Below are 57,282 nucleotides of genomic sequence, written 5' to 3' on the forward strand. Positions count from 1 at the left end.
GAATCTCCGCCTCACCGCGAATCGGCTGCGACTGCTCCGCGGGAACAGCAAAGAACAGCCTGTAGTGCAGCCCCGACAGCCGCGCGGCACGCTCCTCGGCCAGTGCCAGCGACACCCCCGGCTCTACCGGTATTCCGTCCACCCGCCCACAGGCCCCCAACAATCCAAGCAACACTCCAGACAGCACTGTAAACCACACTCTACACAACAAGCCCAACCATTCGCGCATCAACCGTCCTCCCGGCCCACACTATACGCCGCCCCTGCGTTTTCGCGAGCGCAACGGGCCCATTAACCGCCGGTGTATTTACTGTTAACATTGCCGCCCCTACCGCTGAACGGACCACCCAGCATGCTGCCTCGACTGGCCGCCCGGACCCGGGCCGCCGCCCTGCTATGCGGCTCCCTGCTCCTCGTTGCCTGCACAGACGGGCCCTGGAACAACCCCAATCCGCCCACGCCCGAAGGCCTGGTGACCTACCAGTCGATGATATCGCCGGCACCGCCGAAACACCTGGATCCGGCCATTTCCTATGCCTCGGACGAATCGCTGATCCTGATGCAGATTTACGAGCCCCCCATGGGCTACCACTTCCTCAAACGCCCCTATGAGCTGATTCCCCTCGGCGTCGAGGATTTCCCCCGGATTACCTACCTGAACGCGAGCGGGGAGGAAATCGACCCGGACCAGGAAGAAGTGGCGTTTTCCCGCTACCGGCTGACCGTGCGAGCAGACGCTCGCTACCAGCCCCATCCCGCTTTTGCGGTCGATGAAGCGGGAGCCCCCCGCTATGTCTTCAGCGAGCCGGAGCAAGGATCCCGCTTCACCCAGATCAGCGACTTCCCTCACACCGGCTCCCGCGCGGTCCGCGCCAACGACTACGTCTACGCGATCAAGCGCCTGGCCGACCCGTTCAACGGCTCGCCCATGCTCGGCTTTATGGCTCAATATATTGTCGGAATGGAGGAATTCTCGGACCAGTTGCAGGACATCCAGCGAGACGGCTGGCTCGATCTTGACCAGTTCCCGATGCTGGGGCTGGAGGTCATCGACGAGCGCACTTTCGACATTACCATCAAGGGCCGCTACCCGCAGTTCAGCTACTGGCTGGCGATGCACTTCTTTTCTCCCATTCCCCCGGAGGTGGACCGTTTTTTCCGCAACCCGGGGTTTATCAACCGCAACCTGACCCTGGACTGGTGGCCGGTGGGCAGCGGTCCGTTCATGATGGTGAAGAATGACCCCAACAGCGAAATCGTACTCGAGCGGAATCCCAATTTTCGCGAAGACTACTACCCCAGCGAGGGCGCACCGGGCGACGCCGAGCAGGGCCTGCTGGATGACGCCGGCAAGCGCCTGCCTCTGGTGGACCGGGCGGTCTTCCGGCTGGAAAAGGAAGTCCTCTCCCTGTGGACCAAATTCCTGCAAGGCTACTACGACCGTTCCGGGGAAAACCACGGCAACACCAACCGGGTTTTCGACCAGGCCTTCGTGGTCGGCCCCGACGGCGTAGAGCTGAGTGCGGAGATGGCGGACCGCAATATCAGCGTGTCACCCGATGTAAAACCGGCCCTCTACTACTATGGCTTCAATATGCGCGACCCGGTAGTGGGCGGCTACAGCGAGGAGAAGCGCAAGCTGCGCCGGGCGCTGCAGATCGCCTTTGACACCGAGGAGTATCTGAACATTTTCTACAAGGGTAACGGTATCGCCGCCCATACGCCGATCCCGCCCGGCATTCCGGGCTTCGTCGACGGCGAGGCGGGTATCAACCCCTACGTCTACGACTGGGTGGACGGTGGACCAAAGCGCAAATCGATAGAGCACGCTCAGCAGCTGCTGGTGGAAGCCGGCTACCCCAACGGCCGCGATGCCCGCACCGGCGAGCCGCTGAAGATTTTCATCGATGTGCAGAGCCAGGCCATCTCCAATACCAGCATGAACTGGATCGACCGCGCCTTCGCCCGTATCGGGGTGCAGGTAGAGTATCGGCCGGCGGACTGGAACCGGACCCGGGAAAAACTGCTCACCGGCAACACCCAGATCTACTCCCACGGCTGGTTGGCAGACTACCCCGACCCGGAGAACTTCCTGTTCCTGCTATTCGGCCCGGAGAGCCCGCTGCTCTGCAAATGCGACGGCGCCAACAACTCCAACTATGAGTCGGAGGAGTACGATGCGCTGTTCCGCGCCATGCGAGTGCTGCCCCCCGGCGCCGAGCGGGAAACCATTGTCGCCAGAATGGTGGACCTGTTCCGGGAGGACGCAGTGTGGCTGTTCGCCTACTACCCCAAGGATATTTACCTGAACAACAGCTGGGTGCACAACAACAAACGCCACGGTATCTCCAAGAGCACGCTCAAGTACGTACGCATCGACGAAACGCTGCGCGAACAAAAGCGTGCGCAGTGGAACCAGCCGGTGACCTGGCCGCTGTACGCGGGAGCGGTGCTGCTGATCGCCTTGCTGCTACCGGGAATAATCGCCTACCGCCGCCGCCTTCAGGCAACTGCGCGCCAATAACAGGACCCCCCTATGTTTGCCTACATCGTTCGCCGGCTGCTTTACGCCATTCCCATCCTGATTGGCGTCAACCTGCTGACATTCACCCTGTTCTTCGTGGTCAACTCGCCGGACGATATGGCCGCGTCCCAGCTCGGCGACAAATACGTCACTCCCGAAGCCATCGAGAACTGGAAGCAGAAGAATGGCTACGACAAGCCGCTGTTCCTGAACCCCGATGTCGCCGGGCTCGCGCGCCTGACCGACACCATCTTCTTCGACAAGTCCGTGCGCCTGTTCGCCTTTGACTTCGGCCGCTCGGAGAGTGGCCGCGACATCACCACCGATGTCGCTTCCCGCATGTGGCCCAGCCTGGCGGTGGCGCTGCCCACTTTTCTGGTGGGCATCGGCGTGAACATCTGCGTAGCGCTGATGGTGGTGATGTTCCACGGCACCCGGCTGGATCGAGGCGCCGTGTTCCTGTTCGTGGCGCTGATGTCGATTTCCTACCTGTTCTACATCATTGGCGGCCAGTTCCTGGTGGCCAAGACCTGGCGCCTGGTGCCCATTTCCGGCTTCCATGCCGAGGGCCAGGTGTGGAAGTTCCTGATCCTGCCGGTGCTGGTGGGGGTGGTCGCCGGTATCGGCGCCGGCGCGCGCTGGTACCGCACCCTGTTCCTGGAGGAAGCCAACCAGGACTACGTCCGCACCGCCCGCGCCAAGGGCTGCAGCGAGCTCACTATCCTGTTCCGGCACATCCTGCCCAACGCCCTGATTCCGATCCTGACCGGGGTCGTGGTGCTGATCCCCTCCCTGTTCATGGGCAGTCTGCTGATTGAATCGTTCTTCGGCATTCCCGGCCTGGGCAGCTACATGCTGGATGCGATCAATTCCCAGGACTTTGCCATCGTTCGCAGCATGGTCTTTATCGGCTCCATTCTCTACATCCTCGGCCTGCTGCTGACCGATATTTCCTACACCTGGGCTGATCCCCGGGTGCGGCTGTCCTGAGGCCTGTTGCTGATGAAACCCGTTGTTCTCTGGTCCGACGCCCTGATCTATCTGCTGGTGATCGCCCTGGCCTTCTTCTTCTACCGGCTGCGCAAGGACCCGCAGACCCGTGAGCGCTGGGCGGAAGTGTTCAGCTCCAGGCTGGGCATGGTCGCCTTCACGGTCATAGCTGCCTATATCATGGTCGCCCTGCTGGATTCCCTGCACTTTCGCCGCGCGCTGGAAAACCCGGAAGGTGTTGCAGTGGAGGAGGTGTTCTATGACAACAAGGTCACCAGCGTCTTTGACCTGCTGACCGGAGGCATGGGGGAGCGTTTCGAGCGCACCTATTCGGCGCCCTTTGCCCTGATCTCTTTTGAAAAGGAAAACCTCAAGGACGCGGCCGGCAAGGACATCCGCGATTACCCGCCCCTGCGCCATGCCGGCCAGCATCTGGCCGACCCGTCCCAGCGCGGCGCGGATGTGCTGGGCAAGACCTTCACCGCACTGTTCTGGGGCCTGCTGCTGTCGGCACTGTTGATAGGGCCCCAGTGGCTGCTGCTGCGCCGCAGCCGCTACCCCTGGCACGCCTCCTGGCTGACTCAGGGCAGCATTATCTGCAGCGGCGTCTGGATGGTCAGCCTGAGCCGCTACTACCACATCCTCGGCACCGACCTGGGCGGCACCGATGTGCTCTACCAGTCGCTCAAGGGTATTCGCACCGGGGTACTGCTGGGCACCCTCGCGACCCTGATCATGCTGCCGATCGCGGTAACGCTCGGCGTCATGGCGGGTTACTTCAAGGGCTGGGTGGATGACGTGGTGCAGTACCTGTATACAACCCTGAGTTCCATCCCCGGCATCCTGTTGATTGCCGCCTCGGTGCTGCTGTTCCAGGTTTACATCGACCTCAACCCGGATTTCTTCGCCGTCGGCATGGAGAAGGCGGACGCCAAGTTCATCGCCCTGTGCTTCATCCTCGGGGTCACCAGCTGGTCCACCCTGTGCCGTCTGATCCGGGCGGAAACCCTGAAAATCAGCCAGCTCGGCTACGTGCAGGCGGCCCACGCCTTCGGCGTCAGCCACACCCGCATCCTGGCGCGGCATGTGCTGCCCAACGTGGTGCACATCATCCTCATCACCTTCGTCCTGGAGTTCAGCGCCCTGGTACTGGCAGAGGCGGTGCTGTCCTATATCGGCGTCGGCGTGGATCCGTCCATGGGCAGCTGGGGCAACATGATCAACGGCGCCCGCTCCGAGCTGTCGCGGGAACCGGCTGTCTGGTGGACCCTGACCGGCGCCTTTTTCTTCATGTTCGCGCTGGTACTGGCCGCCAACCTGTTTTCCGACCTGGTCCGTGACGCCTTCGATCCCCGCACCAGCCTGCGGAGGGTGGAAGCATGAACGCCCCGAAACAGCAGCAGACGGCCGGTAGCATCTGTATGCGGGTCTCCGACCTGACCGTGGTCCTGGCAGAGAGCGGCGAGCCTATCGTCAAGGGTGTCAGTTTTGAACTCAGGGCGGGCCACATTTTTGCCCTGGTCGGCGAGTCCGGCAGCGGCAAGTCGGTAACCTCGCTGGCCGCCATGCGGCTGCTGCCCGACGCCCTGAAAATCAGCGCCGGCAGTGTCGATGTGGAAGGCGCGGACCTGTTCGCCCTGTCCGAGGCGCGGATGCAGGAGATACGTGGCCGCAAGGTCGCGATGATCTTCCAGAATGCGATGAGTGCCCTGAATCCGGTGCAAACCGTGGGCAACCAGGTAGCCGAAACACTGAAGCTGCATACGCCGCTGCGGGGTGCTGCCCTGCGTAACCGCGTTATCCAGCTGTTTACTGAAGTCGGCATCCCCGACCCGGACCAGCGTTTCGGTTTTTTCCCGCACCAACTCTCAGGCGGCCAGCAGCAGCGGGTGATGATTGCCATGGCCCTGGCCTGCGAACCGGATGTCTTGATTGCCGACGAGCCCACCACTGCGCTCGATGTCACCATCCAGCTACAGGTGCTGAACCTGATCCGCGAGCTGACCCGCACCCGCCAACTCGCGGTATTGCTGATCACCCACGATATGGGCGTGGTCAGGAACACCGCCGATGAAGTGGCGGTGATGTATCGCGGTGAGTTGATCGAACGCGCCAGCGTCGATCAGTTCTTCCACGATCCGCAGCAGGCCTACAGCCGCAAGCTGATCGATGCGCTGCCTGACCTCGAGCACTTCCGCGCCGCCGCAGCGGAAGAACCGCTGCTGGTGCTGAAGGACGTCAAGGTACACTTCCCCATCCGCAAGGGCTTGCTGCAGCGTACCGTCGACTATACCAGGGCCGTAGACGGCGTCTCCCTGGCGATTGGCCGCGGCGAGACCTTCGCCCTCGTAGGCGAGTCAGGCAGCGGCAAATCCACTCTGGGCCGCGCGATTCTCAATCTGGAAGAGATTGCCGGCGGCGAAATCCTGTTCCGGGGCGAACCCATACAGGGCATCGGCCGCAGCGCCATGCTGCCCTATCGCAAGCAGATTCAGGTGATTTTCCAGAACCCTTTCTCCTCCATGAACCCGCGCATGACCGTCGGCGACATCATCGCCGAGGGCATGATCAGCCTCGGCCTGGCGCTGACGGAGGACGCGCGCAACGCCCGCATCCATGAACTGCTGGCACGGGTACAACTGGGAGCCGAACATGCCCGCCGCTATCCGCACGAATTCTCCGGCGGTCAACTACAGCGGATTGCGATAGCACGCGCCCTGGCGGTAGATCCGGAGTTGATCATCTGCGATGAACCGACCAGTGCCCTGGATGTGTCGATTCGTGCCGAGGTGCTGGAACTGCTGGCGGAATTGCAGCGGGAGTTCGGGGTATCCTACCTGTTTATCACCCACGACCTGTCCATCGTGCCGACCCTTGCGCACAAGGTTGGCGTCATGCAGCTGGGGAAACTGATGGAACAGGGTACTGCGGAGCAGATCCTGACCGCTCCGCAACACCCCTATACCCAGGCCCTGCTGGCCGCAGTGCCCAGGCTGGAGGACTGACTACATCACACCGTAGGCAATCATTGCCGAGGCGACCTTGTTGAAACCGGCAACATTGGCGCCCTTGAAGTAGTCGACATGGCCGTCGGCAGCGGTGCCAAACTCGACGCACTGGTCATGAATGCCGCGGATGATCTTGTGCAGATGATCATCCACCTCGTCGCGGCTCCACTGCAGGCGCAGGCTGTTCTGGCTCATCTCCAGTCCCGACACCGCCACGCCGCCGGCATTGGCCGCCTTCGACGGCGAGTGCAGCAGCTCCTTCTTGCCCTGGATGACCTTGATAGCCTCCGGCGTCGTGGGCATATTGGCCCCTTCGGCGATGGCCCTGCAGCCGTTCTTGATCAGCTTCTCGGCATCGGACTTGTCAATCTCATTCTGGGTTGCGCAGGGGAAGGCAAGTTCGCAGGGCACGTTCCAGGGCCGCTCGCCCTCGAAGTACTCGCCGCCAAACTCCCGCACATATTCCTCGATCCGGCCCCGGCGCTTGTTTTTCAGCTCCATGATCCACATCAGCTTGTCGTGGGTGATCCCGCTCGGGTCGTGGATAAAGCCCGCAGAATCGGACAGGGTAATCACCTTGGCACCCAGCTCGATCAGCTTCTCCGCGCAGTAGGTGGCGACATTGCCCGAGCCAGAGACCGCGCAGCTGCGGCCCTCAATGCTCTCCTTGTGGTGCGCCAGCATCTCTTCCATCATGTATACGCAGCCGTAGCCGGTAGCCTCGGGGCGAATGCGGCTGCCGCCAAATTCCAGCGCCTTGCCGGTCAGCACGCCTTCAAAGCGATTCATCAGGCGCTTGTACTGGCCGAACATATAGCCGACCTCGCGGGCGCCTACGCCGATGTCACCGGCGGGCACGTCGGTATCGGGACCGATGTGCTTGCTGAGCTCGGTCATGAAAGCCTGGCAGAAGCGCATGACCTCGCGGTCGCTTTTGCCCTTGGGATTGAAGTCCGCACCGCCCTTGCCACCGCCCATGGGCAGGCCGGTAAGACTGTTCTTGAACACCTGCTCAAAGGCGAGGAACTTCAGTACCGACTGATTGACTGTGGGGTGAAAACGGATGCCGCCCTTGTAGGGGCCGATGGCATTGTTCTGCTGCACGCGGAAACCGCGATTGACCCTGACATTGCCGTCATCGTCCTCCCACACCACGCGGAAAGTAACAATGCGGTCGGGTTCGGTCATCCGCTCCAGAATCATCAGGTCCTTGTAGATAGGCTTGTCGGCAATGTAGGGGATGATGTCCATCGCCACCTCCTGCACTGCCTGCAGGAATTCCGGCTCCCCCGGATTGCGACGCTCGACCCCCGCCAGGAAACTGTTGAGGTCATCTGCCTGGTGTGTACTCACCATTGTTTTTCTCCTTGTTGGTGCTGCAGTCCCGTCGATGCCGATCCCGGCCTCCGCTGTCAGCCAGACACAGCTTAGACCTGCGCAGTGTCGACGTCCAATACCTAGCGCGGAGGGTCGACGCGGTGGCCGGTGGACTGATTGACCCGGAACCAGCCCGCGATGGAGTAGCGGTCGCGGGTGGCCGGCAATACCTCGTGTGGAAACTCCTCGCTCAGGAACAGGGCCATGGTACCCAGGCCGGGCAACACCTTGAGACTGGAGCCTGTGTCATCCCCGTGGTACAGCACCAGTTCGCCCCCATCCGCCAGTTGCCAGTCCGGATTCAGGTAGACCACCAGGGAAAGGACGCGATTGGCCTCCCCGCGAAAGGCATCCAGATGCTTGCGGTAGAAGTCACCGGGGCGGTAGTGGGCAAAATGGCTCTCGAAGGAAAACAGTCCCAACAGCAGCTCGCGATTGAGAAAGCGCTGCAGCCTGGCCGCCCAATCGAGCCAGGCGCGCCCGGCCGCGGACTCACCGTTGATCCAGCAAACCTCGTCGGTACGCACGAAGTCATTCAGGGTGTGGGCTTCCTGGCGGCCCACCCCGGCGCGGGTAAAACGCCCGGCATTCATCTCTGCGAGGTGAGCCTGCAGCACACCCGCCAGGGAGCCAGGCAGGGCCTTGGGGCAGACCGTGAATCCACGCTCGCGCAGATCGCGGGCAATGCGCGCAAACAGCAGCTCGTCGCCAGCGGCAAGCTCCGCGGCCGTCAGCTCGACCAGAGCGCTCATCGGCCGCGCTGCTCCAGGCGTTGGTAAAACTCCGCCATGATCAGCATATACAGTTCCTTGCCCAGGTAGGCGTCCTCTACCCGATGCTCGATGCTCGGGTTGTCGTTGACCTCCATGACGTAAACCTGCTGGCCCTTTTGCTTGATATCGACGCCGTAGAGACCCTTGCCGACCACCTTGCAGGCTTTCAGGGCCGCGTCCAGTACCACTTTCGGTACTTCGAACGTGGGCAGGGTTTCAAAGCCGCCGGTGGCAAAGCGCTTGGCGCCGTGGTTATAGATCTGCCAATGGTCACGGGCCATGTGGTAGCGGCAGGCGTAGATCGCACGCCCCGCCAGCACACCGACCCGCCAGTCGAAATCCGTGTACATGAACTCCTGCACCAGCACCAGCGCCGTGTCACTCAGCAGCTCCCGCAGCCGGGATGTCAGCTCGTCACGATTGGCAACCTTGTAGATACCCTTGGAGAACGAGCCCTCGGGCATTTTCAGCACGCAGGGATAGCTGAACTGGGCCTCTATCTCGTCCAGCTCTGGTTCGGAAACCCCAATCACTGTGCGGGTTTTCAGCGAAGGCACCCGGTGGTAGCTGAAGGCGTCGTGCAGGAACACCTTGTTGCAGCAGCGCAGAATGGAGGTGGAATCGTCGATCACCACCAGGCCTTCCCGCTCGGCCTTGCGCGCCAGGCGGTAGGTGTGGTGGTCAATGGCCGTGGTTTCGCGGATAAACAGCGCATCGTATTGCGCAATCTGCGAGGCCTGCGCGGCAGTAATCGTCTCCGCCTGCATGCCGACCTTGGCAGCGGCCTTGATGAAGCGTTTGATCGCCTCGGCGTCGCTGGGCGGAATGGCCTCGTCGGGATTCACCAGGATCGCCAGGTCCCAGCGCAGCTGCTTGCGCGAGCCGGAGCTGCGCCAAACCTTCTCGGTGAACATTTGCAGCCGCTGCTGGAACAGGTCGCGCTCGCGTTCGGCCAGGCGGTTGTAACCGTGGCGACGCACGCTCAGCTGCAGGCCGCCAGCGTCCAGGGAGAGACTGAAGCAGAGGATCGGGGCGGGATAGCGCTCGAACAGGCGCCGCACCGGCTGCCGCAGGCGCTCATCCTCGGTCCAGCCGAAGTAAGCCAGAAATTCCCGCTCCTCTCCCTCCTGCAGCGGGTTGGGCGCGAATGCCGCCAGGTTGGTTTCGTCGTCCGGCCCCAGGGCGAGGTCCCGCAGGTCGTTGATGGTGCTGATGCTGGGCAGAACCTTGTGCTGGCGCGCCTCCGCCAGCAGCGAGCAGTAGTAGCCGCGGCTCAGGTAGTACTCGGTATCGCAGAGATTGATCAGCCGGGTCTTGGGCTCGTTGCGCTTGGGAAAATCCACCAGGTAGCGCTCGAAGGATATGACCTCAAGCGTATCGCTGGCCAGCCGCGCATCTTCCTCATCGACGACAATAATGGTCTTGTGCATACCGCCCCCTGTCAGGCCAGAGTCGCAAGGTCTTCCTTGCGGAACGCTTTCATCTGCGGCAGCGCGTTCGACCGCAGCAGCTCCACCCAGTCCGGGTTGGCCAGCAGCGCGCGCCCCACGGCCACCAGGTCGAATTCACCGGCCTGCAGCCGCTGCAGCAGCTCATCCAGGCTGGCCGGATCCGCCTCGCGGAAGGTGGAATCCCCGGGTTCCGGGATGAAGTCGACATCGAGGCCGACACTGCCCACGGTGATGGTCGGTTTACCGGTAAGCTTTTTCGTCCAGCCTGCGAGATTCAATGCAGAGCCCGCAAACTCCGGCTCCCAGAAGCGGCGGGTCGAGCAGTGGAAAATGTCCACCCCCGCCGCACTCAGTGGCGCCAGGAAAGCTTCCAGTTCCTCCGGCGTCTGCGCCAGGCGCGCGCTGAAATCCTGCTGCTTCCACTGCGAGAACCGGAAAATTACTGGAAAGTCGGGGCCGACCGCCCCCCGTACCGCGGCAATGATTTCCACCGCGAAACGGCCGCGATTGGCCATTGAGCCACCGTAGGCATCCTCACGCTGGTTGGTGCCCTCCCAGAAGAACTGGTCAATCAGGTAGCCGTGAGCCCCGTGCAGCTCCAGCGCATCGAAACCGCAGGCGCGGGCATCCGCCGCCGCCCGGGCAAAGGCGGCGACCACGTCGTCAATGTCCTGTTGACTCATGACATGGCGGTTCATTTTCCCCGGCACGATCATCCCGGAAGGTGTATAGCCGGGCACATCGCCTTCCGGCGGCACCCCGGCCCGGCGCATGCCACCGACGTGCCACAGTTGCGGGGCAATCTTGCCGCCCTCGGCGTGCACGGCCTCGGCCACCCGGCGCCAGCCGGCAAGCCGTTCTTCACCGTGAAAATAGGGCACGTCCGGGTAGCCGCTGGCGGCGATGTGCCCGACGCAGGTGCCCTCGGTGATAATCAGCCCGGTCCCCCCCGCCGCGCGCCGCCGGTAATATTCCACCACGTTTTCCCCCGGCACATTACCGGGGGAGAAATTGCGGGTCATCGGCGCCATGACAACGCGGTTGGGCAAGCTGAGATTGCCCAGGACAAAGGGTTGCAGAAGGGCGTTGTCAAGACTCATGGGGCTCCGGGGAATTGGCACGCTGATGCGCGGCAGCGTATACCAGCTCTTGTCTTCGCGCCAGCATGGCGATCTGGCGGGCTCGCCCCTGCGTACCCCCTGCACATTCCACTACAATGACCCCATGCGCGAACTCTACTGGCTACAACAGGATCTGCGGCTACAGGACAACCCGGGGCTACTGGGCCACGCGGCAGCGTCGGAGTTGCTGATCGTTTATATCTCGCAGGAGCCCCGTCCCTGGTGCAACCTCAGGGGCGTCGGAGCACAGCGCAGCCGCATGCAGCTGGAGCACCTGCTGGAATTGCGCCAGGAGCTGCAGGCCCTGGGCCAGGATTTGTTGTTCCTCGAAGGCCACCCCGAGCAACTGCTACCGGCACTGGCCAGGCAATGGCGAATCGAGCGGGTCGGCACCAGCCGCTGCCCCGGGGACTACGAGACGCGGCAACTGGATGCACTGCGCGAGCGCCTGCCGGTGCCCCTGCAGGTTCACGGCGGCAACACCCTGTTCCAGCGCCAGATGCTGCCCTTTGCCCTGGAGGACCTGCCCGCCCAGTTCACTGCATTTCGGCGCGCGGTCGAGCACCTGGCCCTGGCTGAGCCACTACCGGCACCAGCGAGGTTGCCGCCGCCTCCCGCGGGCGTCGCCTTCCCACCGCTGCCGGCTGCGGACAACGCACCGCATCCCTCACTGCCCCTGCGCGGCGGCAGCCGGGCAGGCCATCGACGGCTGCAGCAGTTTACCTTTGGCGAGGAAGGCGTCGCCGAATACAAGCTGACCCGCAACTGCCTCGACCCCTTGAGCGGCTCCAGCACCCTGTCGCCCTGGCTGGCCAGTGGTGCGCTGTCAGCACGGGAAATCGCGCATACCCTTGCCGCCTTCGAGCAACAGCGGCTGCGCAACGAATCCACCGAGTGGCTCTACTTCGAATTGCTGTGGCGGGAGTACTTTCACTGGCGGGCACTGCTGGATGGCTCGCGCCTGTTTCGCTTCCGCGGCCTGGGCAACGGCCGCAAACACCGTTTCTGCACTTTTGATCCGCGGGCCTTCGCCCGCTGGTGCCAGGGCGATACCGACTACCCCCTGGTCAACGCCCTGCAGCGCCAGTTGCTGGCCACAGGCTGGATGAGCAATCGCGGCCGCCAGATCAGCGCCAGCTGCCTGATTCACGAGCTGGGACTGGACTGGCGCTATGGTGCCGCCTTTTTCGAAAAGCACCTGATCGACTACGACGTGGGCAGTAACTACGGCAACTGGCAATACATCGCCGGCGTGGGCTGCGACCCGCGCGGGGGACGCAGATTCAACCTGGAGAAGCAGGCCGCGGAACACGACCCGGACGGCACCTTTACCGCCAAGTGGGGCGGCAATCGCCCACCCCAGCCGCTTTACGTCACTGATGCCGCGGACTGGCCCCTGCCAGCAACAACGCCAGACTGCGATCCGCCCAGTCGGTAATTGCCTTGCGCTCCGCCGGCGCGCGCTTGCGCCAGTTGGCGGTAATCAGGCCCATGCGGGGATTGGCCGCCAGATAATCCAGGTGGCGATCAATGAAACGCCAGTACAGCGCATTGAAGGGGCAGGCCCCTTCCCCGGTCATCTTTGCCGGACTGTACTGACATTCCTTGCAGTGATTGCCCTGGCGCTGGATGTACTTGCCGCTGGCGGCGTAGGGCTTGCTGGCAATCAGCCCGTTATCCGCGTGCAACGCCATGCCCAGAGTGTTCGGCAACTCGACCCACTCGAAGGCATCCACGTAGACCGCCAGATACCAGTCACAGACCGCTTCCACATCCAGCCCCGCCAGCAGGGCAAAATTGCCGATCACCATCAGGCGCTGGATATGGTGGGCATAGCCGAGATCCAGGGTCTGACGCAGCGCCTGCTGCAGGCAGCGCAGCCCGGTTTCCCCGGTCCAGAAGAATTCCGGCAGCGGTTCACTGGCGGCAAAGGTATTGCGCGTCTTGTACTCCGGCATGGTCAGCCAGTAGACGCCGCGCACGTATTCGCGCCAGCCCAGGATCTGGCGAATAAAGCCCTCGGCGGCGGCGAGGCTGCAGTCACCGTCCCGGAAGGCCTGCTCCACCTGTTCACAGAGGGGCAGTGGCTCCAGCAGGCCGATATTGAGGTACATGGATATCTTGCTGTGAAACACCCAGGGCGACTCTTCCACCAGCGCGTCCTGGAAGCTGCCGAAACCGGGCAGTGCGTGGCGGCAGAACCAGTCGAATTCAAGGCGGGCCTCGGCTGCCGTGCAGGCGTAGTTGAACTGTTCAAGCTCCCCCGGGTTGTCCGGAAACGCGGCGGCGACCTCAGCCAGCACCGCCTGGGTGCAGTCGTCCTGCAGCAGCTGGCGTCGCGCGGGAATTGTCTCCTGCCCGCGCCAGCCCACACGGTTTTCCTGGTCGAAGTTCCAGCGGTCACCGGCGGGCTGGCCGTCGACTTCCAGCAAAATCCCGTGCTTGCGGCGCATGTCCCGGTAGAAGTATTCCATGCGCAGCTGCTTGCGGCCTTTTGCCCAGGCGCGGAATTCCGCATGGCTGGCGAGATAGCGGCTGTCCTCCAGCACTGCCACCGGTACCCCCAGCGCCTCCTTCCAGCCGGTCATGGCCTGTCGCAGGCGATATTCCCCGGGCTCGCAGACCCGTACAGCGCCGCAGGGTACTTCCTCCAGCGCCTGCGCCAGCGCCGCCTGCAGAGTGGGCTGCCCGTCGCCGAAGCTGAAGTAGCGCACCTGGAAGCCCCGCTGTCGCAGCTGGTCGCGGAAATGGCGCATGGCGGAAAAAATCAGCGCGATCTTGTGCCGGTTGTGGGGCACGTAACCGGCCTCCTCCGCGACCTCCGCCAGTACCACGAGGTCGCGGCAGGGGTCGGCGGCGATAAGGGCCGGGTTGGCCAGCGACAGCTGGTCACCCAGCACCAGGATAAGCGCGGAATCAGACATTGTGTTACTACGCGCCCCGGCGCGGGACAGACCACGCACCGGGGCTGGGAGGTTTACTCTTCCAGCAGCAGGGTCTCACCGATCTGGGCAGCAGCGATGTCCGCCTCGCAGTAGGGGAAGCGCACCCACTCCTTGTCCGCATAGAGCTCGGTCTGGTCGGCAAAGTGCGGCGAAGCCGGGTCGGTGGACTGGGAGGGCACCAGAATCACATCCGCGATCGGGCACTCGCTGTCATCCCAGGTCACCGTCTGGATATAGGAGTTGCCGGCGCGGGGATTGACGTAACCACTCTCCGAGAGGCCCGCGCTGATGGCGCCGTAGACTCCCATGGAGCCTGAGCCGCCGTGAATCGGCACCCGCACGCCGTTGCGTTCCAGCACCTGCACTTCGCCCCAGGGTGCGTTCAGCGCGACGTTGGCATCGTCGAGCCTTGAGGTGGCAACCGCAAGGGCGTTGATGACCCGACTGTGGTTGGCGGCAACCGCGATGTCGATTCCAGCGGGGGTGTTGAGGGGATCGTCCGCATCGAAGTCCACTGCCCAGAACTCGTCGCTCTGGACAATATTCTGGAAGGAGTTGCCCAGTTCGCTGGTGATCACCTTCCAGAACTCGGTGAAGACCTGGGCTCCCATGGAGTCAACGTTGACCCTGCGGTCCCAGTTCGCCAGCACGTTACAGGCCTCCAGCACCGGCTCCGCCTCGTCGGTGGCGCAGATCGCGAGGATATCGTCCAGCACGATCTCGGCGCCGTAGACCCGGTTGGCGTACATCATATCCTTCAGGTTTTCCAGATCAAACAGGGGCTCTGGATCGAGCCCGTCCGTGGCCGCCTTGCGCTCCGCGACCATGATGTGGCCAATGCGGGTACGCAGGAACTGCTGCTGACCCTCGTAACCCAGCGGGCCCATGATCACCGGAAATCCCTCCAGCGGATTGTTGGCGTCGCTGAGCCAGTAGCTGTTGTTGCTGTTGCCCACATAGTCGGTAGTCCTCAGCTGGGGCAACTTCGAGGGGCCATAGAGATTACTGCCCGCAGGCGCCTCCGGATCTGTGCCCCATTCACAGGACGAATCGGAACCGTCCAGGGAGATGATCACGTTGGTGGTGGCTGATGCCAGCAGCGGACCGACGACGCCGTTGATGCAGCGATCGAGCTGGTCCTGGGTGACAAAGGGCACCGCCGACAGCTCGCCGTAGAAGGCATTGCCGTCGCGGTCCGCCGCCAGTTCGTGGAACACCGGGTTGCCGATGCTCTGCAGCGCTGCCACATACTCGTCGATGGACGCCGCCTGGCCCTTGTTGATCCACTGTTCAATGCCGCGGATGCCGGTCAGGATGTTGGCGTCGCGGAAGGCCAGCACGGAGCCGTTGAACATGGGCCAGCCGTCCAGCGCCGGGCTCACGCCCTTGAGGTTGACCACCGGACCGTAGTGCGACAGGTAGAACACCTGCTCCCGATCTTCCAGGGTGCCGTCCTCGCCCTTGACCTGGATGGTGACGGTCTCCGGCACTATGTCCCGCCACTCGCCGTCGTAGTCGTATTGCAGGGGGTTGTCGGGATTCAGCTTAAGCTCATAGAGACTGAAACGGTTGGCATAGGATACGGTGTGGGTCCAGGCAACATCGCGGTTGAAGCCGATACCGATAAAGGGAAAACCCTGCAGCGCGGCGCCGGCGACGTCGTAGGTGCCGGGCAGGGTCAGGTGCGCCTGGTACCAGGCCCCGGCGCCGAACCAGGGCTGGTGGGGGTTACCCAGCAGCATGCCGCTGCCGTCCTTGGTGGCATCCCGGCCCAGGGCGAGGCCGTTGCTGCCGCGGTCCAGGTCGCGAAGCTGGGCGGCCGCCTCGGACAGGGCCGCGGCGTCCTCCTCGAGGCTGGTCGCTGAGGCGTCACCGCCGGCGTCATCGGGTCCGGTGGTGGCCAGGATCGCGCTGCGGAAAATACCCTGCTCGGAGCTGCCCCGCAGCGCTTCCCGCCGCAGGTACAGGAACAAATCGACGCTGTCGAAGGCAAACACCCAGTCGGCGTTGCGACAGCCAAGGTCACCCTCGGGCAGGTTGTCGACCCCGGTCTCCTCCAGGTAGCGGTTCATGCCGCGGGTATAGCCCTCGGCGAGGTCGCGGGCAAACTGGGGCAGGGCGGAAACGAACTCCTCGGCGAAAGCCTCCTTGTCGCCGTTGAGGAAACGGAACAGAAAGTCCGACTCCACGCTGCCCATGTCCTCGCCCATCAGTTCCGCGGAGCGCCCGGTGGCAAACACGATTTCGCGCATGGCGACGCAGAAGTTGTCCTGGGCATAGGCGTACCCGAAGCCATAGCCAAGGCTGCCCCAGTCGTCCGCCTTGATATGGGGAATGCCGTACTCCGTGCGCCGCACTTCCGCCGAGTAGGTACTCGCGGGCTCGGGTTCAGGCTCCACCGGCGGTACAACTTGCAGGCGGTCGCTGGAGTCGCTGCAGGCAGCGAGCGCAAGACTGAGAACAAGGGTGGACAGATAGCGCCGCATGACTTACCTCTTGTTATATCGACGTCAGGGAATAAGAGCATACCACTGACACAGCCTCCCGCAAATCTACCGGCATCGGCAGCGCGGACGCAACAGGGACAGGAGACCAGACATCGCCGGCCTCAGGCGGGCACCAGCGCCAGCACTCGCAGCGGGCTTCCGGAGCCCTCTTCGATCTTCAGCGGAGGTGCAACTATTACAGCACCGGTGGGCGGTAGCAGGTCCAGATTAATCATGCACTGGAGCCCGTACTTTCCCGCGCCGTGCATGTAAAAGTGACAGGGCAGTGGTGGATCGAAGTGAAACGCCTGCCCGTGGTCCGTACCGACGCACTCGGAACCAAAGCCGATGACATCGCGCTCCTCTACCAGGAAACGCACGCAGCCTGCATCCGGTCCGGGGTGGTGGGCACCGTCCTCACGCTCGTTCTTGAAATTGTCTGGACTGACGACCTTTGCCCAGTCGGAGCGCATGAACAGCCATGCACCGGCGGGAATACGGCCGTGCTCGGCTTCCCAGTTTTCCAGGTGCCCGCGGGTAAGGATGAAATCCTGATCAGCCGCGACTTCCTTCGAGACATCCACAACGCAGACAGGGGCAATAAAATGCTGTGGTGGAATCGTATCCACCGCATTATTCGGCAGGTCCTTGCCGCTAATCCAGTGGATTGGCGCATCGAAGTGGGTGCCGGTATGCTCATTGAGCGTGAAGTCGTTCCAATACCAGGCCGGACCGCGCTCGTCGTAGCGTGATATTTCCTTTTTCTGGAACTGTGCAGCCTGGCCAAATTCCGGCGGCAGCTCGATCACGGGATATTCGGGAGTGAGGGTGGCAGTCAAATCCACGGTTTTGATGGTACCGCCGGCCATGCCCGCGGTCAGTGCGCCCAGAATGGAAGGCTCAGTCATAGCTTCTCTCCTTATAGTTTATGTCTAAAATTTCCCTGGAGTATAGTGCACAGTTTCTCCAGTAGCGGCTATCCTCGAGGGTTTGACCCTCGAAGTTTTGGGTTTTTCCTCGGGGTTTGGTCAGGGCCAGTTGCGGAGCATCTGTTCGGCTGCGCGAAGGGCCAAAGCGTGAACAGTGAAAGTTGGGTTGACTGCGCCGGAACCGGGGAAAAGGCCGGGGCCGGCGATATAAAGATTATCAATGTCGTGACTCTGGCCGTAGCTGTTGGTCACGGACCCAGCCGGATCCACACCCATTACCGTGCCCCCCATGATATGCATTCCAGCTTGCGGCCCGCGCCATTGCTCGCGGGCACCCGCTGCATCCAGCACTGCTTTCCCCTGCTGCACAGCATGGGCGACCAACGCAGCGCTCGGCTTGCCCTGGTTATGCACTGCACGGGCCAGCGGCACACCGAATACATCGCGTTTGCTGCTCAGTTCGACCCTGTTTTCCCGCAGTGCAATATCCTCTGCAACGAGTGTCATCACTCCGAGGTGCTTCACCGCTCGCTGCAAAAAAGGCTTGAGCTGCGACCCATATATGTCGGGGCGATTGTTGGCGATTCCCAGCAACCCGTTTGGCTTGACCGCATTGGCAATGATCCACTGAAAGCTGCCATAGGCATCCTTGACCGCCAGCTTGTTGTCGTAACCATCCTGGTTGATCAGCTGCCCTCCGGTTGGACCGAGAGCAGGCTGGGTTTCTGCGTCGAACAACCCGTACAGGCTGACTGTAGGGTGGGTCATCAGATAACGCCCCACCAGCCCACTGCTGTTGGCCAGTCCCCGCGGATGACGACTGTTGGCAGAGGCCAGCAGCAAGCGGGCGTTCTGGACGGTAAATGCCGCGAGTACCACAACCTCTGCATACAGGCGATGGGCCGAACCGTCTGCCGAGCGATATTCAACACCCTCGATACGCTTCCCATCCGTACTGGTGAGTAGCCGGGTTACCGTCGCCTCGTTTCGCACCACCGCACCCGATTGCATGGCCTCGGCAAGAAATACGGTCTGGGCATTACCCAGGGCGCCGATAGGGCAACCCGCATCACACCAGCCGTCATACAAACAGGCCGGACGACCGCGATAGGGAATCGTGTTGATCGCCAGTGGCAGGGGTGCCGTATGCATATCCAGCCGGGAAAAACCTTCAGCCAGCAGCCGCCCCTGGCCGAACACAGGTACCGGCGGCATGGGATAAGCATCACCGGGGGGGCGCCAGCGTTCCTGGATCGCATCGCCACTGAGCCCAACAGTGCCCTGTATCCGGTCGTAGTACGGCCGTAACTCCGCATACTGCAAAGGCCAATCGAGACCTTGACCATACTGGGTAAATGTCTGGAAATCATTTTCATGAAGCCGCGGCCATACCCCGTAATGGTGCATGGTGCTACCGCCGGTGCCCCAGCCTGCATTGAAGTTGTGCCCGACCCGGTGATCACCCTCCTCTTCTACATGCGCTCCCCCCCATTTGTGTCGACGCGCCCAGAGTTGGGAGCTGACCAGATGATCGGGGGTGCGTGCCGGGCCGGCCTCCAGCAGCACAACCTGCTTGCCCGCTGCGCTCGCCTCAGCGGCGAATACGCTACCTGCAGCCCCGCTGCCAACCACCAACAGGTCAACCTTGTCGCGCACTGTCACCATACCTGTTCCGGCCTGATATGAGCCATATAGGGCGTATCCAGCACCGCCATGCCATCCTCTGTGCCATAGGTCACATCAATACCATCGCTACGCCAGACAAAATAGAGGAATGATGCCGGCGGGCCAGCCCAATCCTGCGTGTCATCAGTGATCAGATCGGTAATCAGTTGGTCCAGCGCGGGCGCAGGCAATTCCGCGGGGCGCTTGCCGTAACGCTCAATAGAATGCCGTGCAAGCGCCATCAGGCCACTGCGATAGAAATTCACATGGGGTTCTGCCACACCCAGATACCGAAGCATCAGAAGACTATCCGCCGAGGGCCGCGCCAATTGGTAATCTATAAAATGCACCGCGCCAGCCCCGGCGGAACCGGGCACCAATGCTTCTATAACAGTCTCAAGGTCTGCAGCTTCTTCGGCATCCAGCACACTGAGTGGCAGCTTGCGCTGTCGCGCCTCTGCTGGTGACAGCAGCAGCGCCCCCGATACCAGCGGATACGCGAGTAGCAGTGCCTTGAGAAACCTGCGCCGCTGCTGTAACGGCTCCATCACCCTCAGAACTCATACCGCAAGGCAACGGAATACAGACGCGGGTCGCGAAATGCAATTTCGTTACAGCCACACAGGGACGCCAGGTCAAAACCCTGGGTGCCTGCTCTTTCATCAGTCAGGTTACGCGCAGCCAGGGTCAACTGCCACTGGCTGTCGGTGCTGCTCCAACTTACTGACGTGTTGTAGATGGTATAGCTGTCGAACTTGTCGGCATCAAAGTTGCGAAGATTGTAGAAGAACTCGTCCGAGTAAGAGAAATCCGCCTGCACCGCAAGGTTGCCACCCAGAGCGGGCCACTGATAGCGAATAAGCCCTGCGGCCTGCAATTCAGGCGCATAAGTCGGCTTGACGTCACGTGGAGGCAGTGGCGACCCCCTGCGCAGAGGTACATCCTTCACAGTCGCATCAAACCAGGCACCGCTGAGCATGATATCCAGTCCATCCATGGGCGATGTCTGCAGCTCGAGTTCTGCGCCATAGGTGCGGGCATCGTTATTCTGCACCACCCCACCAACACCCACGAAGAGGAATGACTGGTAATCGGTGTAATCATAGTAAAACGCCGTGCCGTTCAAACGGGTCATACCACCGGCGAAAGACTTCTTGAACCCCCCCTCATAGGACACCAGAACCTCTTCGTCGTATGGCAGGCTTTCATCCCCCCCGGCACCGAGAAATGCGCCCAACAAAGGTGCGTTAAAACTACCGGCCTTCACGCCGCGATTTATCCCGGCGTATAACAGGAGGTCATCGGTGTAACGCCAGTCCAGTTGCAGCTTGCCAGTCCAGAGTGTATCGGAACTGTCATCGGTATTGGTATACGGTGATCCGGCGCCAAAAGCGTTGGGAATGGGATCGCCCTGGTTGACGGTGAAACTGTCAAAGGAAGGGAAGATGCCAATCAAGAGGTCGAAGTCTTTCTCTTCCTGAATCAGTCGAGCGCCCGCGGTGAACGTGAGCGTCTCGGTCAAGTCGTAATCGACCTGACCGAACAGACTGTAGGAGTTGGTTTCCAGATCAGCGACCACACCTATATCCACGGGAGCGAAGGGCGGGCTGCCGGCAATACTGTTGACCGGCGCCTTCAAGCCATTGTCGGAAGTGGTATCGATATTCAGATAGAAGGCACCGGCGACCCAGCGAGTGCGCTCGGTTTCACCGTTTAACCTGAACTCCTGGGTAAAACTGGTTGCGTCAACCCCGGCATAGTTCGCGAGCTGATTTACAGGTGCGGCATCCACATCGATGAACAACAGCTTCTCGTAGTCCTTGAAGTCTGTAATTGAGGTAAATTGAACACCGCTTGACAGCTCATACTGCAGATTGACATTGATACCCCAGGTTTCCGTAAAGGCCTGGTCCTCAAACGCAAAGTCGCCGGAAAACGTAAAGTCTTCTCCGTCGGGATCAATGTACCCAAAAAAGTCACCGCCGGGAGCCAGGCGACTCGGCAAACCAATACCGGCACCGGGGAGAAAGCTGCTGCCATCGATCGCGTTGGCCCCGCCGTCCTGATCACCCTGGATGGTGAAACGAGTTTCATCAGCCGGCATGTCAATTACGTTGATGAGTTCGCCATTTTTGTCAAGTATGCCAATGGTAGGCTTGCTCTGGTAGGGGCCGCTTGACAGGTCGGACTTCGAATAGTTGAGCGACACCATGGCCTGCATTCTGTCATCGGGCTGGAACAACAGCGTACTGCGTGCGGACTTGTCTTCCTGCCCTCCCAGATCAGCGCCGGCACCGGGGCCCGGAGGGCCCAGGAAAGCACTGTCCGGATAGAGGTTTTTCAGATAACCGTCCTGATCTTTGTAACGAAAGGCCACCCTGCCCGCAACGGTGTCTGTCAGTGCTCCACCCAGTGCGCCCTCGATCACGACTTGATTGGCATTGGCCGGAGTGTCAAATTCGCCGACCTGGAAATCGATATATCCTTCAGTGCCATCAAAATTTGGTTTGTTCGATATATAGTGAACCAACCCGCCGGTAGCGTTACGGCCGAACAAGGTCCCCTGCGGGCCCTTGAGAATCTCGAGGCGCTCAATATCGTAGACCGCAAAGGTCTGGGCCTGCGCCACCGCCAGATACCCTTCATCAAGATAAGCCGCGTTGGGCGCCTCGATAATATCGTTGAAATCGTTCTGGGTTACACCGCGAATAGAGAACTGGGTGTTCTGACCGGCAATATTCCCACTGATATGAACTCCGGGGGTAAACCCGGCAATATCGAAACTCTGCTGTACACCCAGCGCACGGGCCTGGTCACCGGTGAATACCGTTATTGAGATACCGACATCCTGCAAATTCTGTTCGCGCTTCTGTGCCGTAACAGTGACTTCTTCAAGCAGGTTCTGGGCGGCTCCGGGCATTGAGACCATCAGCGCAGCGAATAGTGATCCAAGCTTGAATTTATTATTATTGAGCATCGGTTTTTTTCGCATACGCGGCCTCTTTCAAGTTAAACTTTAGACTTAAAGTGTTTTCGATAATAGGTTCAATCGACGACGTTGTAAATACCCTGATTACAGAAGATTCAACAGTCCGATTATTGCCAAGTGGGAGACAGCAGATGTGGCGTTTCAATAGTTTCGAGGCCGGGCAATTAATCCAGCTGGGGAAATATCAGCTGACAGCAGAGGATATAATCGAGTTTGCGACCCGCTACGACCCACAGCCGATGCATACCGATCCAGTGGCTGCGGCACACTCACCAATGGGCGAATTGATAGCGAGCGGCTGGCACACCTGTGCCATTGCAATGCGGCTGTTGTGTGACGCTTTCATCTCGGATTCGAGCTCGGTAGCAGCTCCTGGAGTGGATAGTATTCGCTGGCTAGCACCCGTTCGACCGGGGGACATATTGAGTGGGCAGTGCAGGATCCTGGAAACGCGTCTCAGTCAAAGCAAGCCGGATCGGGGCGTAGTAACCGCAGAAGTGTCCTTGCAACGCCAGGACGCTGTAGAGGTATTGCGCATGAAGACTACCGCGCTCTACCTGGTGTAGACCATCAGACCCGGGGCTGACCTCTGAGCGAGGCCCCTGGCAGGGTGCGTGCCACAGCCGCCGAACAGGCAGCATGAACCCCGCGCTTCCTGCGAATCCGCTCAGAACGCACAGCTCACTCAGGCTGGTCGCTGCGGTGGGTGGCCGCGATACGCGCCGCCTGCTCATAGATCCCCGACATCAGATCAAGAGTACGAGCCGAATCGGTTAATTGCGGCACGAACTCGTGGACAGTGCCGGTGAAATCAAGCAGCAGGTTGCGCCGAAGATCAGCATATCGCTCGGTGATCTCGAAACCCTTGGCGGTGACCCGGTAGGTAACCCCCTGTCGGTGTGAACTTTGCTTGCTCTTCTCGACCAGGCCCGCCTTGAGGAGCTTGCGTAGAGAATACTGGATGTTGGGAATGTCATCGCGATTCATCAATCGGGCAATCTCCTTGACACCCTTGGCTCGCTCCTTCATCCGGATCACGTGCAGAAGTGCGTTGTCGCTGCCACCCACATCTATACCACTAACCGCAGCGAGGCACTCGGCCTGCCAGCGGACAAACGCCTCGTTACAGCGGATGATGGCGTACTCAAGCTCGCTGACTGCGATCTCGTGGGGCGTCTCGGCAAGATGCCAGCGCCGGTCCAGAGCGAGCCCGCCGTTCTCGTCATTGCCTACCTTGGCAATACCGGGCGCGGTGGACTCTTTCTCCTTCGACATTTTTGGCAAGCCCGGGGAGCCGGGCTTTTTGCTTCTTGGCATAACGTCCCTCCTTCGATAAGCCGCGCTTTGCACGAATTGAAGCCACTTCACAAGTTTCTCATAGATCGGAACATCCCGGTTGACAATCTGGTTATTTGTAGTTAAATACAATTGAATTTTAATTTTAATTTCAATAACGAAATTTCACACTCCCAGGGAGAGATCGCCATGAACCAAGCAGAAAACCGTATGTTCCGGAAAAACGAGTTCAAGCTCGGCACTTTTTCAGCAAACTGTTCCTCGGGCATGGCGGTCACCAAGGTGCCTGAGCGCTGGGTCAACTCCTGGGAGAACAATGCGCGCCTGGTCCGCCAATGCGACCAGGCCGGGCTCGATTTCATGCTGCCGATCGCCCGCTGGATCGGCTACGGTGGCGAGACCAATTTTCACTACAACGTACTGGAGACCATGGCCTGGGCCGCGGGGCTGCTTGCGATCACTGAACGGATCTCGGTGATCGCGACCATGCACACGGCGTTCAACCACCCGGTCGTGGTGGCGAAGCAGATTGCGACCATAGACCAGATTGGCGCCGGCCGCGCTGGGCTGAACATTGTCGCGGGCTGGAACCAGCCCGAGTACGATGCGATGGGTCTACAGCTAGCCGATGATCACGAGACCCGCTACGGCTATGCACAGGAGTGGTTCGATATTGTCAAAAAACTGTGGACCGAGAGCGGGGCCTTCGACTGGAATGGAAAGTATTTCCATCTCAAGGGCGTGCATTCCGACCCCAAACCGGTTTCGAACCTACCGCCCATCATCAACGCGGCGGGGTCCGCGCAGGGACGTGAGTTCGCGGTGAAAAATGCCAACTTTCTCTTCACTCCCGCGATCGACCTGGCCCGCTCCCGCGACGAGCTTGCAGAGTTGAAGGAACAGTCAAAAAACGCAGGCCGCGACCTCGATGTATTGACGTTTTCCTACGTAGTATGCCGGCCCAGCGAGAAGGAAGCCCAGGACTACCACAAGTATTACGCCGATACGAATGCGGACTGGGCCGCGGTGGACAACCTGGTAAGACTGCAGTTCGCCCACGCCCAGTCATTCCCGCACGACCTCCTGAGCCTTATCCGCGACCGCATGGCGGCGGGGCACGGCGGCTTCCCGCTGGTAGGCACACCGGAGCAGGTCGCAGACGGAATTACCGAGCTCTACGAGACCGGCTTTGGCGGCACCACCCTTGCGTTCGTGAACTACGCCGACGAGTTCCCGTATTTTGCCGAGCACGTGTTGCCCATACTGGAGAAGAGAGGCATTCGAACCGGGGCCTGATCAGGTATGGAGTGTTGGGGATTCCAGGTTCCTGCTATAGTCATTTGCCAGGCCGGGATCGGGAATCCGCACACTCTCTTACTTCAACTGTCAAGCCCCAATAACACAAGCGAATGTTATGAAGCACAAGGACGCACAGACTCAGGCCCCCATCGACACCCAAATAAGAAAACGCTGGAGCCCCAGAGCCTTTCAGGCAGAGGCTCCCCCGCTGGACAATCTGCTCACCATGCTTGAGGCCGCGCGCTGGGCGCCATCCTGTTTCAACGAGCAACCCTGGCGCTTTTTCCTCGGCCTGAAAGGCCTTGGGGACACCTACAGCAAAATATTTGACTCGTTGATTGAGTTCAACCAGGAGTGGGCAAAACATGCCCCGGTTCTACTTCTCGCCGTAGCCAGGACTCACTTCTCGGCGAATGACAAACCCAATGATCACCACGCGTATGACACTGGTGCCGCCATGTCCCTGCTCAGCCTGCAGGCGGCAGAGTTCGACATTTACGTGCACCAGATGGCCGGTTTCGACAGGGACAAGGCGAGAGAAAAGTTCGCCATACCCGAGGGTTTTCTACCACTGGCTGCAGCAGCCATCGGCTACCGGGGCGACCCGCAGATGCTGAACGAGAGACAGCAGCGAACCGAGGCGGAGAGAAGGGAACGCAAGGACTGGACAGAGACCTGTTTCGAGGGCACCTGGGACAACCCGCTTGAGCGGGGTTGACCGCATATGAAGAACGCGCTTCCGCAGCGGGCCCTGCGCGCCACCCGCCTGTTCGACGGCGAACAGTGGCACAGTGACTGCGGTGTGCTGCTGGCGGGTGACTCGGTGCAGGCTCTCATCCCGGCCGCCGCGATACCCGCCGCGCTGCCTTGTGAGGATATACCCGACGGTTTTCTGGCGCCCGGCCTGGTGGACCTGCAGGTCAATGGGGGTGGCGGCCTGCTGTTCAATAACGCGCCCAGCGCCGACACCGTTCTGCACATCGCCGCCGCCCATCGCCGCTACGGGACTACCGCGCTATTGCCCACCCTGCTCAGCGATACCGCCGCGGTATTGGAGGCGGGAGTTGCAGCGGTACGTTCTGCGCGGAGTTCGGCGCAGGCGGAAGCCAGGACCGTGCTCGGTATACATATTGAAGGACCGTTCTTTGCCGATGCGCGGCGCGGTACCCACCGGGCGGATCGCCTGCGCCGGCCCTCGCAGCAGGATATCGAATGGCTGTGCAGCCTCACGGATATCCACTGCCTGACCACCCTGGCGCCGGAAGCCATGGCCCCGGGCATGATTCGCCAACTGGCCGGCGCCGGCATTACTGTCAGTGCCGGCCACAGCGCGGCCAGTTGGCAAGAGCTGCGGCAGGCGCAGCAGGAGGGCCTGCGCGGTTATACCCACCTGTTCAATGCCATGAGCCCGCTGACCGCCAGGGAGCCGGGGGTGACCGGCGCTGCCCTCGACAGCGGCGACTGCTGGTTGAGCATCATCGCCGACGGCCACCATGTGCATCCCGCCAGCATCCGCATCGCCCAGCGCTGCGCCGGTGCCGGCAAGCTGTTTCTGGTCAGCGATGCCATGGCCACCGTCGGCAGCGGCCAACCCTGGTTCACGCTGTACGGTGAGCGCATCACGGCGCGGGACGGTCGCCTGCTCAATGCGGAGGGTGCCCTGGCGGGGAGTGCGATTGGACTGATAGACGCGGTGCGCTACTGCCACCAGGTGGTGGGACTGCCCTTGGAGGAGTGCCTGCGCATGGCTTCCCTGTACCCGGCCGCATTTATCGGCGAGCCCGAACTGGGCCGGATCGCCGCGGGCTCGCGGGCGGACCTGGTGCTGCTGGATGCGGATCTGCAGGTTAACGCCACCTGGCTCGCGGGCCAGCGCGAGGACCACGCACAGCCACAGTGAACGTCAGGGCTTGAGCCGCTGCGCCATCAGTGCCCGCACATCCACCTTCGCCCCAAGGCGATTGGCGAGCACGAACATGCCCCCCAGCTTGCGGTGGAAATAGACCGCATGGGTGGGCGGCGCCTGCCAAAAGTCCCGGAATCCGGTCACCGACTGGCCCATTTCCATCAGTCGGGCCGGCATGTCGGAGGCGCCGAAATCGTAGGGGCCCTCCTGCCGCAGTGGCTCCAGCGCCAGCAGCAGCATGTCCAGCACCAGCTCCCGGTAGCGCGAGTCCGGTTCGCCCATGGAGTAGCCGACGCGCTCCGCCGCCCTGGCGGTGCCCTCCCGGTCGCCCGCCATCGCGGCCGCCGCCAGCTTGGCGTAGTCGCGGACGAAGGCGGCCTTGAACGGGCGGGTGGCGCCAAAATCGAGCAGCACGATTGCGCCGTCGCGCTCGCGATACTGGTAATTGGCAAAATTGGGGTCGGTCTGCACCAGCCGCAACTCGAACATTTCGGTCAACAGCAGCTCGATCAGGGCGCTCATGACCCGGTCGCGTTCGGCGGCCGGCTGCAGGGCCAGGGTCTCGATGGACTCGCCCTCGACGTAGGTCATGCCCAGAACATTGCGCCGGGTCAGGTCTGGCAACACCTCGGGCAGGACAAAGCGCTGGTCGTGGGCGAGGGCCTTGCGAAAGCGGTTGAGATATTTGGCTTCCTTGAGATAGTCGGCCTCGTCCTTGAGCTGGGCACGGGCGTCCAGCAACAGCGGCTCCAGGTCCAGGTGCCGCGGCAGCAGCCCCGACATCCGCAGCAGGGTGGCAATGTTGTCGACGTCGCTGTCTATGCTGTCGGCGACGCCCGGATACTGGATCTTGAGCACTGCGGCGCGGCCGTCGGGCGCGCGGATCCGGTGCACCTGCCCAATGGAGGCCGCTGCCAGGGGGCGCCACTCAAAGTCGAACAGCGCCGGGTCCCAGCCCGGGCCGAAGGCCTGCTGCAGGGCCTGCTGCAACTGCCTGACCGGCATCGACTCGGCATCGGCACGCAGCCGCGCCAGGATCTCCGCCAGCTCCCGCGGCAGCAGGTCGCCGGTATCCATGGACAGGATCTGGCCCAGCTTCATGGCGGCGCCGCGCATCCGCGCCAGCTGTTTGGTCACCCGGCGGGCATTGCCCGGAGTCAGCAGCAGGTCCCGCGCCTTGGGGCGCTTGCCCGCGCGCAGCTGGCGCTCGCCTTCCGCCAGCATGCCGCCGGCAACGCCACCAGCCAGACGCGCCATTCCCGCCAGCCGCCGCAGGCGCCCTGACGGCACTGCACTGGTATCGAACTGTTCCGTCATTCGCTGTTCTCCCGCCAGTGCCGGATATGCCGGCGCACCAGGTCGTGGGCATTGAACTCGGCGTCCAGCACCGCGATAAAGGTATACACCCCGGTCAGCTTGCGCGCAATCAGGGCAAAATCCCGCGACGGGGTGGTAAAGTCCAGCGATGCCGCGGAACTCGCCGCCGCCTTGCCGGCCCGCCGCAGCAGACGGGACCTGCCCCAGCAGTATTCACCCTTGTCATTCAGGTATTCAGCGGGCAGCTCGGCCGGGGGCCGCAGCGGTTCCAGCAGGCCGAGGCAGAAGTCAGTAAAGGATTCCCGGGCATGGACGCTGCTGTCGGCATCCAGGCAGTCGAGCCCGATCAGGCTCTCCAACAGGGCTTCCCGGTCCTGCTCCTGGCCGGCGGCGATGGCATTGCCGAGGTGGCGCAAAAATGTCTGCTCACAGCTCAGGGTGGAACCGAAGTCCAGCAGCACCAGTTCGTCGCTGCGCCGGCCGCTGCGGATCAGGTAGTTGCCGAAATTGGGATCGGTCTGCAACACGCCCCAGCGGTACAGCTCGTGAAACAACAGCTCCAGCATGTTGCGGCCCAGGGCGTTGCGGCGGCGCTGCGACAGCGCGGCCACTTCCGGGCGGTTGACCTGGTAGCCATCGATATATTCCAGCGCCAGCACATCGTCACTGCAGTAGCGCGGAAATCGCCTGGGAACATAGTAGGGGCTGCCGCTCGGGGTCGCGGTGTCCCGCGCCACCAGCTCCGCCACGGTGTCGCCCATCTGCGCCTCGTGCCGGTAGTCTATTTCCTGGTGCAGGTGTGCGCGCATGGACTCCAGCCAGTCGTCCAGCTCGCGGCCAGCCTTGACCCAGCGTGCCAGCAGCAACATGCGTACCACCGCATCGAAGTCGCTGTCGATCACCTCGCGCAGGCCGGGGTACTGCACCTTCAGGCAGATCTGCTCCCCGGTCGCGGTCACGGTAGCGCGATGGACCTGGGCCAGGGAGGCCGCCGCCAGTGCCTCATGTTCAACCTCGAGCTCTTCCAGGCGCGCGCCGAGACTGGCCCGCAGCTCTGGTTCTATCTCTTCCCAGGGCAGGGGCTCCGTCGCGGCGTTCAGTTCCTGCAGGGCTTCGGTCAGGGCGCGGGGGAGGAAGTGCTCGCCCAGGAGCGCGAACATCTGGCCGATCTTGACGTAGGTGCCCTTGAGCCTACCCAGCTCCGCCACGAAGCGACGCGCTTCCCTGCGGATAAACGGGGAATCCGCCGGCAGCTCCTCCTGCCCGTGAGGGCGCAGCCGCTGCAGGGCACCGTCAATGGCAAAGGCGCCGCCCGCGCGCAAGCCGGCCAGGGACACGGCCAAACCGCGCCCGAAGCTACCCTGCCGAATGCTGGATGATTTCTTGCTCATGGCCCTTGGTACGCAGCGCCGGTGCCGGTGGACGTCACCGGTCGAGGAGCAAACTGGCAAGCTGTTTGCGGTGGTGCTGGGCATCACCAAAGGCCTGCTGGGTCCACTGGGCCCGGCGCACATAGAGCTGGGCATCGCACTCCCAGGTGAAGCCCATGCCGCCGTGGAACTGGATCGCGCGATCACCGGCGAACTTGAGCGTCTCGGTGGCCTGGGTTTTGGCCATGCGGCAGGCGATTTCGGCATCGCGGTCGAGTGCGTCTTCGGTGAGCAGGGTCGCGGCGTGATAAACGAAGGAACGGGTTGAATCGACGCCGATCAGAATGTCCACGCAGGGATGCTTCAGGGCCTGATAGGAACCGATCAGCTTGCCGAATTGTTTGCGGGTCTTGAGGTACTCCACCGTAGTGTCGAGACAGGCCGCCGCACTGCCACCGGCCTCGGCCGCCACCAGCAGGGCGCCCAGCAGGCGCAGGTCGCGCAGTGCGCTGGCCACGCGAGGGCCGCGCACCACCGCAGCCTCCGCCACCTTGATAGCGCTGAAATCAATGGCCTGCGCGCGGCGAGTGCAATCGATGAGGCTGTGGTCGCGGCGTGCCGAGACGGGCACATCCGCGGCGGCAACCAGCACCAGCACCGGCTCGCCGGCCTGCTGTGCCACCACCACAAACCACTCCGCCACGGCCGCGTCCATGACCTGCTGTTTGCTGCCCTGCAGCACACCGTCGGCCCCCAGCTCGCAGCGAATGCGGCTGGCGCCCCAGTCGTGGCTGTCCAGCAGGGCCACGGTGGCGGGCGCACCGGCCGCCAGGGTCGCGAGCAGCGCATCCTCCGCCGGCGACTCCCGCGCCCGCAGCAGCAACTGGCTCGCCAACACGCTGCTCAGCAGCGGACCACCGAGCAGGGACCTGCCCATGGCCTCCATGACCGGCACCATCGCCGCGATGCCGAGACCGGAGCCGCCCACGGCTTCGGGCAGCGCCATGCCCGGCCAGCCCATGTCGACCATCTGCCGCCAGATCTCGGGGTCAAAGCCCTGCTCCGACTCCAGTAGCGCCCGCACCGCGGCAATAGTCGACTTGTCGCGGCAGAAGGAGCGCGCCACATCCAGGACCATGGCCTGGTCTTCGCTGAAGCTCAGCGCCGTACTGCCAAGAACAGATCCACTCACAGACATGCGCAGCGCTCCTATTTGGGCAGGCCGAGGATATGCTCGGCAATGATGTTGGCCTGCACCTGGCTGGTGCCGCCGCCAATGGTGGCAGAGAAGCTGTTCAGGTAGGCGCGCTGCCAGAACCCGCCCTGGCGCGAGTCCGCGTCCCCCACATAAAGACCGCCGTCGGCACCCTGCAGGTTGATCGCCAGCTGGCGCATGCGCCGGGTACTTTCGGTAAAGCGCAGCTTGTTGGACAGGGGCAGGGAGAACGGATAGTCCGTGGTCAACGGGCCGATACCCGCACGCCGGTCCCCGAGGACAACCGCCTTTTCCTCCATGATCAGCTGCACCAGCTGGTCGCGGACCGCCGGGTCCTGCAGCACCGGCGCGCCGTCACGCTCCACGTCCGCCAGCTGCTGGATCATGTCGTCAATGACAATGCGCACGAAGGCCAGGCCGCCGGCAGCACCGGCCTCGGCGCCGCGCTCGTACTGCAGGGTTTTCATGGCAATCTTCCAGCCCTGCCCCTCCTCGCCCATCAGACAGCTGGCGGGTATGCGCGCGTCGGTGAAAAAGGTCTCGGTAAAACCGTATTCCCCGGTCAGCTTGCGGATCGGCCGCGGGTCGATTCCCGGCACCTGCATCGGCGCCAGGAAGAAGGACAGGCCATCGTATTTGCGCTCCGCCGCCGGGTTGGTGCGGGCCAGCAGGATCATGTATTTGGCGAAGTTGCCCATGGTGGTCCAGATCTTGGTGCCGTTGATGACATAGTCGTCACCGTCGCGCACCGCCCGGGTCTGGGCGTTGCCCAGGTCGGAACCGTGATCCGGTTCGGAGAAGCCCTGGCACCAGATATCCTCGCCGGTCAGGATGCCCTTGAGATAGCGGGCTTTCTCCTCCTCGGTGCCAATGTCATTGATCAGCGGGCCAGCCCAGCCGAGGCCAATAACGTTGAAGCAGATCGGCACCGCCTGGCGGCGCATTTCCTGATCGGCGATGGACTGGAATACCGGGTCCACCCCCTGGCCGCCGTATTGTTTGGGCCAGGCCATACCCAGGTAGCCCGCATTCCAGACCTTGTGTTGCCACGCGCGGAGGAAGTCGAGTTGCTGCTCGCTGCCGACCTCCATGAAGGACTGAGGCAGCAGAAAACCCGGATCCGCCGGCTTGTTGGCCTGCAGCCAGGCCGAAACTTCCTGGCGGAAGGCTTGCTTGTCCTGTTCGGAAACCGTGCTCACAGCTTACTCCTTGTCCTGAAAGTCATTCGGGTCACACCACATCCGGCAGCACCAATGGCTCGCCGTGGGCGTTGGCGCGCTGGAAGGCCGGACGTGCCATCAGGCGCTCCAGGTAAGCCTTGGTCGCGGGCTGGTAATACTTGTCCAGATGCAGGATGGAGCCCAGGAACAGGGCATAACCCACCGCAATATCCGCAATGGTGAAATGGTCCGCCACCAGGTACTCGTGCGCTGCAACCCGGTCATCAACGCGGCGCAGGCGGGCGCGAAACCATTTTGCGTAATCGTCGGCGACTGCGCGTTTGGCCGGATCTTGCTCGAAAAAGTAATAGCGCAGGGCAATGGTCTGGGGAAAGGTCAGGGTGGCGTCGCTGTGATGCAGCCAGTTCAGGTAGGCGCCGTAGTCCACGCCCTCCGGCCTCAGGGCGAGGTCACCCGCCCGGTCTGGATAGCGGTCCACGAGATACTGGCAGATACCCGCGGACTCGGTCATTTCCGTGGCGCCGTCGACAAAGAACGGTACCGTTCCCAGGCTGTTGACCTGCAAAAAGTCGGGCTGCATCACCCGCGGCGGGAAGGGCAGCACTTCCAGTTCATAGTCCAGACCCATCTCCTCCAGGGTCCACAGGGGGCGCAGGGAGCGGGCCCCGGCGCAGTGCCACAGTTTCATCTCAGACTCCGTACTGGCGGGCGGCCAGGTCACGCATGATTTCCTCGGAGCCACCGCCAATGGCGTTGACCCGCACCTCGCGGTAGATCCGCTCCACCCGGCTGCCGCGCATGAAGCCGATGCCGCCGAGGATCTGCATGGCCTCGCGGGCACAGAATTCCACGGTTTCACTGGCCTGTACCTTGAGCAGGGCAATATCCCCGGGGTTGGGATTGCCCGCTTCGATCGACTCGAAACAGAGCCGGATATAAGCCTGGGTGGCGTTGATCTTCTGCTTCATCTGGGCAATCTTGTGGCGGATCACCTGGTGGTCCGCCAACCTCTTGCCAAAGGTCTGGCGCTCCTGCGCCCAGGCCACCGCCTCCTCCAGGCAGACCCGCGCCATGGCCTCCATGCCAGCGGCCATGGCCATGCGCTCGCCATTGAAGTTGGTCATGATGACCAGGAAGCCCTGGTTTTCCGGACCGATCAATTGGTCTGCCGGCACCCGTACATTGTCGAAGTACAGGGTGGCGGTGTCCGAGGCCCACCAGCCCTGCTTGCGCTCCAGCGGGGTGCGGGAAAAGCCGTCGGCATCGGTGGGGATCAGCAGCATGGAGATGCCCCTGGCACCCGGACCACCGGTGCGCACCGCGGTGGATACCCAGTTGGCGCGCATGCCGCCGGTAATGTAGGTCTTGGAGCCGTTGACGACATAGTGGTCGCCGTCGCGCACCGCGGTGGTGGCCAGGCTGGCCACATCGGAGCCGCCGCCGGGCTCGGTAATACCCAGGGCGATGTGCTTTTCCCCCGCCAGCACCGCCGGCGCCACCGCCTGCTGCATGGCCTCGGAGCCCCAGTTGATTACCGGCGGCAGGCCGATACCGTGCACCATCAGGCTGGCGGGAATGCCCCCGGCACCGATGCGGGCCAGCTCCTCCTGGGTGATCCAGCTGTGCCAGCTGTCGATACCCTCTCTAGTGCCACCATAGGCCTCTGGATAACCCAGACCCAGCAGCCCGATCGCCGCCGCCCTGGGCCACAGCTGGATGGGAATATGGCCGGCCTCATCCCAGGCGTCCGCATGCGGCATGATCTCGGCATCGATGAAACGGCGCAGCTGGGTACGCCAGGCCTCGTGCTCCGCGGTAATGTGGGGGTTAGGCAGGCGTGCACTGTCAAAATCCAGTGACATGGTCCCTCTCTGGGTAGTGTTTTTGTGCGGGGGCCTATCTTAGTGGAAGCTGGCACGGGATGCATGCGTAAAACGGCGGCGCCGGGGGCGCCGCGGGATGTTCAGGCCGCGGCCTCCAGCGCCAGACCAATCACCTCCCGCAGATCCTCGCGTGCGTCTGCGATGCGCTGCAGATCTGCCAGTGCGCCCTGGCGCAAAGCCCCGTCCACCGCGGTACCGGCGGCCAGCACCTCAACCCGCAACAGCCACTCGTCGGGGTAGGCGGCTAGCCCGGTGGCGAGGTCCGCAGCCCCGGCGCCCGCCGCCAGGTCGGCCAGCTGTCGGTACAGCTCCTGCAGGGTGGCATCCGCCGCCGGCCGCACCGCGGCCGTGACGGGTACAGCCTTGTACAGCTGATACCGCTCCCGGTCCGCGGTGCCGCCATAGACAGAGTCAATGAACGCGCCCACCGCCATGTCGTACTGCCCCCAGGCCGGCTCAAACAGGATCCGGCCCTGCAGGTCCGTGACCGTGCAGTCGGCGAAGCTGAGTAACAGGTTCCGCTGGTCCTGCCGCAGTACATGCTGCAGCCGACCCCGGACGGTGATGCCAGAGAGAAATTCGAGCACCACAGGCTCGCCGATCACGATATGGTGAGCCCTGAGTTCGTCCACCGAATACTCCGAGAGACAGCGACTGAAGTCCTTCAGCCTGCCCACCGGCGAGCCGAAGCCCTCGGCATGGGCAGCGGTGCCGTGGCCGTAGATCTCCGTATCCCGCCAGGCCAGCTGGGTGGGCCCGGTGGTTTGCAAATATACCGCCTTGCCCACCGAGTCGCACAGCACTTCCACGAACTGACCGCTGACCTGAACTCCGGAATCGTAGCGGGCGGTGCAGACGGTGCCCGCTGCAATCGCCTTGCGCAGGGACTCCGCCCCGCCGCGCTGAAAACACATGGCGGCGGCAAATTCCTCCAGCACCTGGCTCAGATGACGGCAGCTCTTGCTGACAAACAGTTGCGGCTGCTCGCGGGTGATGTCGTAGGGGACGGTCACCGCGTCCACGGTCAACGGCAGCTTTCTGACCTGCTGGTCATCCAGGCAGTGGCGGCTTTCGCCGAGGGAAGACAGCAGACCGGCGCCAAATATGTGGTAGTCCTCCAGCTCTCCCACCAGACCGTACTCCACCGTCCACCAGTGCAGCCGGGTCAGCAGGGCAGCCTCGGAGGGCTCCTCCGTTACCGCCATGGCCTCTTCCAGCGCCAGCTCCGCCGCGGCGATATCTGCCGCGGTGCTGGCGGGGGCCTCCTTGACCATCGACAGGTGGCGCACGGCTTCGTACTGGACGAAGTCCTGGTGGGTGGCAATGGCTTTCATGCCGATTTCGCCGAACCGCTGCAGGAACTCGGCGTAGTCGACATCGACCAGAAACGGGGCGTGGCCGGCTGATTCGTGCACGATATCCGGCGCCGGCGTATAGAAAATGTGCTCGACGCTGCGCATTTCCAGCGCGATCACCAGGACTTTCAGCGCCTGGAATTCCATGAAGATCGCCGGCGGAATAAAGCCGTCCACGACCACCGCCCGCCAACCCAGTTGCGCCAGGCAGGCGTTCATTTCATCTACGGACGGGATGTGATCGAGAGCGATGCCCGTGCGGGCCAGCCCCTCCAGGTAAACCGGGTGGGCAGTGTCGCGCAGGCGCCGGGTGAGCTGACGCATGATGAAGCGCCAGACTGCCTGGTCCCGGGGGGTGTATTGAGCGTATTCCTGCAGCTGCACAAACGGGCGCAGATGGGCCGGCAGACTGGCGACAATCTCCTGCTGGGTCATGGCGTGTTCCGGTCGCTGAGAGCCGGTTTTTCCGGCATGCCGGCCAGCTGTAGCTCCAGCTTGTCGATCAGGGCGAACAGGGTGTCCCGCTCCGCCGGCGCAAGTGGCGCCAGCAGCGACTGCTCCCAGGCCAGGGCCTCGGGCTCAATGCGCCGGTAGAGATCGGCTCCTGCGGCACTCAGACTCAGCAGTGCGGCGCGGCTGTCGCGTGCACAGGGCCGGCGTTGCAACAGGCTGCAACCCTGCAGGCCGGCCACCGCCCGCGAGACCCGCACCTTGTCCATGCTGGTGAGCTCACCGATCTGCTTTGCCTGCAGCTCGCCGTACTCCGCCAGGGTCACCAGCACCCGCCACTCCGCGATGCTGATACCAAAGCGCTCGGTGTAGATGCGCGACAGCGACACGCTGATCTTGCGCGCCAGCGTGTTGCAGCGGTAGGGGAGAAATCGGGTCAGGCTTAGAGCGGGTTGCATGCAGGCCCTGCGGAACAGACGTGTCGTGCGAGTATAGCCCTGCGGGCAACTGGTTTCAAAAGTAACCAGTTGCCCGAAAGTGGCGCGACCTCAGCGACGATAGTCCAGCGGTGGCTCGCGGTCGCCCAGCAGCGCCTCGTAGTCGAAGTCCGCTCCGCGGCGCTGCTCGAATTCCTCGCGGGCTGCCCGCAACAGTTCCGGCTGCAGGAACAGATCGGTAGCGGTCAACGCCATGGTCTTGGCCGCCACCAGCATCCCCTTGGTACCGATCGCGGTGCCCCCGGCCGAAATCGCCTGCCAGGTGTGGGGCGCAGTCCCCGGCACCCAGGTTGCGGCGCGCATCTCGACAGTCGGGACCGTCCAGCTGACATCGCCGACGTCGGTGGAGCCCATGCCCTGCACCTGGCTCATGGGTTCAATCCGTGCAGCGGCAGCGGCCAGGTCCGTTTCGCGGCTGGCCAGCGATTCCGCCAGCTCATTGGCAAAAGCCAGGTCCGCCGGGTCATAGGCAACCCCGCCCACCTCGGTCAGACGCCGGTGCATGGCCGTTGCCAGGGTCTCATTGGGCAGCACACTGTGATTGCCGTGTATCACTTCCATCTCCAGCTCGGTTCCGGTGCCGAGCGCCGCCGCCTCAGCCGTCGCGACCAGGCGCTCCCAGAGCTGTTTCAGAATGTCGGCCTGCGGATGGCGCAGGTAATAGAAGGATTCGGCAAAATCCGGCACTACATTCGGGGCCGAGCCACCACTGGTGATCACGTAGTGCATACGCGCTTCCTGCGGCAGGTGCTCCCGCATCAGGTTGGCCATGAAATTCATCGACTCTACCGCGTCCAGCGCGGAGCGCCCGCGTTCCGGCGCCACCGCTGCGTGGGAAGCGACGCCGCGGAACCGGAACTTGGCCGACTTGTTGGCGAGCGTGGTCGCGATATCGGCGGCGTTGCGGTCAGACGGATGCCAGACCAGCACGGAGTCGACATCATCAAACAAACCGGCGCGCACCATATACACCTTGCCGGAGCCACCCTCTTCCGCCGGGGTACCGTAGAGCCGCAGGGTGCCCTCGATATTGTTCGCTTCCATCCAGTGACGCACCGCCACCGCCGCCGCGGTCGAGCCGGCACCGAACAGGTGATGGCCACAGGCGTGGCCACTGTGCTTGTCCGGGTGGGGCTCACGGCGCGGCGCCGCGGTCTGGGAAATACCCGGCAGAGCGTCAAACTCCGCGAGGATTCCGATCACTGGCTCACCCGAGCCATAGCTGGCCACAAACGCCGTAGGCAGGCCAGCCACCCCGGTCTCAATGCGGAAATCAGCCGCCTCCAGGGTTTGCTGCAGCAGCGCACTGCTCTCGGTCTCCTGATAGCCCAGCTCCGCCTTGTCCCAGAGCGCCAGGGCCAGTTCGGCATACTGCTCCTGTTCCCGGTCCAGCCAGGCGAGAATGTCTTCGTCGTCCAGCGCCATCACCGCGCCGGGCAACAACAGCAGGCTCAGGGCCAGTGCTCGCAATATCTGTGTCATACAAAGTACCTTCGGTGTCCAGCTCAGATGAGCACCTTACCATCGCCTGACCGCGAATGCCTGCTATGCTGCGCAGGTCAGGGGGAAACGATCAGGACACTGTCAGTGCCAGACATCAAGCTGTGGGCGGCTGCGCTCAATGGAATGCCCGGAGTCAACGCCACCCAGTGGCAGCGGCTGGACCCCGTGTCACGCTGGTTGCTGGCCTGTCGGGCTTCGGTGCTGTTCATGACCCTGACCGCAGCCATGCTGGGCGGCTTGCTGGCCTGGAGGGATGGGCAGTTCGATGTCCTGCTGTGGCTGGCCTGCGCCCTGGGCCTGATGTTTGCCCACGCCAGCAATAATCTTCTCAACGATTACACCGACTCCCGCCGCGGTATCGACCGCAACAACTACTACCGCAACCAGTACGGCGTGCATGTACTGGAAGACGGCTTGATGAGCGAACCCCAGTTCTGGCGCTATTTCGCCTTTACCGCCGCGATCGCCCTGGGCGTTGGCCTGTGGCTGGTCAGTGTGCGCAGCGGACCGACTCTGGCCCTGATGTTGGCGGGCACTTTCTTCGTGCTGTTTTACACCTGGCCTCTGAAATACATCGGCCTGGGCGAGCCCTCGGTTTTGCTGGTCTGGGGTCCACTGATGGTGGGCGGCACCTATTTCGTGGTCGCAGGCAGCTGGAGCAATGAAGTGGCGTGGCTGAGCCTGGTGTTCGCCCTGGGGCCAACCACTGTGTTGTTTGGCAAGCACACCGACAAGCTGGCCGCGGACCGCGACAAGTCCGTGCGCACCTTGCCCGTCATTCTCGGCGAACGCCGGGCACGGCGGGCAACGATGGGACTGCTACTGGCCCAGTACGGGCTGACCCTGGGGCTGGTGCTCGCGGGCACCTTCAGCTGGCCACTGCTGCTGGTGTTTGCCAGCTTGCCCAGCCTGCATCGCAACCTGCAGCTGCTGCGCCACCCCAAGCCGGAAAGTCGCCCCGGGCACTACCCGGAAAAGCTCTGGCCACTCTGGTTTTCCGCCGCCTGCTTCCGCCACACCCGCCACTTCACGCCTCTGTTCCTGCTCGGGGTTGTGCTCGACACCCTGCTGTAACAGGAACAGGGAGCCACCCGGGGATGGCTCCCTGGAAATCCCGCCAGGGGTAGCGGGAGAACAGCGTTTACTTGCTTATGCTGGCGATCTGGCCGGCGTTCACCTGGGCCAGGGCGCCTGCCACGGCTGATTTCTGGCAAGCCCTGTTATTGGCGGCGACCCGGATGCTCCCGGCAACGCGGTAATCTGTCGGACCGCAGACTTCGCGGGCGGCCTGGCTCAGACGGCCATGCAGCGCGTCCCGGCCCTCGACTGAAGACAGATTGAGGTCCGCGACGGATACGCTGGCAGTGCGGGTTTCCATGCCGTGCGCCTGCACCAGGGTGGCTTCCTGATAGCTGCCGGCCATGGCGGATGCTGCCAGACAGCTGCCAAGGCTGAGGACGAGGGCTGCGATACGATTGTTGATTTGAGTTTTCATGATGCTCTCCTTACCGGATAGTGTGGTTGTGGTGCTGCGGGACTGACGATCCGGTCGTTAATCGTTGTCCTTGGAACAGAGATTAGGTAAGACGGGAGGTCACCGAAAGCGGCTTTCGGTGACTGGCGCAAAAGCAGCGGCGAACTGCACTAATCCAGCGATGAACGGTTCGCGTAATCACTGGCTATCCGCTCCGGCGCATCTCTTTGCTTGGCTTTAAGCAGCACTCACAGGATAATGCGGCCCCATGCGCTATCGTGGAACCAACGACTACAATCACCGCCAGCCGCCGCGGATCGGCGTCCTGGTGACCAACCTGGGCACGCCCGATGCGCCGGAAAAGGGTGCCCTGCGGCGTTACCTGCGTGAGTTCCTGTCGGACCCGAGAGTCGTGGAGGTGCCGCGCCTGATCTGGTTCGTGATCCTGCATGGCATCATCCTCAATGTACGCCCGGCGCGCTCCGCAGCCGCCTACAGCTCGGTCTGGACCCCGGAGGGCTCGCCACTGCTGCTGCATACCCGCGCCCAGGCCGAGGCGCTGCAGGCCAGGCTGACCGCACAGTACGGTGACACGGTGCAAGTCGAATACGCGATGCGCTACGGCTCCCACTCCATCCCGGAGCAATTGCAATCCCTGCTTGCGCGCGGTGTCCAGCGCCTGGTAGTGCTACCCCTGTACCCGCAGTACAGCGGCCCCACCACGGGCTCCACATTCGATGCACTGGCGGCGGATTTCCGGGGCCGGCGCTGGCTCCCGGAGCTGCGCTTTGTGGCTCAATACCACGACCATCCCGCCTACATTGATGCCCTCGCCGCATCCGTGCGCAGCCACTGGCAGCAGCACGGGCGCGCGGACCGGCTGCTGATGTCCTATCACGGTGAACCCCAGCGCTACCTCGAGCAGGGCGACCCCTATCACTGTCAATGCCACAAGACCAGCCGCCTGCTGGCCGAGGCCCTGGGGCTGAGCGGCGAGGATTACCTGACCTGCTTCCAGTCCCGCTTCGGCCGCGAGCCCTGGCTGACGCCCTACACGGATGAAACCCTGCAGGAACTGCCTGCCAAGGGTATCCGCTCGGTGCAGGTGATCTGTCCGGGCTTCTCAGCGGACTGCCTGGAGACGATCGAAGAGATCGGGGTGGAAAACCGGGATTACTTTCTGGGGGCGGGGGGTGAGCGCTACGAATATATTCCCTGCCTGAACAGCGAGCCGGGCCATATTGATGCCCTCTCCGCCATTATTGACCAGCAGATCAGTGGCTGGTTGCCATTGAGCGTCGATCCCGATGCCACCCAGTCACGGGCGGTTGCCATGGGCGCCAGCCGCTAACAGAGCGCTACAGCCAGCGCCGCACCCGCTGCCGATAGGCGGGATACTCCTGCGGAAACAAACCCGCGAGCAGCTCTTCCTCCGGGCGTATGTAGCGCCACTCAACAATGGCCATGAACAGCGGCGGTATCAGCAGCGCCGTGGCGGCACCCACCGTCACCGCAGAGCCCAGCAGGATGGCGGCCATGCCGAGGTACATGGGGTTGCGGGTATAGCGGTAAACCCCGCCAGTGACCAGGGCTGAAACGTCGCGAAAGGGGATCATGTCGGTGCCGGCGCGCTTGAACAGGCCGCCGGCAAATACCAGCAGCGCCAGACCCGCCACCAGGATCGCACCGCCAAGCAGCTGGCTGGTCAGACCGGTGAAGCGCAGCCCCGGATAGAACTCATTGAGAGCGAAAATTGCCACGATGCCGAAAACCAGCCACATGGGCGGATAAATTATACGCTTTACCACCAATTCCTCCTTAGTGTTCAGCCTCCATGCAGGTGGGCGCTGGCGGGCTCAATAACGCCGATGGCGTAGGCGAGCATGATACCGGCCACGAACGCCAGCGTCAGCTTGCCGCGGTCGTGACTGTGAAAGTGCACTTCCGGCAGCAGGTCGCTGAGGGCGATGCAGATGAATGCGCCGGCGGAAAATGCCAGCGCAATCGCGACCGTATAGTGGCGCGCATCGCCCAGCAGGTCCACCCCGAAGTAAAACAGCAGCGCCCCCAGCGGACACAGCAGGGCAAAACCGATATTGGCCAGAGCCCGGGAGCGGCGGTTCCAACCCCCGGCCTCCATGATTGTGGTAATGGACATGGCATCCAGCGGCTTGTGCAGCAGAATCGCCAGGAACACGCCCACTCCGAGCAAGCCCGCCGTCTGCCCCAGCTCCCCCTGCATGGCGGCCCCCAGAGCGACACCATCGATCAGGGTGTGCACCCCCAGACCGAGGGCAAGGCCGACCCAGCTCAGGCGGTGGGCGGCGGGCGTTGCCGCGTCAGGGTGGTGATGGCCTTCGCCACCGTGCTCGTCGCCATGCGCGTGCTGAGCGTGATGCCCTGCCTCTGCCGCACTGAAATCATGCTGGTGGAAATGGAACATGCGCAGCAGCATAAGCATGGTGATCAGACCGATCATCAGCCACCAGACGGAGCGGTCCACACCCTGCGCCGTCGGTTGCAGCGCAATGCTGTGCGGCAACAGATGGTAGAACGCCACCCCCAACATCAGGCCGGACACAAAGCTCATGACCAGCTGGGTGCGGGTGTGCGTCATCCGCACCCAGTTTGGTAGCAGACCACCCGCCAGGGAGAGCAGGGCGATCGCGACACAGTAGACGGTGAGGAGAATTTCAGGGCTCATCAGCATGGCCTAGCACAGCACCAGGTTGTCGCGATGAATCAGTTCTTCATCGCCCTGGTAGCCCAGTACCTGCTCGATCGCCGCCGAGGGCTGGCCCATGATGCGGCGGGTATCGTCGGCACCGTAGTTGACCAGCCCGCGAGCCACTTCGCGTCCCTCCGGGCAGCGACAGGAAACCATGTCTCCGCGCTGGAAGCGGCCGGACACGCCGCGCACGCCGACGGGCAACAGGCTGCGGCCGGACTCTCGCAATACCCGCACCGCACCCGCGTCCAGCTCCACGCTGCCGGCAATCTGCACCATTCCCGCCAGCCACTGCTTGCGGGCATTCTGCGGCTGCTTGCCGGTGCGCAGCCAGGTGCCGACGATGCCCCCCGCAGCCACCTCAGCCACCACGTCCGGGTGGCGGCCGCTGGCAATCACGGTTTCCGTACCCGACCGGGCGGCCAGCCGGGCAGCCCGCAGTTTGGTGATCATGCCGCCGCGCCCCAGCGCAGCGCCCTCGCCCGCCATGGCGTCCAGGGTGACATCGTGAACATCCCGGGTTTCCACCAGCGCGGCAAAGGGGTTCATGCGCGGGTCTTCCTCATAGAGACCCTGCTGGTCGGTGAGCAGCAACAGGGCGTCGGCGTCTATCAGGTTGGCAACCAGGGCCGCCAGGGTGTCGTTGTCGCCGAAACGGATTTCATCAGTGACCACCGTGTCATTTTCATTGACGATGGGCACCACTCCCAGGCGCAGCAGGGTGGTCAGCGTACCGCGGGCATTCAGATAGCGGTCGCGCGCGGTGATGTCATCGTGGCCCAGCAGTATCTGCGCCGAGGCGATGTCATAGCCCCGAAATGCGGTTTCATAGCTCTGGATAAGCGCTGACTGGCCCACCGCGGCGGCAGCCTGCAGTTCGTGCAATTGCGACGGGCGGCGAGGCCAGCCCAGGCGCACAATGCCCGCGGCGACTGCGCCGCTGGAGACCAGCACCACCTCCGCGCCGCCGGCCCTGAGAGAGGCAATCTGCGCCACCAGGCTGCCGATCATGGCGCCGTCCAGGCCGCGGCCGTCGTTGGTCAGCAAGGCGCTGCCAACCTTGATCACCCAGCGCCGGGCAGCGACAATTTCTGTGCGCGCAGCGGTGCTCATCAGTGCACGTATTCCACTTCCACGTCGTCGTCATCGTCTTCATCATCGTCGCTGTCGTCGCCAGCGGCGGCACGTCGATACTGGGCGCGCAGGGCCTCGATCCGCTCCCGCGCTTCCTGCTGCATGCGCGCCTGCTGCTGGGCCTCGGCCTCGGCCACCTCCGGGTCGGTCTGTTCGCGGGCCTTCTGCTGCTCCAGCGCAACCATCAGGTCCTGGCACAGCCGTGTGGTGCCCTCGCCGCTGATCGCCGCCGTCTCGTACACCGGTCCTTCCCAGGACAGGGCTTCCAGCAGCGCTGCGCGACGCGGGGCCAGTTCGCCCTCGGGCACGAGGTCTATCTTGTTCAATACCAGCCAGCGCGGGCGCGAGGCCAGGGTCGGGCTGAACCGCTGCAACTCCTGCACGATCGCAACCGCCGCGTCCACCGGCTCGCTGCCATCCACCGGCGCCATGTCCACCAGATGCAGCAGAATCCGGTTGCGGGTCAGGTGCTTGAGAAAGCGGATCCCCAGGCCGGCGCCGTCGGAGGCCCCCGCAATCAGGCCGGGGATGTCCGCGACCACGAAGCTGCGGTGGGAATCCACCTTGACCACGCCCAGGTTGGGCACCAGGGTGGTAAAAGGATAGTCTGCCACTTTCGGCCGGGCGGCGGACACCGCGCGGATGAAGGTGGACTTGCCGGCATTGGGCAGGCCCAGCAGGCCGACGTCCGCCAGCACCTTGAGCTCCAGCTTCAGCGAACGCTGCTCGCCTTCGGTGCCCGGGCTGGTCTGGCGCGGCGCCCGGTTGGTACTGGACTTGAAGCGGGCGTTACCCAGCCCGTGCCAGCCACCCTGGGCCACCACCAGGCGCTGGCCGTGTTCCGATAGATCCCCCAAAACCTCGGCGCTGTCCTCGTCGATGATGGTAGTCCCCACCGGCACCCGCAGCACGAGGTCTTCCCCGCCCTTGCCGGTGCAGTTGCGGCTCTTGCCGGATTCGCCGTTCTCGGCCCGGTAGCTGCGCACAAAGCGGTAGTCCACCATGGTGTTGAGGCCCTCATCGGCTTCCATGATGACACTGCCGCCGTCGCCGCCGTCGCCGCCATCGGGTCCGCCGCGGGGCACATACTTTTCCCTGCGGAAGCTGAGGCAGCCATTGCCGCCGTTGCCCGCAAACACCTTGATGCTTGCTTCATCTACAAATTTCATGGCCCTGCCATTGCACCCTGTGCCGGGCGCGCCATCGCGCCCGCGGGTTGCCTGTAAGTATAAAAAAAAAGCCCCGTCAGTTGACGAGGCTTTTATATCCACTCTATGCAACCGCCCGATCAGGCGCTCACAACCTGAACGAACTTGCGGCTGTTGGGACCCCTGACCACAAATTCGACCCGGCCTTCGGCCGTGGCGAACAGAGTATGGTCCCTGCCGCAGCGAACGTTGTCGCCGGGGTGGAAGCGGGTGCCGCGCTGACGCACGATAATGTTGCCTGCCTTCACCACTTCACCGCCAAAGCGCTTGACGCCAAGGCGTTTGCTTTCGGAATCGCGTCCGTTGCGGGTACTGCCGCCTGCTTTCTTGTGTGCCATTGTCGCTAGCCTCCGTTACGCCGTAATGCCGGTGATTTTCACTTCGGTAAACCACTGGCGATGCCCGGTTTCTCTCCGATAGTGCTTGCGGCGGTTGAACTTCACAATCTTGATCTTCTTGTGGCGCCCGTGACTGACCACCTCGGCCGTCACCTTGCCACCGTCGACCAGGGGGGTACCGATCCTGACCTGGTCGCCGCCAACCATCAGCACCCGGTCGAATTCAACCGTGTCACCGGTGGCCGCTTCAATTTTTTCCAGCTTGAGGGTTTCGCCCTCAACCACGCGGTGCTGCTTGCCGCCGCTCTCGATTACTGCGTACATTGTACTCTCCGTTGAGTTAGCCTGCTCGCGGTCTCAAAAAAACCCTGTTAAATCAAGGGGGCAGAGCCAGGCACTAACAGTGTTGATGAACCCCGGAGATATCTGGCCAATGCACGATAGCCTCCGAAGGGCGGCGATTTTACTCAAAGCCGGCGTTGTGGGCAAGGTTTATTTCCCTCTCACAGCAGCAGCTTGACACCCTTGCCGGTGCACCCTAGCATGCCCGGGCACTTATCAAGCCAGCAGACTATGCAACGCATTCGCGCCACCGTCTCAGGGGAATTCGAACGGGTCAACCGGCTGATCATCGACCAGCTCCAGTCCAATGTCCCCATGGTCGAAAACGTCGGCCACTATATTGTCGACGCGGGCGGGAAGCGGCTGCGCCCATTGCTGGCCCTGCTCACCGGTGCCGCCCTGGGTGGTTGCCGCTCCGAGCACATCACCTTCGCCGCGGTCATCGAATTCATCCACACCGCGACCCTGCTCCACGACGATGTGGTCGATGTCTCCGAGCTGCGGCGCGGCCGGCCCACAGCCAACGCCACCTTCGGCAATGCGCCCAGCGTACTGGTCGGCGACTTCCTCTATACCCGCGCCTTCCAGCTGATGGTGGAATTGCAGGACATGAACATCCTGCGCTACATGGCAGACACCACCAACACCATTGCCGAGGGCGAGGTCCTGCAGTTGGCGCGAGCCGGCAATCCCGACACCAGCGAACAGGATTACCTGGACATTATCACCCGCAAGACGGCGGTGCTGTTTGCCGCCGCCTGCTATGGCGCCGCGGTCCTCGGCGGCAGCGATACGGCCAGATCAGAGCAGATGGCTACCTTCGGCCTGCGCCTGGGCCTCGCCTTCCAGATGGTCGACGACATGCTGGACTATGAAGGCGATGCCGCGACCATGGGCAAGAATGTCGGTGACGACCTGAGCGAGGGCAAGCTCACCCTGCCCCTTATCCACGTACTGCGTTGCGGCAACGACGAAGAACAGGCGCTGGTGCGGCGCGCAATCACGGAAAAGACGGCAGCAGACATCGCTGGCATTGTCGCCGCGATCGGCCGCTGCGGCGCCGCGGATTACACCCGCAAACGGGCCCGCGAACACCACGACCTGGCCCTGGCAGCGCTCACCGGGCTGCCACCGGGGCCCGCCCTGGACGCATTGCACGCCCTCACCCGTCTGTCGCTTGAGCGGGACCACTAGCCCTCTTCAAGCACTACAAATTGCAGCCCGCCGCAACCCTGCCTATACTGCACAACCACTCTGGCGGTGCCCGCAATGACCCAAACCCTGCGTCTCTCAGACTTTCCATCCTGGCGCGAGCTGCAGGCCCTGGCGGCACAGATGCAGGGCACGTCCATTACCACCCTGTTCAGCAAGGACGCGCAGCGGGCGACGGAATTCACCGCCAGTGCCGCGGGGTTGACCCTGGACTACTCCAAACACCTGCTGTGCCGCGACAGCCGTGCGGCGCTGTTGCGGCTGGCGGAGCAGGCCCAGCTGCCGCAACGCGCGGGGCAGCTGCTGGCCGGTGCACCGCTCAACAACACGGAGTCGCGGCCGGCACTGCACACCCTGCTGCGGGCACGCTCCGCTCCCGCTGGCCTCGAGGCAGAGTTCAGCGCGGTCGAGGACACCCGCCAGCGCATGCGCCTGTGGTGTGACCGTATCACCAGCGGCCAGATGCAGGGCTATTCAGGCAAGGCAATCAGGGATGTGGTGAATATCGGCATCGGTGGTTCCGACCTGGGGCCGCGCCTCGTCACCGGCGCCCTGGCCGCCTGCCACGGGCCGGTGCGCTGCCACTACGTGGCCAATGTCGACCCGGCCGATCTGCACTACACCCTGCAGGGCCTGGATCCCGACGCCACCCTGTTCATACTTTGCTCCAAATCCTTCCGCACCGAGGAAACCCTGGCCAACGGTGTCGCTGCCCGCGACTGGCTGTTGGCGGCAGGCGCGCCAGAGGAAGATCTACACCGTCACTTCCTGGCGATCACCACCAATCTGGAGGCGGCCGCCGCTTTCGGTGTACCCGCCGACAATTGCCTGCCGCTGTGGGACTGGGTGGGCGGGCGCTATTCCCTGTGGTCCGCGGTGGGTTTGAGCACCGCCATTGCGGTTGGCTGGGAGCACTTCAGTGCCCTGCTGGCGGGCGCCGAGGAGATGGACAGCCACTTCAGCAGCGCCAGCTGCGCCCACAACCTGCCCATGCTGATGAGCCTGCTGGAGATCTGGTACTGCAACTTCTTCGGCGCCGGCAACCAGGCCGTATTACCCTACGACCAGGGTCTCGCGCGCCTGCCGGACTTTCTCCAGCAATTGACCATGGAAAGCAACGGCAAGCGCATCACCCGGGACGGGGAACCGCTGGATTACGACAGTGCGCCGGTGCTGTGGGGATCGGCCGGCACCATGGGGCAGCATTCCTTTCACCAACTACTGCACCAGGGCACGCGACTGTGTCCGGCGGATTTCATTCTGCCGCTGACAACGCCACTCGCGGATGCTGCCCGGCACAGAATGCTGGTCGCCAACGGCCTCGCCCAGAGCCGCGCCCTGATGATCGGGCGCACTGAGGATGAAGCCCGGGCCAGCCTGCTGGGGCGGGGCCTGGACGCTGCGGAAGCCAATCGGCTGGCGCCGCACCTGGCCATGCCCGGCAACCGGCCCAGCAGCGTTATCACCATGGATGCGGTAACACCGCACAGTCTCGGCGCCCTGCTGGCCCTGTACGAACACAGGACCTTCTGCAGCGGCCAGCTCTGGGGGATCAACTCATTTGACCAGTGGGGGGTCGAACTGGGCAAGGAAATCGGCGCTGACATTCTCAACCGGCTGCAGAACCCGGACAGTCGCAAGAACATGGACGCCGCCACCGAGCGGCTGCTGGCCCAGTGGTTTGCGGCTCAGTAGCTGCGGCTTCCCGGCGCTCAGGCCTGCGCGTCAATCAGCGTCAGTAACTCTTCGGTGCGCGCGCGCATCAGAGCCGCGTCACCGCGGCTTTCCACGTTCAGGCGCACCACCGGCTCAGTGTTGGAGAGTCGCAGGTTAAAGCGCCAGTCGGCGAACGCCATGCTGACACCATCTACCGCCTCCACCAGCAGCGCTTCTTCTGTGTAACGCTCCGCGACTCGAGCCAGCACCGCCTGCGGATCGGCGATGGTGCGATTGATCTCGCCACTGCAGGGGAACGCCGCTACCCGCTCCGCCACCAACGCTGACAGGGGCAGGCCGCGGCTGCCGATCAGCCCCGCCACCAACAGCCAGGGAATCATGCCACTGTCACAGTAGGCAAAGTCGCGAAAGTAGTGATGCGCACTCATTTCACCGCCGTAGACCGCATTTTCCTTGCGCATGCGCTCCTTGATAAAGGCGTGGCCGGTCTTGCTCTGCACCGCGCGACCACCGAAGGCTTGCACCAGGTCCACGGTGTTCCAGGTGAGCCGCGGATCGTGCACGATCGCGGCCCCGGGGTCCTGCTGCAGGAATGCCACCGCCAGCAGACCTACCAGGTAATAGCCCTCGACAAACTCGCCGCGCTCATCAAAGAAAAAGCAGCGATCGAAATCCCCGTCCCAGGCGATGCCCATGTCGGCGCCGTGGGCGACGACCGCGGCGCTGGTCAGCGCCCGGTTTTCCGGCAGCAGCGGGTTGGGCACGCCGTTGGGAAAGTGGCCGTCCGGCTCGTGGTTGAGCTTGATGAACTCGAAGGGCAGGTGCGGCTCCAGCAGGTCGATCACCCGACCGGCACCGCCGTTGCCGGCATCCACGACTATCCGCAGGGGCGGCAGGACGGCGACATCCACATAGCTGAGCAGGTGTTCTATATAGGCCGCGGAAGTGTCCAGGGGGCAATAGCCGCCCGCTGCTGCCGCGGGCGTGAACTCATTGCGGGCCGCCAGGTCACGGATCGCGAACAGGCCGCTGTCACCGGAGATCGGCTGGGACAGTTCGCGCACAAACTTCATCCCGTTGTAGTCCTTCGGGTTGTGGCTGGCCGTGACCACAATACCGCCGTCCATATTGGCATGGGAGGTCGCGAAGTAAATTTCTTCCGTGCCACAGAGACCGATATCGTAGACGTCCACCCCCTGCTCCCGCAGGCCCGCAGCCAGGGCGCCCTTGATCGCCTCACTGCTGAGCCGGACATCGTGGCCAAGGACCACCGTGCGCGGTTCAATCACCTCGGCAAAGGCGCGGCCAATGCGGCGCGCGATGTCCTCGTTGAGCTGGTCCGGCACCCGGCCGCGCACATCGTAGGCCTTGAAACAATCCAGTGGCTGCAATGCGGTGCTCCTGCTTCAGGCGTGGCAATAGAGGTTTTCGTAGACGAAATTGGTGGCCTCGACAAAGCCCGGCACGCTGCCGCAGTCGAAGCGCCGGCCCTGGAAGCGGTAGGCCATGACACAGCCCTGCCGGGCCTGGGTCTGCAGCGCATCGGTGAGCTGTATCTCGCCGTTGGCACCGGGCGGAGTCTCCCGCAGAATGTCGAAGATGTCCGGGGTCAGGATGTAGCGGCCAATGATGGCGAGATTGGACGGCGCCGCCGCCGGGTCAGGCTTTTCCACCATTTCATCGACCCGGTAGATCCCCTCTTTCAGGCCCTCACCGGCAATGACACCGTATTTGTTGACGTCCTCCATAGGCACTTCCTGGATGGCAACGATCGAGCAGCGGAACTGGCGATACAGCTCGACCATCTGGCTGAGAACCCCAGGGCCCTCATTCAGGCAGAGATCGTCCGACAACACCACGCCGAAGGGCTCGTTGCCGATCAGCACCTCACCGGTGAGAATGGCGTGCCCCAGGCCTTTCATTTCCCGCTGCCGCACCATGGTGAAAACGCCCTTGTCGAGAACTTCGCGGATGCTCTCCAGGTACACCTCCTTGCCGGTGCCGGAGATCTGGTGCTCCAGTTCAAAGCTGATATCGAAGTGGTCGGCGATCGCGCGCTTGCCGCGCCCGGTCACCATGGCGCAGGTGGTCATTCCGGCGGCAATGGCCTCTTCCACCCCGTATTGGACCAGGGGCTTGTTGACGATGGGCAACATCTCCTTGGGCATGCTCTTGGTGGCGGGCAGGAAGCGGGTGCCGTAACCGGCTACCGGGAACAGACACTTTTTGATCATCGGGGTTTCTCCTCGCTGGCGGCGGGCCGGTCGCGGCCGTAGACATCCTCAAAGCGGACAATGTCGTCCTCGCCAAGATAGCTTCCGGACTGCACCTCGATCAATTCCAGCGGGATGCGCCCGGGATTCGCGAGGCGGTGCTTGCGGCCCAGGGGAATGTAGGTTGATTCATCTTCCGCGAGCATGAACACGCGGTCCTCGCAGGTGACCTCGGCGGTGCCGTGGACCACGATCCAGTGTTCCGCCCGGTGGTGGTGCATTTGCAGGGACAGGGTCTGGCCCGGATTGACAATGATGCGCTTGACCTGGAAGCGGTCGGCGGTCACCAGGGATTCATAGGACCCCCAGGGTCGATAGACGCGGGAGTGCAGGGAAGCCTCCGGGCGCGATTCCGCCTTGAGCCTGTTGACGATACGCTTCACATCCTGCACCCGGTCGCGGTCGGCGACCAGGATGGCATCGGCTGTCTCCACCACCACCAGGTTGGAGACGCCGGTTGCGGCCACCAGGCGGGACTCACTGCGAAAATAGCTGTCGCGGCAGTTATCCAGCATGACGTCGCCCTGGCTGGCATTGCCGTGCTCATCGCGCGCGGCAACCTCCCACAGGGCAGACCAGGCACCGACATCGCTCCAGCCGCAATCCAGCGCGACCACGCCGCCGGCGCGGGTGTGCTCCATCACCGCATAGTCAATGCTGTCTGCAGCGCAGGCGGAGAACGACACCGCCTGTGGGCGGATGAAGTCCATGTCCACGGTGGCACTGTCCATGGCGCTTCGACAGCAGGCCAGCATATCCGGCTGGAATTCCCCCAGCTGCTCGAGGTAGGTCGCTGCCCGCAGCAGGAACATGCCGCTATTCCACAGATAGCTGCCACTGTCGAGATAGGACTGGGCGGTGTCGGCGTCCGGCTTCTCGACGAAGGCCTCCAGAGCGTACAGATCCTCCCCCAGGGAAGCGCCGCAGCGGATATAGCCGTAGCCGGTTTCAGCTGCCTGCGGCACCACTCCGAAAGTCATCAGGCGACCCTCCCGCGCCATTGGCAGGGCTCGGGTCACCGCCCCGGCAAAGGCCGCTGCATCCTGAATAATATGATCCGCCGGCAGCACCAGCAGGATCGCATCCGGATCCCGCGCCAGCTCCTGCAGCGCCGCCAGGGCAACCGCGGGGGCCGTATTGCGACCGACGGGCTCGAGGATCAGCGCGCTGGGCGCAATGCCCACCTGCCGCAACTGTTCAGCCACCATGAACCGGTGTTCTTCATTGCATACCACGACCGGAGCGCTGGCCTCGAGGTTGCCGGTGCGTTCCAGGGTCTGCTGCAGCATGGTGAGCTCGCCGGCCAGCGGCAGGAACTGTTTGGGGTGCAACTCCCTGGACACCGGCCAAAGTCGGCTACCGACACCACCAGAGAGCAAAACAGGCGTTAGCATGATATTTCCAGTCACTTTAAAGCTGCATATTAGCTGATGGACGGATGGAGAGGCCAGCAACCGCTGCCAGCGCGCCGACCCGCAATGCTGGACTTGTGCCCCGCAGGGATTAGAATGGGCGGCCTGAACCTGTTTGCCCCACCGGATGGACACCGCGCAGACCCGGTGCAGCCCCACCCCACTGCAGGGCCCAATTGGACACACTATGACCGCACAACACGCATTTGCCAAAGAGGAGCTGGTCGCCTGCGGCCTTGGTGAACTCTTTGGCCCTGGCAACGCCCAGCTTCCCACCAACAATATGCTGATGCTCGATCGCATCACCCATATCAGCTCGGAAGGCGGCCGCTATGGCAAGGGCGAAATCATCGCGGAACTGGATATCCATCCAGACCTGTGGTTTTTCCAGTGTCATTTCCCCGGCGACCCGGTAATGCCCGGCTGCCTCGGCCTGGACGCCATGTGGCAGCTGGTGGGCTTCTTCCTGGGCTGGCGCGGCAACCCCGGGCGCGGCAGGGCGCTGGGTTCCGGTGAGGTCAAGTTCACCGGACAGGTGCTCCCCAGCGCGCGCAAGGTCAGCTATAACATTCATATGAAACGGGTCATCGAACGCAGCCTGATCATGGGTATCGCCGATGGGGTGGTTTCCGTTGATGGCCGTGAAATCTACAACGCCGGCGACCTGCGGGTCGGGCTGTTCAAATCAACGGAGTCGTTCTAGTCCTATGAGCAGAAGGGTAGTCATCACAGGGCTCGGCATCGTGTCCTGCCTCGGCAATGATGCAGAGACAGTCGCCGCGGCCCTGTACGAGGGGCGCTCAGGCATCAGCCTGCGGCAGGAACAAATCGACATGGGCATGCGCTCCCACATCGCGGGCGCACCAGTGATCAGCGTCGCCGAGCACATCGACCGCAAGCAGCTGCGGTTTATGGGCGATGCAGCCGCATTCGCCTACATCGCCATGCAGCAGGCCATCGCCGACGCGGAGCTCAGCGACAAGGACGTGTCCAATGTGCGCACCGGCATTATCGCCGGCTCCGGCGGTGCCTCCTCCGCCAGCCAGACCGAGGCGGCGGACATCCTGCGTGAGAAGGGCCTGCGCCGGGTCGGCCCCTACCGGGTTACCCAGACCATGGGCAGCACGGTATCCGCCTGCCTTGCGACCCCGTTCAAAATCAAGGGGCTCAACTACTCCATCTCCTCAGCCTGCTCCACCAGCGCCCACTGTATCGGCAGCGCCATGGAACAGATCCAGATGAACAAGCAGGATGTGGTCTTTGCCGGTGGCGGCGAGGAGCTGCACTGGACCCTGAGCAGCCTGTTCGACGCCATGGGCGCGTTGTCGACCAAGTACAACGAGACTCCGGAACGCGCCTCCCGGGCCTACGATGCCAACCGCGACGGCTTCGTCATCGCCGGTGGCGGCGGCATGCTGGTGCTCGAGGAACTGGACCACGCCCTCGCCCGGGGCGCAAAAATCTATGCCGAGCTGGTGGGCTATGGCGCCACCTCCGACGGCTACGACATGGTCGCGCCCTCGGGTGAGGGTGCCGTCCGCTGCATGCAGCAGGCGCTGGCCACCGTTCAGGGTCCGGTGGACTACATCAATGCCCACGGCACCAGCACCCCCGCAGGGGATATCCAGGAACTCAAGGCCGTGCGCGAAGCCTACCGCGACCGCGACCATATTCCGGTAATCGGCTCCACCAAGTCGCTGTCAGGGCATTCCCTGGGTGCGGCAGGGGTGCAGGAAGCCATCTACTCACTTTTGATGCAGCAGCGTGGATTCATTGCCGCCTCGGCCAATATCGAAACCCTTGACCCAGAGGCCAACGGGCTGCCGATTGCGACCAAACGCCACGACGACGTGGACCTGCAGCGGGTGATGTCCAACAGTTTCGGCTTTGGCGGCACCAACGCCTCCCTGGTTTTTCAGAAGTACAGCGGCTAGCAGGCTCCCCTCAGGGGGAGCCACCTGAACAGCCTTACTCCAGGGTTTCCAGCAGCAACACGTCCAGCCAGTCACCGTTGCTCACCGTAGCGCCCACTGGCACCACCGCCAGGGCATTACTGTTGCACACCGAACTCAGCACTCCCGAGCTCTGGTTGGCAAAAGGCGTGGCCAGCAGGCCGTCGGCGCCCACTGTCAGCGTCACCCGCAGGTATTCCTGACGGTTGCCCGGACGGGGGCGGGAAAAATTCGCGCGCGCCGGCAAGCGGATGGGTTCCACGTCGACCGCGCCCTGGGCGCGCAGCAGGAAAGGGCGCGCCAGCAGGCAAAAGGTCACGTAACTTGAGGTAGGATTACCGGGCAGGCCGATAAAGGGGACTCCCCTGACTTCGCCGAATGCCAGCGGTTTCCCCGGCTTGATGGCGAGACGCCAGAGCGTCAGCGAACCCAGGCGCTCGACCTGCCCGCGAACATGGTCTTCTTCGCCCACCGAGACCCCGCCGGAGCTGAGGATACAGTCCGCACTGCTGGCCGCGCTCTCCAGCGCCGCGGCTGTCGCTTCCGCACTGTCCGCAACGATGCCGCAGTCCACTACCTCCAGGCCCAGGGCCTGCAGCTGGGCGCTGAGTGTCACCCGATTGGAGTTGTAGATCTGGCCGGGACCCAGGAAACCGCTGCCCGGCTCCACCAGCTCGCTGCCGGTGGACAGCAGCGCGACCCGCAGCGGACGATAGACCGGCACCTCGCCCAGGCCCAGCGAGGCGAGCAAACCGAGATCCGGCGCGCGCAGGCGCCGTCCGGCGGGAAATACCCGCGAGGCGTCGGCGATATCCTGTCCCCGGACACGGATGTTGTCGCCAGGGGTGACCGGCTCCAGCACCTGTAAACACCCGTCAACTTCCCGGCAGTTCTCCTGGATCGCCACCGCGTCAGCGCCGGGGGGCACTGTTGCGCCGGTAAAAATCCGTGCCGCCGTGCCCGGCGCCAGTGGCGCAGCCGTGCCACCCGCGGCAATGCGCTGGCTGACCGGCAGGAGCAACCCTGCCTCTGCCGCGCGCAGGGCGTATCCGTCCATTGCGCTGTTGTCCTCCGGCGGCACGGCAATGGCGGCAACCACGTCGCGGGCCAGTACCGCGCCGCGGGCCGCGAGCAGGGGGCGAACCTCCACTGACGGTGGTGCGGGCGCGCGCGCCAACATCGTCGTCAGCGCATCAAAAACCGGCAGCAGCCCGCTCACGGCTGGGAGGCCCGGGTCCTCAGTACGCCGACGAAATTGCAGGGGCGATGGGAGCTGTCGAGCTGGTCGCGAATGATCCCGGTCCAGGCGGTGCGGCAGGCTCCGGTGGAACCCGGAATGCAGAAAATCACCGTATTATTGGCCAACCCGCCGAGAGCGCGGGACTGGACTGTCGAGGAACCGATTTCCGCCAGGGACAGGGCCCGGAACACCTCGCCAAAACCGTCAATGGCCTTGTCGAACAATGGCGCCACGGCCTCCGGCGTGGAATCCCGCCCCGAGAAACCGGTGCCACCGGTAACCAGCACCGCCTCCACCGACTCGTCCGCTATCCAGCGCGAAAGCACAGCGCGAATCTTGTAGATATCGTCCCTGACTAGCTGGCGGTCACTGCAGGTATGACCCGCAGCCAGGAGGGCATCCTGCAGATACTGCCCGGAGGTGTCCGTGTCCGGAGTGCGGCTATCGGAAACGGTCAGTACAGCAATGCTGAGCGCTACCTGGGTTTCATCGTCGGGAGCAGACATGGACAGCTCAGGCCTCCTTGGGGCTTTGTTGCTGCTGATGCTGATAGAAGTACTGGCGCACCGCATCGGCGACAAAGCCGCGCCAGGGAACCTGCTTGATAGCGAACACGCCGCGGATACGGCCACATTGCAAAGCTCGATTGCGAGGCAGGTTGTTCGCTCCGACCGGCTGTAGCTGCACTGCGTCGGTCGCGAACTCGGAAAACTGGGAAGCCGAGGCCAGCAGCGCTTCCGCAAACTCGTAGCAATTGGTGGGATCCGGGCTGCAGTAGTGGTAGGTGCCCCAGGCCTCCGCTCCGGCGCCGAGCTGGTCGAGGATCCCGGCAACCACCCGGGCGGCGTCCGCGGATTCCACGGGGCAACCGCGCAACTGGTTGTCCAGCACCAGTTTGCCGCCGGCCACGAGCTGCGCCAGCATGTGCGACAAAACGTTGGTCCCACCCGGGGCGAACACCGGTCCCAGCCGCAGGATGACATGCCGGGCACAGGTTTCCCGGGTCCGGGCCTCGGCGGCGGCCAGTAGCTGACCCACCGTTTCCGTGTTGTCGGGCACATCCTGCTCGCGGTAGGCACGCCCGGCATCACCGGAAAAAACCCGCGCTGTCGACAGCAGGAAATAGCTGCCACTACTGCGCTGACAGGCCTTCGCCAACCAGTGGCTGCGTTCGATATCGAGCTCGTTGATCAGTTCGCCGCTATCGATGGCGCCCTGCAGGCGCGCATCCACCACGATGTCGGCGCGGACACGGCGCACTACCTTCTTGGCGTGACGTTCGCTCTTCCAGCGGGAAGTGGAGCTGGAGACAGCCTCCAGCTCATGCCTGCCCCAGCGCCGCAGATGGTCCACCAGGGCCAGGCCAAGTGAAGTGTCGGATCCAATCAACAACACGCGCAAGGCGAAGTCTCCGGCCGGGCGGCACAGTTAAGGAGGCCGACCCCGCAATCAAAAGGGGATATCGTCGTCAAAGTCGCCGAAATCGCCCGGAGGCGGTGCGCTTGCTTGCCGGCCAGAAGCTGCCGGCTGTTGTTGCTGGGGGGCACCGCTCTGGCCGCCCTGGCCGCCCTGGCCGCCCTGGCCGCCCTGATTGTATTCGTCCTGCGGATAAGCGCCACCCTGCTGACCGCCGCTGCGGCTGTCCAGCATCTGCATTTCGTTGGCGACGATTTCGGTGGTGTAGCGGTCCTGGCCATCCTGGCCCTGCCACTTGCGGGTGCGCAGGGAGCCCTCGACATAAACCTTGGAACCTTTCTTCAGATACTCGCCCGCTATCTCGGCGAGGCGGTTGAAGAACACCACCCGGTGCCATTCGGTCCGTTCCTGGGGCTGACCGGTCTGCTTGTCCTTCCAGTTGTCGGAGGTGGCCACGTTGACATTGGTGACGGCACCGCCGGACGGCATATAGCGGGTTTCCGGATCCGCGCCCAGATTACCGACCAGTATGACTTTGTTTACGCCCCGTGAAGACATGGCAACTCCTCTGTCATGGACGGTTCAGGGAATGAAAATAGTGGCGAGGACTATAGCAATCCCCTCCTGCAAATGCACCAGCAATAAGCGCCAGAAACCGTCAATCCCGGCCGCGCAGGGCGTTCAGGCGCTCGGCAGCGAGGCGGGCACGGGAGTCAGGGCCGGGAGATTCCGCCAACCGCCACCGACTCGGAGGGTGGTACCGGCAGGGCAACGAGGAACCAGAGGGCGACCACGCCCAGGCAGAGTTCGGTGATCCCGACCACCCCGAATTGCTGCAGGACCCAGCCGCCTGCCGCGCCGCCGGCGAAAATCCCGAGGAATTGGGCGGTGGAGAAAATACCCAGGGCGGTACCCTTGCCGCCGGGATCCACTGCCTTGCTGACCATGGACGGCAATACCGCCTCCATATAATTGAAACCAACGAAAAACAGCCACAGGGCGGCATAGAACAGCCAGGGCTCGCGCACCAGGCCCAGCAACGCCAGCGACAGGAACAGCAGGCCGATGCTGCTGAGAAACACCAGGTGCGGGCGGCCGCCCTTTTCCGCGAGGCGCATGAGCGGCAGGATGCCCAGCACGGACAGCAACACTGCCGGCAGATAGACCTGCCAGTGCTGCTCACGGGCAACGCCAATGGTACTTTCCAGTACCCCCGGAACAACCTGGAAGCTGGCCATGAGGACAAAGTGCAGGGTGAATATCCCCGCGTCCAGCCGCAGCAGGGTGGGATTGCGCAGGCTGAGCCCCATCAGCCCGGGCCGGGCGCCGACTTCCGCATAGGTTG

The 57,282-nt window shown here is 63.2% G+C and carries 51 protein-coding genes (2 of these 51 cut by a window edge); 15 read left to right on the forward strand and 36 right to left on the reverse strand.

Annotated elements, in window-relative coordinates; translation table 11 throughout:
* Positions 1-229, reverse strand: the beginning of a protein-coding gene (locus Q6D67_RS02670; protein WP_304703990.1) for a M1 family aminopeptidase. The gene continues 2,156 nt to the left of window position 1, outside the view; the window shows 229 of its 2,385 coding nt (coding positions 1-229); the start codon lies at positions 227-229; the stop codon falls past the left edge of the window.
* A gap of 123 nt (positions 230-352) precedes the next feature.
* Between Q6D67_RS02670 and Q6D67_RS02675 the strand changes: the two genes are divergently transcribed.
* The 4 genes from Q6D67_RS02675 to Q6D67_RS02690 are packed head-to-tail and all read left to right on the forward strand — an operon-like array spanning position 353 to position 6,519.
* Entirely contained in the window at positions 353-2,524 is a 2,172-nt protein-coding gene (locus Q6D67_RS02675) for an ABC transporter substrate-binding protein (protein WP_304703991.1), read from the forward strand.
* A 12-nt stretch (positions 2,525-2,536) separates the two neighbouring features.
* Positions 2,537-3,514: an ABC transporter permease gene (locus Q6D67_RS02680; RefSeq protein ID WP_304703992.1), complete on the forward strand. Its 978-nt coding sequence runs from the start codon at positions 2,537-2,539 to the stop codon at positions 3,512-3,514.
* 12 nt (positions 3,515-3,526) lie between these two features.
* On the forward strand, positions 3,527-4,897 hold the full coding sequence (locus tag Q6D67_RS02685) for an ABC transporter permease (RefSeq protein WP_304703993.1): 1,371 nt from the start codon (positions 3,527-3,529) through the stop codon (positions 4,895-4,897).
* Positions 4,894-6,519: an ABC transporter ATP-binding protein gene (locus Q6D67_RS02690; protein WP_304703994.1), complete on the forward strand. Its 1,626-nt coding sequence runs from the start codon at positions 4,894-4,896 to the stop codon at positions 6,517-6,519. Before Q6D67_RS02685 ends, Q6D67_RS02690 begins: the two co-directional genes overlap by 4 nt.
* Here Q6D67_RS02690 and gdhA read toward each other — a convergent pair whose 3' ends face one another.
* The 4 genes from gdhA to Q6D67_RS02710 form a co-directional block, all read right to left on the reverse strand.
* Positions 6,520-7,878 (reverse strand): NADP-specific glutamate dehydrogenase, encoded by a 1,359-nt coding sequence (gdhA, locus tag Q6D67_RS02695; RefSeq protein ID WP_304703995.1) that lies wholly within the window; start codon positions 7,876-7,878, stop codon positions 6,520-6,522.
* Positions 7,879-7,979: 101 nt separating this feature from the next.
* Positions 7,980-8,651 carry a 2OG-Fe(II) oxygenase gene (locus tag Q6D67_RS02700; RefSeq protein ID WP_304703996.1) on the reverse strand — a complete coding sequence of 224 codons (672 nt, stop codon included), beginning with the start codon at positions 8,649-8,651 and terminating at the stop codon, positions 7,980-7,982.
* On the reverse strand, positions 8,648-10,102 hold the full coding sequence (locus tag Q6D67_RS02705; protein WP_304703997.1) for a RimK family protein: 1,455 nt from the start codon (positions 10,100-10,102) through the stop codon (positions 8,648-8,650). Before Q6D67_RS02705 ends, Q6D67_RS02700 begins: the two co-directional genes overlap by 4 nt.
* A gap of 11 nt (positions 10,103-10,113) precedes the next feature.
* On the reverse strand, positions 10,114-11,223 hold the full coding sequence (locus Q6D67_RS02710) for an NADH:flavin oxidoreductase (RefSeq protein WP_304703998.1): 1,110 nt from the start codon (positions 11,221-11,223) through the stop codon (positions 10,114-10,116).
* Between the two features lie 25 nt (positions 11,224-11,248).
* Between Q6D67_RS02710 and Q6D67_RS02715 the strand changes: the two genes are divergently transcribed.
* The gene (locus Q6D67_RS02715; RefSeq protein WP_304703999.1) at positions 11,249-12,682 is read left to right on the forward strand and encodes a DASH family cryptochrome; all 1,434 of its coding nucleotides are present in this window, start codon (positions 11,249-11,251) and stop codon (positions 12,680-12,682) included.
* Here the strand turns inward: Q6D67_RS02715 and Q6D67_RS02720 are convergent.
* From Q6D67_RS02720 to Q6D67_RS02745, 6 genes are all read right to left on the reverse strand, one after another.
* Positions 12,618-14,168, reverse strand: a complete 1,551-nt coding sequence (locus Q6D67_RS02720; RefSeq protein ID WP_304704000.1) for a cryptochrome/photolyase family protein — start codon at positions 14,166-14,168, stop codon at positions 12,618-12,620. The two genes, Q6D67_RS02715 and Q6D67_RS02720, sit on opposite strands and share 65 nt — an antisense overlap.
* A 53-nt stretch (positions 14,169-14,221) precedes the next feature.
* A complete protein-coding gene (locus Q6D67_RS02725; RefSeq protein WP_304704001.1) occupies positions 14,222-16,675 on the reverse strand; it encodes a penicillin acylase family protein in 2,454 nt (817 codons plus the stop codon).
* Positions 16,676-16,797: 122 nt separating this feature from the next.
* Positions 16,798-17,583, reverse strand: a complete 786-nt coding sequence (locus Q6D67_RS02730; protein ID WP_304704002.1) for a cyclase family protein — start codon at positions 17,581-17,583, stop codon at positions 16,798-16,800.
* Between the two features lie 120 nt (positions 17,584-17,703).
* Positions 17,704-19,269, reverse strand: coding sequence for a GMC family oxidoreductase (locus tag Q6D67_RS02735; protein ID WP_304704003.1), 1,566 nt, complete (start codon positions 19,267-19,269; stop codon positions 17,704-17,706).
* Positions 19,263-19,697 carry a gluconate 2-dehydrogenase subunit 3 family protein gene (locus Q6D67_RS02740; RefSeq protein ID WP_304704004.1) on the reverse strand — a complete coding sequence of 145 codons (435 nt, stop codon included), beginning with the start codon at positions 19,695-19,697 and terminating at the stop codon, positions 19,263-19,265. Before Q6D67_RS02740 ends, Q6D67_RS02735 begins: the two co-directional genes overlap by 7 nt.
* Before the next feature lie 125 nt (positions 19,698-19,822).
* Positions 19,823-22,261 carry a TonB-dependent receptor gene (locus Q6D67_RS02745; protein WP_304704005.1) on the reverse strand — a complete coding sequence of 813 codons (2,439 nt, stop codon included), beginning with the start codon at positions 22,259-22,261 and terminating at the stop codon, positions 19,823-19,825.
* A 128-nt stretch (positions 22,262-22,389) separates the two neighbouring features.
* Here Q6D67_RS02745 and Q6D67_RS21710 point away from each other — a divergent pair, with 128 nt between their 5' ends.
* Entirely contained in the window at positions 22,390-22,824 is a 435-nt protein-coding gene (locus Q6D67_RS21710) for a MaoC family dehydratase (protein WP_370551913.1), read from the forward strand.
* Positions 22,825-22,939: 115 nt separating this feature from the next.
* Here Q6D67_RS21710 and Q6D67_RS02750 read toward each other — a convergent pair whose 3' ends face one another.
* Entirely contained in the window at positions 22,940-23,575 is a 636-nt protein-coding gene (locus Q6D67_RS02750; RefSeq protein ID WP_304704006.1) for a winged helix DNA-binding protein, read from the reverse strand.
* A gap of 168 nt (positions 23,576-23,743) precedes the next feature.
* Between Q6D67_RS02750 and Q6D67_RS02755 the strand changes: the two genes are divergently transcribed.
* The 3 genes from Q6D67_RS02755 to nagA all read left to right on the forward strand — a co-directional run bounded on the left by Q6D67_RS02755 (position 23,744) and on the right by nagA (position 26,753).
* On the forward strand, positions 23,744-24,850 hold the full coding sequence (locus Q6D67_RS02755) for an LLM class flavin-dependent oxidoreductase (RefSeq protein WP_304704007.1): 1,107 nt from the start codon (positions 23,744-23,746) through the stop codon (positions 24,848-24,850).
* 118 nt (positions 24,851-24,968) lie between these two features.
* Positions 24,969-25,571 carry a nitroreductase family protein gene (locus tag Q6D67_RS02760; RefSeq protein ID WP_304704008.1) on the forward strand — a complete coding sequence of 201 codons (603 nt, stop codon included), beginning with the start codon at positions 24,969-24,971 and terminating at the stop codon, positions 25,569-25,571.
* Positions 25,572-25,577: 6 nt separating this feature from the next.
* Entirely contained in the window at positions 25,578-26,753 is a 1,176-nt protein-coding gene (nagA, locus tag Q6D67_RS02765; protein WP_304704009.1) for an N-acetylglucosamine-6-phosphate deacetylase, read from the forward strand.
* Positions 26,754-26,756: 3 nt separating this feature from the next.
* Here nagA and Q6D67_RS02770 read toward each other — a convergent pair whose 3' ends face one another.
* The 9 genes from Q6D67_RS02770 to Q6D67_RS02810 all read right to left on the reverse strand — a co-directional run bounded on the left by Q6D67_RS02770 (position 26,757) and on the right by Q6D67_RS02810 (position 37,510).
* A complete protein-coding gene (locus tag Q6D67_RS02770; protein ID WP_304704010.1) occupies positions 26,757-28,076 on the reverse strand; it encodes an AarF/ABC1/UbiB kinase family protein in 1,320 nt (439 codons plus the stop codon).
* On the reverse strand, positions 28,073-29,467 hold the full coding sequence (locus Q6D67_RS02775; protein WP_304704011.1) for an AarF/ABC1/UbiB kinase family protein: 1,395 nt from the start codon (positions 29,465-29,467) through the stop codon (positions 28,073-28,075). Before Q6D67_RS02775 ends, Q6D67_RS02770 begins: the two co-directional genes overlap by 4 nt.
* A 34-nt stretch (positions 29,468-29,501) precedes the next feature.
* The gene (locus Q6D67_RS02780; RefSeq protein ID WP_304704012.1) at positions 29,502-30,644 is read right to left on the reverse strand and encodes an acyl-CoA dehydrogenase family protein; all 1,143 of its coding nucleotides are present in this window, start codon (positions 30,642-30,644) and stop codon (positions 29,502-29,504) included.
* A gap of 11 nt (positions 30,645-30,655) precedes the next feature.
* A complete protein-coding gene (locus Q6D67_RS02785) occupies positions 30,656-31,861 on the reverse strand; it encodes an acyl-CoA dehydrogenase family protein (protein ID WP_304704013.1) in 1,206 nt (401 codons plus the stop codon).
* 31 nt (positions 31,862-31,892) lie between these two features.
* The gene (locus Q6D67_RS02790; RefSeq protein ID WP_304704014.1) at positions 31,893-32,531 is read right to left on the reverse strand and encodes a glutathione S-transferase family protein; all 639 of its coding nucleotides are present in this window, start codon (positions 32,529-32,531) and stop codon (positions 31,893-31,895) included.
* Position 32,532: 1 nt separating this feature from the next.
* Positions 32,533-33,705, reverse strand: coding sequence for an acyl-CoA dehydrogenase family protein (locus Q6D67_RS02795; RefSeq protein ID WP_304704015.1), 1,173 nt, complete (start codon positions 33,703-33,705; stop codon positions 32,533-32,535).
* Between the two features lie 101 nt (positions 33,706-33,806).
* Positions 33,807-35,516 (reverse strand): aromatic amino acid hydroxylase, encoded by a 1,710-nt coding sequence (locus tag Q6D67_RS02800; protein WP_304704016.1) that lies wholly within the window; start codon positions 35,514-35,516, stop codon positions 33,807-33,809.
* The gene (locus Q6D67_RS02805) at positions 35,513-35,989 is read right to left on the reverse strand and encodes a MarR family winged helix-turn-helix transcriptional regulator (RefSeq protein ID WP_304704017.1); all 477 of its coding nucleotides are present in this window, start codon (positions 35,987-35,989) and stop codon (positions 35,513-35,515) included. Before Q6D67_RS02805 ends, Q6D67_RS02800 begins: the two co-directional genes overlap by 4 nt.
* A 90-nt stretch (positions 35,990-36,079) precedes the next feature.
* On the reverse strand, positions 36,080-37,510 hold the full coding sequence (locus Q6D67_RS02810; protein ID WP_304704018.1) for an amidohydrolase: 1,431 nt from the start codon (positions 37,508-37,510) through the stop codon (positions 36,080-36,082).
* 105 nt (positions 37,511-37,615) lie between these two features.
* Between Q6D67_RS02810 and Q6D67_RS02815 the strand changes: the two genes are divergently transcribed.
* Positions 37,616-38,605 carry a prenyltransferase gene (locus Q6D67_RS02815; RefSeq protein WP_304704019.1) on the forward strand — a complete coding sequence of 330 codons (990 nt, stop codon included), beginning with the start codon at positions 37,616-37,618 and terminating at the stop codon, positions 38,603-38,605.
* 67 nt (positions 38,606-38,672) lie between these two features.
* Here the strand turns inward: Q6D67_RS02815 and Q6D67_RS02820 are convergent, their stop codons facing one another.
* Positions 38,673-39,026 (reverse strand): UrcA family protein, encoded by a 354-nt coding sequence (locus Q6D67_RS02820; RefSeq protein WP_304704020.1) that lies wholly within the window; start codon positions 39,024-39,026, stop codon positions 38,673-38,675.
* A gap of 247 nt (positions 39,027-39,273) precedes the next feature.
* Here Q6D67_RS02820 and hemH point away from each other — a divergent pair, with 247 nt between their 5' ends.
* The gene (hemH, locus tag Q6D67_RS02825; protein ID WP_304704021.1) at positions 39,274-40,356 is read left to right on the forward strand and encodes a ferrochelatase; all 1,083 of its coding nucleotides are present in this window, start codon (positions 39,274-39,276) and stop codon (positions 40,354-40,356) included.
* A 7-nt stretch (positions 40,357-40,363) separates the two neighbouring features.
* On the opposite strand, the gene Q6D67_RS02830 is transcribed toward hemH, so the two are convergent.
* The 6 genes from Q6D67_RS02830 to rplU all read right to left on the reverse strand — a co-directional run bounded on the left by Q6D67_RS02830 (position 40,364) and on the right by rplU (position 44,737).
* Entirely contained in the window at positions 40,364-40,813 is a 450-nt protein-coding gene (locus tag Q6D67_RS02830; protein WP_304704022.1) for an isoprenylcysteine carboxylmethyltransferase family protein, read from the reverse strand.
* A gap of 17 nt (positions 40,814-40,830) precedes the next feature.
* A complete protein-coding gene (locus Q6D67_RS02835; protein ID WP_304704023.1) occupies positions 40,831-41,709 on the reverse strand; it encodes a ZIP family metal transporter in 879 nt (292 codons plus the stop codon).
* 9 nt (positions 41,710-41,718) lie between these two features.
* Entirely contained in the window at positions 41,719-42,846 is a 1,128-nt protein-coding gene (proB, locus tag Q6D67_RS02840; protein WP_304704024.1) for a glutamate 5-kinase, read from the reverse strand.
* Positions 42,846-44,036, reverse strand: coding sequence for an Obg family GTPase CgtA (cgtA, locus tag Q6D67_RS02845; RefSeq protein ID WP_304704025.1), 1,191 nt, complete (start codon positions 44,034-44,036; stop codon positions 42,846-42,848). Before cgtA ends, proB begins: the two co-directional genes overlap by 1 nt.
* Positions 44,037-44,155: 119 nt before the next feature.
* Positions 44,156-44,413, reverse strand: a complete 258-nt coding sequence (rpmA, locus tag Q6D67_RS02850; RefSeq protein WP_304704026.1) for a 50S ribosomal protein L27 — start codon at positions 44,411-44,413, stop codon at positions 44,156-44,158.
* A gap of 15 nt (positions 44,414-44,428) precedes the next feature.
* On the reverse strand, positions 44,429-44,737 hold the full coding sequence (rplU, locus tag Q6D67_RS02855; RefSeq protein WP_304704027.1) for a 50S ribosomal protein L21: 309 nt from the start codon (positions 44,735-44,737) through the stop codon (positions 44,429-44,431).
* A gap of 249 nt (positions 44,738-44,986) precedes the next feature.
* On the opposite strand from rplU, the gene Q6D67_RS02860 reads away from it, so the two are divergent.
* Both Q6D67_RS02860 and pgi read left to right on the forward strand, forming a co-directional pair.
* Complete coding sequence (locus Q6D67_RS02860; RefSeq protein ID WP_304704028.1) at positions 44,987-45,949, forward strand: polyprenyl synthetase family protein; 963 nt, start codon at positions 44,987-44,989, stop codon at positions 45,947-45,949.
* Between the two features lie 75 nt (positions 45,950-46,024).
* Positions 46,025-47,662 carry a glucose-6-phosphate isomerase gene (pgi, locus tag Q6D67_RS02865; protein WP_304704029.1) on the forward strand — a complete coding sequence of 546 codons (1,638 nt, stop codon included), beginning with the start codon at positions 46,025-46,027 and terminating at the stop codon, positions 47,660-47,662.
* A 17-nt stretch (positions 47,663-47,679) separates the two neighbouring features.
* Here the strand turns inward: pgi and Q6D67_RS02870 are convergent, their stop codons facing one another.
* The 3 genes from Q6D67_RS02870 to Q6D67_RS02880 are packed head-to-tail and all read right to left on the reverse strand — an operon-like array spanning position 47,680 to position 51,311.
* Positions 47,680-49,035, reverse strand: coding sequence for a phosphomannomutase (locus tag Q6D67_RS02870; RefSeq protein WP_304704030.1), 1,356 nt, complete (start codon positions 49,033-49,035; stop codon positions 47,680-47,682).
* A gap of 15 nt (positions 49,036-49,050) precedes the next feature.
* The gene (gene galU, locus Q6D67_RS02875) at positions 49,051-49,878 is read right to left on the reverse strand and encodes a UTP--glucose-1-phosphate uridylyltransferase GalU (RefSeq protein WP_304704031.1); all 828 of its coding nucleotides are present in this window, start codon (positions 49,876-49,878) and stop codon (positions 49,051-49,053) included.
* Complete coding sequence (locus Q6D67_RS02880; RefSeq protein ID WP_304704032.1) at positions 49,875-51,311, reverse strand: mannose-1-phosphate guanylyltransferase/mannose-6-phosphate isomerase; 1,437 nt, start codon at positions 51,309-51,311, stop codon at positions 49,875-49,877. Before Q6D67_RS02880 ends, galU begins: the two co-directional genes overlap by 4 nt.
* Positions 51,312-51,516: 205 nt before the next feature.
* Between Q6D67_RS02880 and fabA the strand changes: the two genes are divergently transcribed.
* Together fabA and fabB are read left to right on the forward strand one after the other, a co-directional pair.
* Entirely contained in the window at positions 51,517-52,032 is a 516-nt protein-coding gene (fabA, locus tag Q6D67_RS02885; protein ID WP_304704033.1) for a 3-hydroxyacyl-[acyl-carrier-protein] dehydratase FabA, read from the forward strand.
* Positions 52,033-52,036: 4 nt separating this feature from the next.
* Positions 52,037-53,263, forward strand: a complete 1,227-nt coding sequence (gene fabB, locus Q6D67_RS02890; RefSeq protein WP_304704034.1) for a beta-ketoacyl-ACP synthase I — start codon at positions 52,037-52,039, stop codon at positions 53,261-53,263.
* Positions 53,264-53,297: 34 nt separating this feature from the next.
* Here the strand turns inward: fabB and glp are convergent, their stop codons facing one another.
* The 5 genes from glp to Q6D67_RS02915 form a co-directional block, all read right to left on the reverse strand.
* Positions 53,298-54,500: a gephyrin-like molybdotransferase Glp gene (gene glp, locus Q6D67_RS02895; protein ID WP_304704035.1), complete on the reverse strand. Its 1,203-nt coding sequence runs from the start codon at positions 54,498-54,500 to the stop codon at positions 53,298-53,300.
* Positions 54,497-55,027 (reverse strand): molybdenum cofactor biosynthesis protein B, encoded by a 531-nt coding sequence (moaB, locus tag Q6D67_RS02900; RefSeq protein ID WP_304704036.1) that lies wholly within the window; start codon positions 55,025-55,027, stop codon positions 54,497-54,499. Before moaB ends, glp begins: the two co-directional genes overlap by 4 nt.
* Positions 55,028-55,034: 7 nt before the next feature.
* Positions 55,035-55,916: a sugar nucleotide-binding protein gene (locus Q6D67_RS02905; RefSeq protein ID WP_304704037.1), complete on the reverse strand. Its 882-nt coding sequence runs from the start codon at positions 55,914-55,916 to the stop codon at positions 55,035-55,037.
* Positions 55,917-55,970: 54 nt separating this feature from the next.
* Entirely contained in the window at positions 55,971-56,495 is a 525-nt protein-coding gene (ssb, locus tag Q6D67_RS02910; protein ID WP_304704038.1) for a single-stranded DNA-binding protein, read from the reverse strand.
* A gap of 155 nt (positions 56,496-56,650) precedes the next feature.
* Positions 56,651-57,282, reverse strand: the 3' portion of a protein-coding gene (locus Q6D67_RS02915) for an MFS transporter (protein WP_304704039.1). 583 nt of this gene lie beyond the right edge of the window; the window shows 632 of its 1,215 coding nt (coding positions 584-1,215); its start codon lies off the right edge, out of view — the gene reads right to left on this strand; the stop codon is at positions 56,651-56,653.

Origin of the sequence: Haliea sp. E1-2-M8 (assembly GCF_030649675.1) — a bacterium.
Classification (GTDB): domain Bacteria; phylum Pseudomonadota; class Gammaproteobacteria; order Pseudomonadales; family Halieaceae; genus Haliea.

Coding starts and splice junctions, on each gene's coding strand:
- Q6D67_RS02880 (WP_304704032.1), bottom strand. CDS start 51,311: ATGCTAACGCCTGTTTTGCTCTCTGGTGGTGTCGGTAGCCGACTTTGG.
- Q6D67_RS02810 (WP_304704018.1), bottom strand. CDS start 37,510: ATGACACAGATATTGCGAGCACTGGCCCTGAGCCTGCTGTTGTTGCCC.
- Q6D67_RS02730 (WP_304704002.1), bottom strand. CDS start 17,583: ATGACTGAGCCTTCCATTCTGGGCGCACTGACCGCGGGCATGGCCGGC.
- gdhA (WP_304703995.1), bottom strand. CDS start 7,878: ATGGTGAGTACACACCAGGCAGATGACCTCAACAGTTTCCTGGCGGGG.
- fabB (WP_304704034.1), top strand. CDS start 52,037: ATGAGCAGAAGGGTAGTCATCACAGGGCTCGGCATCGTGTCCTGCCTC.
- Q6D67_RS02860 (WP_304704028.1), top strand. CDS start 44,987: ATGCAACGCATTCGCGCCACCGTCTCAGGGGAATTCGAACGGGTCAAC.
- Q6D67_RS02715 (WP_304703999.1), top strand. CDS start 11,249: ATGCGCGGCAGCGTATACCAGCTCTTGTCTTCGCGCCAGCATGGCGAT.
- Q6D67_RS02780 (WP_304704012.1), bottom strand. CDS start 30,644: ATGTCTGTGAGTGGATCTGTTCTTGGCAGTACGGCGCTGAGCTTCAGC.
- ssb (WP_304704038.1), bottom strand. CDS start 56,495: ATGTCTTCACGGGGCGTAAACAAAGTCATACTGGTCGGTAATCTGGGC.
- Q6D67_RS02750 (WP_304704006.1), bottom strand. CDS start 23,575: ATGCCAAGAAGCAAAAAGCCCGGCTCCCCGGGCTTGCCAAAAATGTCG.
- galU (WP_304704031.1), bottom strand. CDS start 49,878: ATGATCAAAAAGTGTCTGTTCCCGGTAGCCGGTTACGGCACCCGCTTC.
- Q6D67_RS02755 (WP_304704007.1), top strand. CDS start 23,744: ATGAACCAAGCAGAAAACCGTATGTTCCGGAAAAACGAGTTCAAGCTC.
- Q6D67_RS02705 (WP_304703997.1), bottom strand. CDS start 10,102: ATGCACAAGACCATTATTGTCGTCGATGAGGAAGATGCGCGGCTGGCC.
- Q6D67_RS02800 (WP_304704016.1), bottom strand. CDS start 35,516: ATGACCCAGCAGGAGATTGTCGCCAGTCTGCCGGCCCATCTGCGCCCG.
- Q6D67_RS02820 (WP_304704020.1), bottom strand. CDS start 39,026: ATGAAAACTCAAATCAACAATCGTATCGCAGCCCTCGTCCTCAGCCTT.
- Q6D67_RS02720 (WP_304704000.1), bottom strand. CDS start 14,168: ATGTCTGATTCCGCGCTTATCCTGGTGCTGGGTGACCAGCTGTCGCTG.
- Q6D67_RS02835 (WP_304704023.1), bottom strand. CDS start 41,709: ATGAGCCCTGAAATTCTCCTCACCGTCTACTGTGTCGCGATCGCCCTG.
- cgtA (WP_304704025.1), bottom strand. CDS start 44,036: ATGAAATTTGTAGATGAAGCAAGCATCAAGGTGTTTGCGGGCAACGGC.
- Q6D67_RS02710 (WP_304703998.1), bottom strand. CDS start 11,223: ATGAGTCTTGACAACGCCCTTCTGCAACCCTTTGTCCTGGGCAATCTC.
- hemH (WP_304704021.1), top strand. CDS start 39,274: ATGCGCTATCGTGGAACCAACGACTACAATCACCGCCAGCCGCCGCGG.
- Q6D67_RS02770 (WP_304704010.1), bottom strand. CDS start 28,076: ATGACGGAACAGTTCGATACCAGTGCAGTGCCGTCAGGGCGCCTGCGG.
- fabA (WP_304704033.1), top strand. CDS start 51,517: ATGACCGCACAACACGCATTTGCCAAAGAGGAGCTGGTCGCCTGCGGC.
- rplU (WP_304704027.1), bottom strand. CDS start 44,737: ATGTACGCAGTAATCGAGAGCGGCGGCAAGCAGCACCGCGTGGTTGAG.
- Q6D67_RS02685 (WP_304703993.1), top strand. CDS start 3,527: ATGAAACCCGTTGTTCTCTGGTCCGACGCCCTGATCTATCTGCTGGTG.
- Q6D67_RS02745 (WP_304704005.1), bottom strand. CDS start 22,261: ATGCGAAAAAAACCGATGCTCAATAATAATAAATTCAAGCTTGGATCA.
- Q6D67_RS02790 (WP_304704014.1), bottom strand. CDS start 32,531: ATGAAACTGTGGCACTGCGCCGGGGCCCGCTCCCTGCGCCCCCTGTGG.
- pgi (WP_304704029.1), top strand. CDS start 46,025: ATGACCCAAACCCTGCGTCTCTCAGACTTTCCATCCTGGCGCGAGCTG.
- Q6D67_RS02795 (WP_304704015.1), bottom strand. CDS start 33,705: ATGTCACTGGATTTTGACAGTGCACGCCTGCCTAACCCCCACATTACC.
- Q6D67_RS02690 (WP_304703994.1), top strand. CDS start 4,894: ATGAACGCCCCGAAACAGCAGCAGACGGCCGGTAGCATCTGTATGCGG.
- Q6D67_RS02735 (WP_304704003.1), bottom strand. CDS start 19,269: ATGGTGACAGTGCGCGACAAGGTTGACCTGTTGGTGGTTGGCAGCGGG.
- Q6D67_RS02675 (WP_304703991.1), top strand. CDS start 353: ATGCTGCCTCGACTGGCCGCCCGGACCCGGGCCGCCGCCCTGCTATGC.
- Q6D67_RS21710 (WP_370551913.1), top strand. CDS start 22,390: ATGTGGCGTTTCAATAGTTTCGAGGCCGGGCAATTAATCCAGCTGGGG.
- Q6D67_RS02680 (WP_304703992.1), top strand. CDS start 2,537: ATGTTTGCCTACATCGTTCGCCGGCTGCTTTACGCCATTCCCATCCTG.
- Q6D67_RS02805 (WP_304704017.1), bottom strand. CDS start 35,989: ATGCAACCCGCTCTAAGCCTGACCCGATTTCTCCCCTACCGCTGCAAC.
- Q6D67_RS02725 (WP_304704001.1), bottom strand. CDS start 16,675: ATGCGGCGCTATCTGTCCACCCTTGTTCTCAGTCTTGCGCTCGCTGCC.
- moaB (WP_304704036.1), bottom strand. CDS start 55,027: ATGTCTGCTCCCGACGATGAAACCCAGGTAGCGCTCAGCATTGCTGTA.
- Q6D67_RS02760 (WP_304704008.1), top strand. CDS start 24,969: ATGAAGCACAAGGACGCACAGACTCAGGCCCCCATCGACACCCAAATA.
- rpmA (WP_304704026.1), bottom strand. CDS start 44,413: ATGGCACACAAGAAAGCAGGCGGCAGTACCCGCAACGGACGCGATTCC.
- Q6D67_RS02700 (WP_304703996.1), bottom strand. CDS start 8,651: ATGAGCGCTCTGGTCGAGCTGACGGCCGCGGAGCTTGCCGCTGGCGAC.
- Q6D67_RS02775 (WP_304704011.1), bottom strand. CDS start 29,467: ATGAGCAAGAAATCATCCAGCATTCGGCAGGGTAGCTTCGGGCGCGGT.
- nagA (WP_304704009.1), top strand. CDS start 25,578: ATGAAGAACGCGCTTCCGCAGCGGGCCCTGCGCGCCACCCGCCTGTTC.
- proB (WP_304704024.1), bottom strand. CDS start 42,846: ATGAGCACCGCTGCGCGCACAGAAATTGTCGCTGCCCGGCGCTGGGTG.